Source organism: Clostridium sp. (assembly GCF_029267215.1).
Classification (GTDB): Bacteria; Bacillota; Clostridia; order Clostridiales; family Clostridiaceae; genus Sarcina.
Genome location: NZ_JARIDH010000062.1, coordinates 1 through 47,306 on the forward strand (window position 1 = coordinate 1; position 47,306 = coordinate 47,306).

The 47,306-nt window shown below is 28.3% G+C and carries 36 protein-coding genes and 1 riboswitch; of the genes, 35 read left to right on the top strand and 1 reads right to left on the bottom strand.

The window, feature by feature from the left end:
- The first annotated feature begins 349 nt into the window (after nucleotides 1-349).
- From Q1K13_RS10475 to Q1K13_RS10550, 16 genes are all read left to right on the top strand, one after another.
- Nucleotides 350-1,726: an aldehyde dehydrogenase gene (locus Q1K13_RS10475; protein WP_300350503.1), complete on the top strand. Its 1,377-nt coding sequence runs from the start codon at nucleotides 350-352 to the stop codon at nucleotides 1,724-1,726.
- A gap of 697 nt (nucleotides 1,727-2,423) precedes the next feature.
- Nucleotides 2,424-3,809, top strand: a complete 1,386-nt coding sequence (locus tag Q1K13_RS10480) for a glycoside hydrolase family 1 protein (protein ID WP_300350505.1) — start codon at nucleotides 2,424-2,426, stop codon at nucleotides 3,807-3,809.
- A gap of 148 nt (nucleotides 3,810-3,957) precedes the next feature.
- Nucleotides 3,958-5,028: a mannose-1-phosphate guanylyltransferase gene (locus Q1K13_RS10485; RefSeq protein WP_300350507.1), complete on the top strand. Its 1,071-nt coding sequence runs from the start codon at nucleotides 3,958-3,960 to the stop codon at nucleotides 5,026-5,028.
- A 290-nt stretch (nucleotides 5,029-5,318) separates the two neighbouring features.
- A complete protein-coding gene (locus Q1K13_RS10490) occupies nucleotides 5,319-5,885 on the top strand; it encodes a DUF3867 domain-containing protein (RefSeq protein ID WP_300350510.1) in 567 nt (188 codons plus the stop codon).
- A gap of 305 nt (nucleotides 5,886-6,190) precedes the next feature.
- Nucleotides 6,191-6,769: a zinc dependent phospholipase C family protein gene (locus Q1K13_RS10495; protein ID WP_300350513.1), complete on the top strand. Its 579-nt coding sequence runs from the start codon at nucleotides 6,191-6,193 to the stop codon at nucleotides 6,767-6,769.
- Nucleotides 6,770-6,994: 225 nt separating this feature from the next.
- Nucleotides 6,995-7,354, top strand: a complete 360-nt coding sequence (locus tag Q1K13_RS10500) for an ArsR/SmtB family transcription factor (protein ID WP_300350516.1) — start codon at nucleotides 6,995-6,997, stop codon at nucleotides 7,352-7,354.
- A gap of 13 nt (nucleotides 7,355-7,367) precedes the next feature.
- Entirely contained in the window at nucleotides 7,368-9,542 is a 2,175-nt protein-coding gene (locus tag Q1K13_RS10505) for a heavy metal translocating P-type ATPase (protein WP_300350519.1), read from the top strand.
- Nucleotides 9,543-10,010: 468 nt separating this feature from the next.
- On the top strand, nucleotides 10,011-10,637 hold the full coding sequence (locus tag Q1K13_RS10510) for a redox-sensing transcriptional repressor Rex (protein ID WP_300350521.1): 627 nt from the start codon (nucleotides 10,011-10,013) through the stop codon (nucleotides 10,635-10,637).
- Between the two features lie 299 nt (nucleotides 10,638-10,936).
- Nucleotides 10,937-11,719, top strand: a complete 783-nt coding sequence (locus Q1K13_RS10515) for a short-chain-enoyl-CoA hydratase (RefSeq protein WP_300350524.1) — start codon at nucleotides 10,937-10,939, stop codon at nucleotides 11,717-11,719.
- A 45-nt stretch (nucleotides 11,720-11,764) separates the two neighbouring features.
- Nucleotides 11,765-12,904 carry an acyl-CoA dehydrogenase gene (locus Q1K13_RS10520; RefSeq protein ID WP_300350527.1) on the top strand — a complete coding sequence of 380 codons (1,140 nt, stop codon included), beginning with the start codon at nucleotides 11,765-11,767 and terminating at the stop codon, nucleotides 12,902-12,904.
- An 18-nt stretch (nucleotides 12,905-12,922) separates the two neighbouring features.
- A complete protein-coding gene (locus Q1K13_RS10525) occupies nucleotides 12,923-13,702 on the top strand; it encodes an electron transfer flavoprotein subunit beta/FixA family protein (protein ID WP_300350530.1) in 780 nt (259 codons plus the stop codon).
- Between the two features lie 21 nt (nucleotides 13,703-13,723).
- A complete protein-coding gene (locus Q1K13_RS10530; protein WP_300350534.1) occupies nucleotides 13,724-14,731 on the top strand; it encodes an electron transfer flavoprotein subunit alpha/FixB family protein in 1,008 nt (335 codons plus the stop codon).
- A 119-nt stretch (nucleotides 14,732-14,850) separates the two neighbouring features.
- A complete protein-coding gene (locus tag Q1K13_RS10535) occupies nucleotides 14,851-15,699 on the top strand; it encodes a 3-hydroxybutyryl-CoA dehydrogenase (protein ID WP_300350536.1) in 849 nt (282 codons plus the stop codon).
- 511 nt (nucleotides 15,700-16,210) lie between these two features.
- A complete protein-coding gene (locus tag Q1K13_RS10540; RefSeq protein WP_300350538.1) occupies nucleotides 16,211-17,911 on the top strand; it encodes an ABC transporter ATP-binding protein in 1,701 nt (566 codons plus the stop codon).
- 354 nt (nucleotides 17,912-18,265) lie between these two features.
- On the top strand, nucleotides 18,266-18,676 hold the full coding sequence (locus tag Q1K13_RS10545) for a C-GCAxxG-C-C family protein (RefSeq protein ID WP_300350541.1): 411 nt from the start codon (nucleotides 18,266-18,268) through the stop codon (nucleotides 18,674-18,676).
- 32 nt (nucleotides 18,677-18,708) lie between these two features.
- Nucleotides 18,709-19,647: a DNA-3-methyladenine glycosylase family protein gene (locus Q1K13_RS10550; protein ID WP_300350544.1), complete on the top strand. Its 939-nt coding sequence runs from the start codon at nucleotides 18,709-18,711 to the stop codon at nucleotides 19,645-19,647.
- 33 nt (nucleotides 19,648-19,680) lie between these two features.
- On the opposite strand, the gene Q1K13_RS10555 is transcribed toward Q1K13_RS10550, so the two are convergent.
- Nucleotides 19,681-20,325 (bottom strand): TIGR01906 family membrane protein, encoded by a 645-nt coding sequence (locus Q1K13_RS10555; RefSeq protein ID WP_300350546.1) that lies wholly within the window; start codon nucleotides 20,323-20,325, stop codon nucleotides 19,681-19,683.
- 597 nt (nucleotides 20,326-20,922) lie between these two features.
- Here Q1K13_RS10555 and groES point away from each other — a divergent pair.
- The 19 genes from groES to opp4C form a co-directional block, all read left to right on the top strand.
- On the top strand, nucleotides 20,923-21,207 hold the full coding sequence (gene groES, locus Q1K13_RS10560; RefSeq protein ID WP_300350548.1) for a co-chaperone GroES: 285 nt from the start codon (nucleotides 20,923-20,925) through the stop codon (nucleotides 21,205-21,207).
- Nucleotides 21,208-21,263: 56 nt separating this feature from the next.
- Nucleotides 21,264-22,883 carry a chaperonin GroEL gene (gene groL / locus Q1K13_RS10565; protein WP_300350550.1) on the top strand — a complete coding sequence of 540 codons (1,620 nt, stop codon included), beginning with the start codon at nucleotides 21,264-21,266 and terminating at the stop codon, nucleotides 22,881-22,883.
- A 137-nt stretch (nucleotides 22,884-23,020) separates the two neighbouring features.
- Complete coding sequence (locus tag Q1K13_RS10570; RefSeq protein WP_300350552.1) at nucleotides 23,021-23,470, top strand: type II secretion system protein; 450 nt, start codon at nucleotides 23,021-23,023, stop codon at nucleotides 23,468-23,470.
- A 270-nt stretch (nucleotides 23,471-23,740) separates the two neighbouring features.
- Nucleotides 23,741-24,487: a prepilin peptidase gene (locus Q1K13_RS10575; RefSeq protein WP_300350554.1), complete on the top strand. Its 747-nt coding sequence runs from the start codon at nucleotides 23,741-23,743 to the stop codon at nucleotides 24,485-24,487.
- An 80-nt stretch (nucleotides 24,488-24,567) separates the two neighbouring features.
- On the top strand, nucleotides 24,568-26,253 hold the full coding sequence (locus Q1K13_RS10580) for a GspE/PulE family protein (protein ID WP_300350557.1): 1,686 nt from the start codon (nucleotides 24,568-24,570) through the stop codon (nucleotides 26,251-26,253).
- A gap of 26 nt (nucleotides 26,254-26,279) precedes the next feature.
- On the top strand, nucleotides 26,280-27,488 hold the full coding sequence (locus Q1K13_RS10585) for a type II secretion system F family protein (RefSeq protein ID WP_300350559.1): 1,209 nt from the start codon (nucleotides 26,280-26,282) through the stop codon (nucleotides 27,486-27,488).
- 117 nt (nucleotides 27,489-27,605) lie between these two features.
- Nucleotides 27,606-28,085, top strand: coding sequence for a prepilin-type N-terminal cleavage/methylation domain-containing protein (locus Q1K13_RS10590; RefSeq protein ID WP_300350562.1), 480 nt, complete (start codon nucleotides 27,606-27,608; stop codon nucleotides 28,083-28,085).
- A 79-nt stretch (nucleotides 28,086-28,164) separates the two neighbouring features.
- On the top strand, nucleotides 28,165-29,319 hold the full coding sequence (gene pilM, locus Q1K13_RS10595) for a pilus assembly protein PilM (RefSeq protein ID WP_300350565.1): 1,155 nt from the start codon (nucleotides 28,165-28,167) through the stop codon (nucleotides 29,317-29,319).
- Nucleotides 29,320-29,332: 13 nt separating this feature from the next.
- The gene (locus tag Q1K13_RS10600; protein ID WP_300350568.1) at nucleotides 29,333-29,905 is read left to right on the top strand and encodes a PilN domain-containing protein; all 573 of its coding nucleotides are present in this window, start codon (nucleotides 29,333-29,335) and stop codon (nucleotides 29,903-29,905) included.
- Nucleotides 29,892-31,109, top strand: coding sequence for a hypothetical protein (locus Q1K13_RS10605; RefSeq protein WP_300350571.1), 1,218 nt, complete (start codon nucleotides 29,892-29,894; stop codon nucleotides 31,107-31,109). Before Q1K13_RS10600 ends, Q1K13_RS10605 begins: the two co-directional genes overlap by 14 nt.
- A gap of 152 nt (nucleotides 31,110-31,261) precedes the next feature.
- A complete protein-coding gene (locus tag Q1K13_RS10610) occupies nucleotides 31,262-32,146 on the top strand; it encodes a type IV pilus modification PilV family protein (protein ID WP_300350574.1) in 885 nt (294 codons plus the stop codon).
- Nucleotides 32,147-32,152: 6 nt separating this feature from the next.
- Nucleotides 32,153-34,291 (top strand): type II secretion system protein, encoded by a 2,139-nt coding sequence (locus tag Q1K13_RS10615; RefSeq protein ID WP_300350576.1) that lies wholly within the window; start codon nucleotides 32,153-32,155, stop codon nucleotides 34,289-34,291.
- Nucleotides 34,292-34,316: 25 nt separating this feature from the next.
- A complete protein-coding gene (locus Q1K13_RS10620) occupies nucleotides 34,317-34,862 on the top strand; it encodes a PilW family protein (RefSeq protein WP_300350579.1) in 546 nt (181 codons plus the stop codon).
- A 23-nt stretch (nucleotides 34,863-34,885) separates the two neighbouring features.
- The gene (locus Q1K13_RS10625) at nucleotides 34,886-38,992 is read left to right on the top strand and encodes a VWA domain-containing protein (protein WP_300350582.1); all 4,107 of its coding nucleotides are present in this window, start codon (nucleotides 34,886-34,888) and stop codon (nucleotides 38,990-38,992) included.
- 425 nt (nucleotides 38,993-39,417) lie between these two features.
- Nucleotides 39,418-39,515, top strand: a riboswitch (purine riboswitch).
- 189 nt (nucleotides 39,516-39,704) lie between these two features.
- Nucleotides 39,705-41,159, top strand: a complete 1,455-nt coding sequence (guaB, locus tag Q1K13_RS10630) for an IMP dehydrogenase (protein WP_300350585.1) — start codon at nucleotides 39,705-39,707, stop codon at nucleotides 41,157-41,159.
- A gap of 106 nt (nucleotides 41,160-41,265) precedes the next feature.
- Nucleotides 41,266-42,795, top strand: a complete 1,530-nt coding sequence (guaA, locus tag Q1K13_RS10635; RefSeq protein ID WP_300350588.1) for a glutamine-hydrolyzing GMP synthase — start codon at nucleotides 41,266-41,268, stop codon at nucleotides 42,793-42,795.
- Nucleotides 42,796-43,619: 824 nt separating this feature from the next.
- The gene (locus Q1K13_RS10640) at nucleotides 43,620-45,353 is read left to right on the top strand and encodes a peptide-binding protein (protein ID WP_300350591.1); all 1,734 of its coding nucleotides are present in this window, start codon (nucleotides 43,620-43,622) and stop codon (nucleotides 45,351-45,353) included.
- 71 nt (nucleotides 45,354-45,424) lie between these two features.
- A complete protein-coding gene (locus Q1K13_RS10645; protein WP_300350594.1) occupies nucleotides 45,425-46,390 on the top strand; it encodes an ABC transporter permease in 966 nt (321 codons plus the stop codon).
- A 14-nt stretch (nucleotides 46,391-46,404) separates the two neighbouring features.
- The coding region (gene opp4C, locus Q1K13_RS10650) for an oligopeptide ABC transporter permease (protein WP_300350596.1) at nucleotides 46,405-47,306 on the top strand (902 nt) is incomplete at its 3' end.

The following is a 47,306-nucleotide window of genomic DNA, read 5'->3' on the forward strand; positions in this document are numbered from 1 at the left end:
AGTTTCTATTGAATATTCCAGAATAATAGCTAAAGCGAAGAAACTCCCTCTGGTCAAACAACTTCGCTTCTTAACGCTATTATTCTTCCATATTCAATGAAACTCTAAACTGCTTATTAAGATGGTCATAAAGTTCTATCTAAAATCAACACTAGTTTAAAACAGAGCTTAATAATAAAACTTATAGATGTTTTTTAGTTTTTTTTAGAAAATTTCTAAAAGATGTTTATAAGTTTTTTATTATAAAGAAAAATAGGATTATAATATAAGAAAAATAATGAATATTTTTAATTTGTTTTTATAATAAATTTTGATTTTATATATACTTTAGGGCTAAGGAGGAATATTTATGAGTAAATTAAGTGAAAAATTAAAAAAGCAAAGAGATTACTTTAATAGTGGTGAAACAAAGGACATATATTTTAGAATAAATAAACTTAAAAAATTAAAAGAGGTTTTAAAAAATAATGAAGAAGAAATTTTTGAAGCTTTAAAAAAGGATTTAAAAAAATCAAGTTTTGAGACCTATGTTACTGAAGTTGCTATGGTTTATGATGAGTTAAATCTCCAAATAAAAAATATAAAAAAATGGAGTAAGAGAAGAAAAGTAAAAACTCCCATTGTTCAATGGCCAGCTAAAAGCTTTGTTCAATTAGAACCTTATGGAGTAGTTTTGATAATTGGACCATTTAACTATCCTTTTATGCTTTCATTATCTCCTTTAATTGGGGCAATTGCATCAGGAAATACTGTTATATTAAAACCTTCTGAATACTCTCCTGAAACATCAGATATAATAAAAAAAATATTAGAAGAGGTTTTTGAAGAGGAATATGTTCTTCATGTTGATCCTACTTTGGGAAAAGAAGTTGTAGAAGCTTTATTGAAAGAAAAGTTTGATTATGTATTTTTTACTGGTAGTCCTACTGTTGGAAAGATAGTGATGAAAGCTGCCTCTGAAAATCTAACTCCAGTAACCTTAGAACTTGGAGGAAAAAGTCCATGTATAGTAGATAGAGACTCCAAAGTTTCTTTAGCTGCAAGAAGAATTGTATGGGGAAAATTATTAAATTCAGGACAAACCTGTGTTGCGCCAGATTATATATATGTTCATAAGGACATTAGTGAGGAATTTTTAGAAAATCTAAAAAATGAAATTAAAAATCAATTTGGAGAAAGACCTTTAGATTCAGAAGATTTTTCAAGAATGATAAATGAGAGGGAGTTTGATAGGGTTTTATCTTACATAGACCAGAAAAAACTGGCATTTGGAGGATCTTATAATAGAGAAAGCTTACAAATAGAGCCGACTATTTTATACGATGTCACTTGGAATGATAAAGTCATGGAAAGAGAAATTTTTGGACCTATATTTCCAATACTTATTTTTGATGACTTAGAAAAAGTTATAAAAGTAGTGAATAAAAATGAAAAACCCCTAGCACTTTATTATTTTTCAGAGGATAAGGATAGGGTTGATAAGATACTTAATTCTACATCTTCAGGGGGAGTAACAATAAATGATACAGTTGTCCATGTTTCATCTGCATATTTACCTTTTGGTGGTGTTGGAAATAGTGGAATGGGAGAATATCATGGAAAATACAGTTTTGAATTATTTTCTAATAAAAAAGGAGTAATGGACAGAAAAACATTTTTTGATTTGAAAATTAGATATACGCCTTTCCAAAATAAGTTAAATTTTGTTAAAAAAATTATGAAATAAGTTAAATTTGGATGAAAATTACTGATTTTGTATGGAAATGGCATTTAAATTTATGTATAATATAAATAAAGATTGTATATGTTTTCAATGAGCGGATATAAAGAATTTTATAAATGTAAAAGTGTTCAATTTATATTAAAATTTATAAACTATAGGAATACAATCTTTAAAAGTTACGTCTATGTACTAATGCCTGTTATTTATAGATGAGCTTCAAAAACTAAAGGTATTATAAATGCAAAGTGGAAGTTAAGTTTTAAAGCTATATTTTAGGGGGAATAGTATAGCAGAGAAACAAGGAAAACTTTGATTAAATATTATTTAAGCTTAAGATCCAATTGTTTTTATAAGAATTAAAAAAAAGAAGTTTTCATTGGGAATGAACTTCAAATTGTCTTTCAGCTTATGAGAGATAATAGGGGATTTATATTGAGAAATTATTATTTTATTAATTGTTGAATTTTGAGAGATTTATTATATATGGTTGTTTATTGGTCGTTTTAAGTTTAAATGTATTTTAGGTTTATAATAAAACTTTTGTTTTGAAAAAAAGGTCTAAGTAGAAATACTTAGATCTTTTTTCTTTAATTTAACCAATTTTTCTTGAAATATACCACAAAAGATATATAGAAAAATTAAAATTTAAAATATAAAATTAAATAAAGAAAAAGTTTACAAAGGTATAGGGGGTTTTCAAATGAAATATACTTTCCCAGAAAATTTTTGGTGGGGAGCTGCAACTTCAGGACCTCAATCAGAAGGAAGATTTAATAAGAAACATAATAATGTATTTGACCATTGGTTTGATATAGCACCAGAATTATTTCACAATGGAATTGGGCCAAATATAGCATCAAATTTTTATAATAGTTATAAAGAAGATTTAGCTATGTTAAATGAAATAGGATTAAATTCTTTTAGAACTTCTATTCAATGGACAAGATTAATAAAGGATTTTGAAACTGGAGAACCTGATGAGGATGGAGTAAGATTTTATAATGAGGTAATAGATAATTGCTTGGCTAATGGCATTGATATAATAATGAACTTACATCACTTTGATTTACCAGTAATTTTATACGACAAATATGGGGGATGGGAGTCAAAACATGTTGTAGAATTATTTGCTAAATTTGCAAAAACTGCATTTCAGTTGTTTGGAGATAGGGTTAAAAAATGGGCTACATTTAATGAGCCTATAGTTATAATAGAAGGGCAATATTTATATAAGTGGCACTATCCTTGTATAGTTGATGGAAAAAGAGGAGTTCAAGCTGCATATAACATAGCTTTAGCCTCGGCAAGAGCAATTGAAGAATATAGAAATTTAGGGCAAGATGGTGAGATAGGTATAATAGTTAACTTAACACCAGCTTATCCAAGAAGTGAATCTAAAGAAGATTTAAGGGCATCAGAAATTGCTAATGCTTTCTTCAATGAATTATTCTTAGACCCAGCAACTAAGGGAGAATTTCCTGAAAATTTAGTTGAAGTTTTAGAAGCTGATAATGTTATATGGAACTCAACTTATGAAGAATTAGAGGTTATAAAAAACAACACTATTGATTTTCTAGGAGTAAATTACTATCAACCAAGAAGAGTTAAAGCTAGAGATGAAGAATATGTGGGAGAAACTTGGGCACCAGAAAAATATTTTGATAACTATGATATGCCAGGAAAGAGAATGAATCCTCATAGAGGATGGGAGATATATCCTAAGGCAATTTATGATATAGCTAAAAATATTCAAGAGAACTATGGAAATATAAAATGGTTCATTTCAGAAAATGGAATGGGTGTTGAAGGGGAAGAAAAATTTAAAAATGATCAGGGAATAATTGAAGATGATTATAGAATAGAGTTTATAATAGAGCATTTAGAATGGCTTCATAAGGCTATGGAAGAAGGGTCAAACTGTGTTGGATATCATTTGTGGACTCCAATTGACTGTTGGTCATGGCTAAATTCATATAAAAATAGATATGGATTCATAGCTTTAGATTTAGAAACTCAAAAGAAAACTATAAAAAAATCTGGAAGATGGATAAAAGAAGTTTCTGAGAATAATAGTTTTGAGAATTAAAAATTGAAGATGGTAAATTAGTTTAGAATAACAGGCATTAAATAGAGTTAGTGAATCTCAATTTAATGCCTTAAATTTTTTTTGTACTCACATATTGAACTTTTTTTACATAAAATAGACTATAACAATTAACGGAGTTGAAGGCAAAATGCTTTACTCATTAATCTTAGCAGGAGGCAAGGGGACGAGATTGTATCCTCTTTCTAGAGGAGAAAATCCAAAACAATTTCTAAGTGTTCAAAGCAATGGAAAAAGTTTTTTAAGTAATACAGTGGATAGAATTAGACCCTTGGTTGAAAGAGATAATATTTATGTAGTAACTAATAAAGAGTATGAAGACAAGATAAGAGATGAACTAAGTGATATAAATAGAGAAAATATATTTACTGAACCTGCTAATAAAGAAACTGCAACATGTATAGGTCTTTCTGCTGCAAAGCTTTTAAAGAAAGATAAGGATGCAGTTATGATTGTATTGCCTTCAGACCATCATATAGAAGGAGATAAAAGTTATCTTCAAACACTTGAACAAGCCGTAGAGGTTGCGGATAAGAGGAGAGCCATTGTAACAATAGGCATAGAGCCAACTAGACCTGAGACAGGTTATGGCTATATAGAAATGGGTGATAGAATTAATGGAAACATTCCTACCTTCAAGATAGCAAGGTTTACAGAGAAACCTAATTTAGAAGTTGCAAAGGACTTCTTATTAAAGGGGACTTATTTATGGAATAGTGGAATGTTTATATTTAGAGCTGATGTTATATTAAGAGAGATTGAGAAATATATTCCTAGGATGTATAAATGTTTAATGGAAATATATCAACACATTGGAGAAGAGGATGAGGAAGAAATAATAAGAGAGCAATATTCTTTAATTGATGGCATATCAATAGATTTTGGAGTAATGCAAAAAACAAGGAGATCCTTTGTTATAAAGTGTGATTTTGCTTGGGATGACATAGGTACATTCTCAGCTCTCAGTAGATTCTTAGAGCCTGATGGTAGTAATAGAACTTCAAAAAATGTTTTTTTAGAAGAATGTGAGAATTGTTCAGTTTTTGGAAAAGATAAATTAATAATAGGTTTTGGAGTAAAAGATTTAGTATTAGTTGATGCAGGAGATGTTATTTTGGTCATGGACAAGGGTAGAGACCAAGAGATTAAGCATCTATTAAATTCTATTAGTGGTAAGAAGGAGTTTAAAGAATATCTATAAGTTTATAAACTTATGTAAAAAAAGGCTTATATTATATACTTTTTATAAGTATGTGGTATAGGTCTTTTTAATTAGGCTATGTTTTAAACCATGATATCTATACTTTTTAAAATCATTTCATGATTAGACTTTTTAATTAGGTGCTGTTTTAAACAATGGCTGATTTCTAGATATAACTAGAAATCAACCTCCGCTTAAAAAAACCTTTAATTAAAATTTAATGTTTATAATAGAAATTTTATGTTATTATGATGATAACATAAATTTAAACTTTACGGAGGTATTGGTTTATGAGTGATAGAATTGTAGACTTTAACGAATTAAAAAATAAAGCAAGAGATAAAGACATAGATAAATTTGAGGCGTATATTTATGATTTATACTACTCAGTAGCTCAAGGTAAAATGAGCATGATTGAACTTTCAAGAGAGATAACTAAATATATGAATGAGAATAACATTTCTCAAGAAAAGTTTTTAAATATTCAAACAGAAATGCTTAAGAGATATGGCTTTGATATGGGTGATATTGAAGGGCAAATGAAAAACTTAGGTATAGATATGAAAAACTTTGGAATTCAAGGAGGAGATTATGAAAATATAAGAAAAGCTCTTAGTTTCCAAGAAAAATATCAAGGAAAAGTAAAAACAACAGCAGTAGCCACATATTCAATTAAAAATGAAAAAAATGATATTGAATTAATTTTAGAAAATAATAAAGTTCTTATAACTAGTCCTAAAAATATAAACCTTCAAGATGTTGAATTAAATGAATTCTTATGTTCATACAAAAAAACTCTTTTAGATGATACTTTAGATGTAAGAATTTGCGAAAATGTAGGAAAATACGATTATTAAAATATATTTTAACTTAATTTGAAAGAATTACACTATATTATATAAGCAATGAGTATTTTATTGAAACTAGACATGTAAAATTAAGATGGTCAAAAAGTTCTATCTAAAATCAACACTAGTTTAAAATAGAGCCTAATAATTATAAATAATCCTTAAAACTTTAGATGAGTAATTATTTTATAAAAAATAAATCATTAATTAATAATTAATTAATAAATTGAAATGATTTTTGTAATATAGTTTTAAGTGATATGAAGTATCATATTAATAAGAGATTTTTTAAAAGGGATTAGAGGTAATGAATTATGTTAATGAATACTCACATTCTTATTGCACAAAATATATTAAAAGATGTTGAAGTAGATTTTAAAATAAGTGAGAAAAATTTTATATATGGAAATGTAAAACCTGATATGGTTTCAAAATATAAATTAAAAAAGCATTATTTAGATGAATCTTTTAACATGATAGTCAGTAAGATAAAAAAACTAGCATCACTTACTATGTATGACTTTAAAAAGAAGTTTTCAGTAAGCAGATTTAATCAAGAGCTAGGAGTAATTTGTCATTTTGTATGTGATTTTTTTTGTATTCCACATAGTGAGAGGTGGGAGTTTAAACATAGCATGAATAAACATGTTAAATACGAAAAAAAATTAGCTGCTTTTGCAAAGACATATAGTCCTTGTAAATATCAATATGATATATGGGGTAATATGTCTGTTGAGAAATTTTTAAAAGAAGCACATAAGGCTTACAAAATGAATGAAAGTTATGCCAACGATATTCAGTATGCTTATTTTGCATGTAAAAGTGTAATAAAATATATAAATGATTCAATTGTTGTAAATACTAAAGCAGCGTATATAAATGCTATAGCTTAATAAAAATATTTCCTTTTTGAATAAGAGGCAATATTTTAGTTTATAGAGAATAAACACTAAATAAAATAGAAAATTTTTAGAAAATCAAAGAAAAGCTAAACTAATTATAAAAAAATTATAATTTAGTTTAGCTTTTTGTTGCATTTTTTAGAGGATAGACATATAATATATGTGAACATATGAACAAGTGCTCATATGTTAAATTGAAAACTAGGAGTTAATAGTATGGATAATAATAAAATAGAAAGTTGTAACTGTGAGGTTGTACATGAAGATATACTAAATAAAGTAAAGTCACATTTGCCAAAAGAAGAAGTTTTGTATGATCTAGCAGAGCTTTTTAAGGTTTTTGGTGATTCTACTAGAATAAAAATACTATACGCTTTATTTGAAGGTGAAATGTGTGTATGTGATATGGCAGAATTCTTAGGCGTAAGTCAATCAGCAGTATCACATCAATTAAGGGTTTTAAAACAAGCAAGGCTTGTTAAGTTTAGAAGAGAAGGAAAAGTTGTTTTTTATTCCTTAGCTGATGATCACGTAAAACACATCTTTAATGAAGGATTAGATCACGTATTAGAGTAAAGGAGGAATATGTGTGAAAGAAATAAAACTTTACTTAGAAGGATTAAATTGTGCTGGATGTGCTGGCAAAATAGAAGATAGAGTAAATAAATTAAAAGAGGTTGATGAAGCAATTTTAAATTTTTCAACTAAACTTCTTTTAATAAATCCAAAAGAGGATGTTCAAGATGAAGTTGTTGAAAAAAAGGTTAAAAAAATTGTTTTAGACTTAGAACCTGATGTAAAAGTTCTAAAAGAATCTGATAAAAATAAAATGAAACATTTAGATGGTGGATGTTCCTGCCATGGTGAACATGGACATGGCCATGATAAAAAGCAATCAATAAGTAAGTTTGGAATTGAGAAAATAGAGATTTTAAGATTAGGTATTGCTATTTGTTTATTTGTAATAGGAATGATTGTTAATTTAGATAAAATTTATGAATTTATAATATTTGGAGCTGCTTATATCTTAGCAGGAGGAGAAGTTCTTTTAGGAGCTTTCAGAAATATATTAAAAGGTCAAATTTTTGATGAAAACTTCTTAATGAGTATTGCAACTATTGGTGCCTTTGCAATAGGTGAGTTTCCAGAAGGTGTTGCAGTAATGTTATTCTTTGAAATAGGTGAGTTGTTCCAAGATTATGCTGTAAATAAATCAAGAAATTCAATATCAGATTTAATGAATATAAGACCTGACTATGCTAATTTAATAAGTCTTACAGGAGAAGAACAAAAAGTTTCACCTGAAAATGTACAGGTAGGTTCAATAATTGTTGTTAAAGCAGGTGAAAAAGTACCACTAGATGGTGTTGTACTTTCAGGTGAAGCCACATTAGATGTATCAGCTTTAACTGGGGAATCCTTACCTAAAGAAGTTGAGAAAAAAGATGAGGTATTAGCAGGTTCAATAAATAAAAGTGGATTATTAAAAATAAAGGTTACTAAAAGTTTTGGAGAATCAACTGTATCAAAAATCTTAGATTTAGTAGAAAATGCAGGTAATAAGAAATCTCCAACAGAGAAGTTTATAACTAAGTTTGCAAGATATTATACACCAGTAGTTGTTTTCTCAGCATTAGCCCTAGCTTTCCTACCACCATTACTTATAAGTGGTGAAAGTTTATCAGAGTGGGTTGGAAGAGCATTAATATTTTTAGTTGTTTCTTGTCCTTGTGCATTGGTTGTATCAATTCCACTAGGATATTTTGGTGGAATAGGATTAGCTTCTAAAAATGGGATTTTAGTAAAAGGAAGTAACTATTTAGAAGCATTAAATAATGTTGATAGTATAGTTTTTGATAAAACTGGTACACTAACAAAAGGTATATTTAAAGTTAAAAAATCACAAAGTACAAGTAAATTAAGTAGTGATGAATTACTAGAATTAGGAGCTTATGCAGAATATTATTCAAATCACCCAATTGCAAAGTCAATAGTAAGTGCATTTGATAAAGAAATAAATAAATCCTTAATATCAAATTATGAAGAGATTCCTGGAAAAGGTATAAAAGTTCTTATTGATGGAAGTGTTATATTAGCTGGTAATATGAAGTTAATGAATTTATATAATATAGATGTAACACACATAGAAGAAATAGGAACAGTAGTTTATTTAGCAAATGAAACAAAAGAATTAGGATATATAGTTATTTCAGATGAATTAAAAGAAGATTCTAAGGAAGCAATAAGTGGATTAAAAGAAGTTGGCGTAAAAGAAATAATAATGTTAACTGGAGATAATCAAAAGGTTGGAGAGGCAGTTGCTAAGGAATTAGAGGTTGATAAAGCATACTGTAATTTATTACCTCAGGATAAAGTTGAAAAATTAGAAGAGTTATTTAATAAAAATAGCAAAGAAAAGAAAATTGCCTTTGTTGGAGATGGTATAAATGATGCCCCAGTACTGGCTAGAGCTGATATAGGAATAGCTATGGGTGGTTTAGGATCAGATGCAGCAATAGAGGCAGCAGATGTTGTAATAATGGATGATGAACCAAGTAAGATAATAAATGCAATAAAAATTGCTAAGAGAACTAACAAAATAGTATGGCAAAATATAATATTTGCACTCTCAATAAAGGTTATAATATTAATATTTGGAGCTTTAGGAATGGCTAATATGTGGGAAGCTGTATTTGGTGATGTAGGGGTAACATTAATAGCTATTTTAAATTCAAGTAGAATATTAAAAAGTAAGAATTATTAAGTATGGAATTTGTCTAAAATTGTTGACACACTAATGTTTATTTGCTATTATTACAAAGTAAGAATACTTTCAGGCATAGGGTATAGATTGTAAATAATTCCCTTAAACTTTTATATTAAACATTACGAAATGTTTAAATAGGCTTGTGTGCACGTATGGTTTTAGCCACGCAAGCCTTATTTTTTTTGCCAAAAATTAATTAAATAAACAAGATAAAATATATTAATAATATTTAATTATATAAAAAAAGTTAAAATAAAATTGGGAAAAAATATAAAAAATACTCTTTAACATATGTTTTTTTTTGATGGTAAAAACAAAAGAATGTTAAAATATAGACAAAGTTTTCAAGGTATGGTAATATTTTAAGAGATTAAATTTGTAATTTTATCATTTGAGTTTAAATACAATCTAAAAATTTAATTGCTTTTTAAGCAAAGAAACTATTTAGAAAGAGGTGCTATTAAAATGGAAAAGAAAAAAGGTATATCTATGGCTGTTATAAAAAGATTACCTAAGTACCATAGATATTTACAAGAATTAATGGAAAATGATGTGGATAGAATATCTTCAAAAGAATTAAGTGAAAAGATTGGTTTTACTGCATCCCAAATAAGACAGGATTTAAACTGTTTTGGTGATTTTGGGCAGCAGGGATATGGATATAATGTAAAAGAATTATATAATAATATAGGAAGTATCCTAGGATTAACAAAAGACTATAATACAGTAATAATAGGTGCTGGTAATATAGGTCAGGCTATTGCAAACTATAATAGTTTCGACAAGTTAGGATTTAAATTAAAAGGAATTTTTGATGCTAATCCAAGAATGTTTGGAATAAAAATAAGAGATGTTGAAATAAAAGATATAGAAGAATTATCAACTTTTGTAAGAGAAAATGATGTAGAAATAGGTATAATATGTGTACCAAGAGATAATGCACAAAAAGTATGTGATGAGCTAGTTAAGAGTGGTATTAAGGGGATATGGAACTTCGCTCCAATAGACTTAGAAGTACCAAAAGATGTAACCGTAGAAAATGTTCATTTAAGTGAAAGTATGATGACTCTAGTATACTTATTAAATCATTAAAATAAAAAACGATTAAATTCTAAATTTGGTTACAATGTTAAAAAATGGTTTATAAATTGAAAAAAATTAAATAATATATTGAAATATTTTCTATTAAGTTTTATAATTTAGTTGAAGTACAGAGGTGCTTCAACTATTTTTTTAATTCTAATTGTTATAAAATTAACAATTAGAATTTAGTAATAAATAGTGTAATTATCAAATACTATTATGTAGTGTTGATAAATTAAAGTTGTTAGTTAATTAGTTGTTAAACGATTTAAAACCATATATTACATGGTATAAAGGGAGGTAAATTTATGGAATTAAAAAATGTAATCTTTGAAAAAGAAGGAAACATTGGGATTCTAACTATTAACAGACCTAAAGCTTTAAACGCATTAAATTCTGCAACATTAGAGGATTTAAATACTGTTATAGAGCATATTGAGAATGAAAATGATATATATGTAGTTATTTTAACAGGAGCTGGTGAAAAAGCTTTCGTTGCAGGCGCTGATATATCAGAAATGAAAGATTTAAATGAAAAACAGGGTACAGAGTTTGGTATTTTAGGAAATAAAGTATTTAGAAGATTAGAAGAATTAGACAAGCCTACTATAGCAGCCATCAATGGATTTGCTTTAGGTGGTGGATGTGAAACATCAATGGCTTGTGATATAAGAATTGCAAGTTCAAAAGCTAAATTTGCACAACCTGAGGTTGGTTTAGGAATTACTCCTGGATTTGGTGGAACTCAAAGATTACCAAGATTAGTTGGTATTGGGAAAGCAAAGGAACTTATCTACACAGGTGACATAATAAAAGCTGATGAAGCATTAAGAATTGGATTAGTAAACAAAGTTGTTGAACCAGAAATTTTAATGGAAGAAGCTAAGAAAATGGCTGAAAAAATCGCAGCAAATGCTCCAATAGCCCTTAAGTTATGTAAAGATGCTATTAATAGAGGAATGCAAGTTGATATAGACTCAGCAATAAATATTGAAGCTGAAGACTTTGGAAAATGCTTCTCTACAGAAGATCAAAAAGAGGGTATGAGTGCTTTTGTAGAAAGAAGAGAAAAGAATTTTAAAAATAAATAGTTTTTAAACAAAAATGGTTGTGTGAATTTAAGGAGGTAATTTAAAATGAACTTTCAATTAACAAGAGAACAAGAATTAGTTAAGCAAATGGTTAGAGAATTCGCTCAAAATGAAGTTAAACCAATAGCTGCAGAGATAGATAGAACTGAAAGATTTCCAATGGAAAACGTTCAAAAAATGGCTAAGTTAGGAATGATGGGGATTCCATTTAAAAAAGAATTAGGAGGAGCTGGTGGTGATACTTTATCATACATAATAGCTGTTGAAGAGTTATCAAAAGTTTGTGGTACAACAGGTGTTATACTTTCAGCTCACACTTCTTTATGTGCTTCATTAATAGATCAATTTGGTACTCCAGCACAAAAAGAAAAATATTTAGTGCCACTTGCTAAAGGAGAACATTTAGGTGCTTTCGGTTTAACTGAGCCAGGAGCAGGTACAGATGCTGCAGGACAACAAACAACAGCAATATTAGAAGGTGATAACTATATTTTAAATGGAAGTAAGATTTTTATAACAAATGGTGGAGTTGCAGATACTTTCATAATATTCGCTATGACAGATAAATCACAAGGAACAAGAGGAATATCAGCTTTCATAGTTGAAAAGAACTTCCCAGGATTCTCAATTGGTAAATTAGAAGACAAAATGGGTATAAGAGCTTCATCAACAACTGAGTTAATCATGGAAAATTGTATAGTCCCTAAAGAAAACCTAATAGGAAGAGAAGGAAAAGGCTTTGGAATAGCAATGAAAACATTAGATGGTGGTAGAATTGGTATCGCTGCTCAAGCGTTAGGTATTGCAGAGGGGGCTTTAGAAGAAGCCATCGCTTATATAAAAGAAAGAAAACAATTTGGTAGATCTATATCTTCATTCCAAGGATTACAATGGATGGTAGCAGAAATGGATACTAAAATTGAAGCTGCAAGATTTTTAGTATATAAAGCAGCTTGCTTAAAAGAGGAGGGTAAACCATATTCAGCAGACGCCGCAAGAGCCAAATTATTCGCCGCTGAGGTAGCTATGGAAGTAACAACTAAGGCTGTTCAATTATTCGGTGGATATGGATATACTAAGGAATACCCAGTTGAAAGAATGATGAGAGATGCTAAGATAACTGAAATTTATGAGGGAACTTCAGAGGTTCAAAGAATGGTTATTGCAGGAAGCATATTAAGATAATTTTAGGAGGGCTTTGAGATGAAAATAGTAGTTTGCTTAAAACAAGTACCAGATACAACAGCTGTTAAAATAGATCCAAAAACAGGAACTCTTATAAGAGATGGAGTTCCATCAATTATAAATCCAGAGGATAAGCATGCATTAGAGGCTGCTTTACAATTAAAAGATAATAATGGAGCAGAAATTGCTGTAATAAGTATGGGACCTCCACAAGCTAAAGCTGCATTAAGAGAAGCTTTATGTATGGGAGCTGATAAGGCAATATTAATCACTGATAGAGCCTTCGCAGGGGCTGATACATTAGCTACTTCAAAGGCATTAGCAGGGGCATTAAAAAAATTAGAATATGATGTAGTATTCGCTGGAAGACAAGCTATTGATGGAGATACTGCTCAGGTTGGACCAGAAATAGCAGAACATTTAAATATTCCTCAAGTAACTTATGTTCAAGATGTAAAAGTTGAAGAAGATGGATTATTAGTAAATAGAGCTTTAGAAGATGGATATGAATTAATAAAAGTTGAGGCTCCAGTTCTTTTAACAGCTATAAAAGAATTAAATGAGCCAAGATATATGAATGTTGGAAATATATTCTCAACATCTGATGATGAAATCTTAGTATGGTCAGCTGATGATATAGATGTAGATAAAGCTGAATTAGGATTAAAAGGATCTCCAACAAAAGTTAAGAGATCAATGACTAAAGAAGCTAAGGGTGCTGGAGAAATAGTTAAAGAGTCACCTAAAGATTCTGTTACTTATGTATTAGGTAAATTAAAAGAGAAACACTACATCTAAGGATTATGGGAGGTATTTAAGATGAATAAAGCAGATTTTAATGGCGTTTGGGTATTTGCAGAGCAAAGAGAAGGTCAATTACAAAAAGTTTCATTAGAATTATTAGGTGAAGGTAGAAAGATTGCTGATAAATTAGGTTCTAAATTAACAGCATTATTAATAGGAAGCAAGGTTGAAAACTTAGTTGAGGATTTATCAAGACATGGTGCTGATGAAGTATTAGTTGTTGATTCTCCTGAGTTAGAACACTATACAACTGATGGATATACAAAAGCTATTTGTGAGTTAGCTAATGCTAAAAAACCAAATATAATATTCATAGGAGCAACTTTCATAGGAAGAGATTTAGGTCCAAGAGTTGCGGCTAGATTATCAACTGGTTTAACTGCTGACTGTACATCATTAGATGTTGATGTTGAAAGTGGAGATTTACTAGCAACAAGACCTGCATTTGGTGGTAACTTAATGGCTACAATAGTATGTCCAGATCACAGACCTCAAATGGCTACTGTAAGACCAGGAGTTTTTGAAAAACTTCCATTAGGCGAAAATGATGCTAAAGTAGAAAAAGTAGACATCAAATTCGATGCTAATGATATAAGAACAAAAATAGTTGAAATAATTAAAGAGCATAAAGATATTGTTGATATTTCAGAAGCTAACGTATTAGTTGCTGGTGGTAGAGGTATTGGTTCAGAAGAAAATTTCAAAATGCTTAAGGAATTAGCAGAAGTTATGAATGGATCAATAGCAGCTTCAAGAGCAGCGGTAGAAAAAGGATGGGTAGATAAAGATTATCAAGTTGGACAAACAGGAAAAACTGTTAGACCAAATATATATATAGCTTGTGGTATATCAGGAGCTATTCAACATGCCGCTGGTATGCAGGATTCAGATATGATAATAGCTATAAATAAAGATGCCAGTGCTCCAATAATGAAACTTGCAGATTATGCAATAGTTGGGGATGTAAATAAAGTAATTCCAGAATTCATAGCTCAATTAAAAGCTATGAAGGAGGAAGCTTAGTATAAAATTAATATATAACAAGGGTGAATTTATAAAATTTTTAATTAATGGTAAAAGGTTTTTCTGATTTTTTTAAATTAGAAAAACCTAATTAAAAAGAGATTTAGGAGGAAGTTAATATGGAAAAGATTTTTGTAATTGGTGCAGGTACAATGGGGGCTGGAATTGTCCAAGCATTCGCACAAAAAGGATATGAAGTAATAGTTAGAGATATAAAAGACGAGTTTGTTGATAGAGGAATTAATGGAATTAACAAAGGTCTTACTAAGTTAGTTTCTAAAGGAAAAATAACAGAGGAAGATAAAGAAGCAGTTTTATCAAGAATTTCTGGAACAACTGATTTAAGTTTAGCTGCTGACTGCGACTTAGTTATAGAGGCTGCAGTTGAAAACATGGAAATCAAAAAGCAAATATTTGCTGAGTTAGATAAGATATGTAAAGAAGAAACTATCTTAGCTTCAAATACATCTTCATTATCAATAACTGAGGTGGCTTCAGCTACAAATAGACCAGATAGAGTTATAGGAATGCATTTCTTTAATCCTGCAACAATAATGAAACTTGTTGAAGTAATAAGAGGCATGGCTACTTCACAAGAAACTTTTGATAAAGTAAAATCTATTTCAGAAGCTATAGGAAAAACTCCAGTAGAAGTTGCTGAGGCTCCTGGATTTGTAGTTAATAGAATACTTATACCTATGATAAATGAAGCTGTTGGAATATATGCAGAAGGAATAGCTTCAGTTGAAGATATAGATACTTCAATGAAATTAGGAGCTAATCATCCAATGGGACCTTTAGCTTTAGGTGATTTAATAGGATTAGATGTTTGTTTAGCTATCATGGATGTATTATTTAAAGAAACTGGAGACAGTAAATATAGAGCTCACAGTCTTTTAAGAAAGTATGTTAGAGCTGGATGGTTAGGAAGAAAATCTGGTAAAGGTTTCTACAATTATAACTCATAATATTGGATGTTTATAAATTTTTATTATATAAAATGTTAAAAAATATAATTGTGGCTTGAAATTAAGAGTTGCTTAATAAGATTGATGTAATAGTGAAAAAGAGGTTGATTTTTTTCAACTTCTTTTTTTTATTGTATTAATGAATATCACAGGTTCTACATGTGGTTCTAAAAAGCTTATAGCTATGCGGATAAAAATAACTTTAAAGAAGTAGTATATTTAGGTTTATTAGCAATGTTTAAGATTTTGAAAAACTAATAAAAAATATATTTGAATATTTATTAAGATCATATTTAGAAAAAAATTAGAGCATTAGTGAAATCTAATGATTTTATTTATGATTATTATTAAAAATTTATCCTATTGATTAAATTAAAATATTTCATTATAATCAATAGGATAAAAAATTATATTATTTAATAATATATATCAGTAAAAGATTTCTTGTTTTGTGTCAAAAGAGTTAGCAATTTAATATTATTCAATATATATATCAATGAAAGGGGAAATTATGTTAAAGAAATTTATAAAGTATTATAAACCTTATAAAAAGCTTTTTGTTTTAGATTTAATAGCAGCATTTTTAGTGGCAGCTTGTGATTTAGTTTATCCTATGATCACAAGAAATATAATTAATAATGTTATACCTAATAAACAAATAAGGCTTTTAGTAGTATTTGCAGTATCACTTACAATAATTTTCTTAATTAAGGCTGGATTAAATTATTTCATGCAATATTGGGGACATGTTGTTGGAGTTAGAATGCAAGCTGATATGAGAAGAGATTTATTTGATAAACTTCAAGATATGCCAAATAAGTATTTTGATAATAATAAAACTGGAGTTTTAATGTCTAGAATTATAAATGACCTTATGGATATTTCAGAGCTTGCTCACCATGGGCCAGAGGATTTATTTATATCGATAGTTATGTTATTTGGATCTTTTGTAATTCTATGTACAATAAATGTTGAGCTTACTATAATTACTTTTTTACTTTTACCATTTTTACTTTTCTATACAATTAATAAGAGAAATAAAATGAAAAAAGCATTTAAAGAAACTAGGGTTAAAACTGGTGAAGTAAATGCCACTATAGAAAACAGTATATCTGGAATAAAAGTCACTAAGTCTTTTGGTAATAAAGAGTATGAGATGAGTAAGTTTGATAATAGTAATAAAATATTTAAAAATGCTAGAGAGTATGCTTATAAGGCTATGGCTGAATATTTTTCAGGGATGTTCTTTTTAATAGATATGCTTGAACTTATAGTTTTAATAGCTGCTGGATATTTTACGTACTTAGGTAGAATAAATATGGGTGATTTTGCTGCCTATTTATTATATATAAAAATGTTCTTGCAACCAGTTAGAAAGCTTATAAACTTTAATGAAATGTTCCAAAATGGAATGTCTGGTTTTGAGAGATTTGAAGAGATAATGAATGAGGAAAATGAGAAAGAACTTTCTAATGCCAAGGAACTTGGAGAAGTAAAAGGAGAAATATCTATACAAGATGTTACTTTTAGATATGATAATAAGGAAAGCATATTAGAAAACTTTAATTTAGATATAAAGGCTGGAAAAATGGTTGCCTTAGTTGGTCCTTCTGGTGGAGGTAAAACTACAATTTGTAATTTAATTCCTAGATTTTATGATTATGAAAGTGGAAAAATACTTATTGATAATGTTGATATAAGAGAGGTTTCTTTAAAATCATTAAGAGATAATATTGGAATAGTTCAGCAGGATGTATTTTTATTTACTGGAACAATAAGAGAAAATATTATGTATGGCAATCCAAATGCCACAGAAGAGGAAGTTATAAAAGCTTCTAAAAATGCTTGTCTTCATGATTTTATAATGAATCTAGAAGAGGGATATGATACTTTTATAGGAGAAAGAGGAGTTAAACTTTCAGGAGGACAAAAGCAAAGAATTTCAATAGCTAGAGTTTTCCTTAAAAACCCTCCAATATTAATCCTTGATGAAGCTACTTCTGCCTTAGATAATGTGACAGAGTATGAAATTCAGAGGGCATTAGAAGATTTAAGTAAGGATAGGACTACAATTGTTGTTGCTCATAGACTTTCAACAGTTAAAAATGCTGATGAAATAGTAGTTTTAACTGACAAAGGTATTGAAGAGAGAGGAACTCATGAAGAGCTTATTAAGCTTGGAGGAGTTTATAGTGGACTTCATAATCTTTAAAAATAATATATAAAATAAGTTTAAAGTATAGGAAAGAGAGGCTTTTCTATACTTTTTTATTTTGATTTTGTTTTTTTATTAAGGAATTTTTCTATGAGAGTTAGAGTTTTAAAAAATTTCTTGTTGAGGAGAGAGGATTAGATTAATGAGTTTTGTTTGAAAAGACTATTTATTAATAATGTTTATTGGTGTAATATAAACTATGTAAGGTTTTAAGATGTTTTTAGAAAAATATGATTTTTTATAAATAGGTTAATATTTTTTACATAGAAATGAATAATAATTTTATATGAATTTATTTCCTTAATAAAAGGATAAAATATCTTAGATAAAACTTTATTTTGGAGGATATTTATGTTAGTTGAAAAAGCAATTGAAAAATGGGATAAAAAATATGATTTAAATTGTGCAGAATGTATAATGTATGCTGCGAATGAGGAATATAATTTAAATTTATCAAAGGAAACTTTAAAAGTAATGTCATCATTTGGTGGTGGTCTTGCCATAGGAAATGTATGTGGAGCCATCACAGGTGCTGCAGGAATTATTGGAGTGATGTTTACAGAAGAGAGAGGGCATCAAAGTCCAAAGACAAGGGAATTAACAAGTGAACTTATGAAAAAATTCTATGATAAATTAGGAGATTATAATTGTACTGAACTTAAGGCTAAGTATAGAAAAGATGATGATAGAAGATGTATTGTTATGATAGAAACTGCAGCTGAAATTTTAGGCGAAATTATAAAGAGAGAAAAGAATATTTAATAAATATTTTTTGAGAAAGATAGGTGAAAGAGATGGATTTTAAAAGTGTTGAATTTGAAGAGGGAAAAGTAGTTATAAAAGATACTTCAAATTTTAATATAAAGCAAACTTTTGAATGTGGTCAATGTTTTAGATGGGAAAGAACAGAAAGTGGATCATATATAGGTGTTGCTTTTGGAAGGGTTATAGAAGTTTCTCAAGAGGGGAATGATGTAATAATTTATAATACTAACAAAGAAGATTTTGAAAGTATATGGGTAGATTATTTTGATTTAGAAAGAGATTATTCAAAGGTTAAGGAAGCTTTATCTTGGGATGATACTTTAAAAAGTGCTGTTGAATATGGATATGGAATAAGAATTTTAAATCAAGATCCTTTTGAATTGGTAGTTTCATTTATAATATCTGCAAGAAATAGCATTCCTGTAATAGCTAAGACAATTAAAAAAATAAGTGAAAGATGGGGAGAAGCCATAGATTACAAAGGAAATACTTATTATGCATTCCCAACAATAGAAAGTTTAGCAAAGGCTTCAGTTGATGAAATAAGAGAAACTGGCGCTTCATTTAGAAGTAAGTACATATACGATACAACTCAAAAAATTTATAAATGTGAGTTAGCTAAGGAAGGAAAACTTGAAGCTTCAAAAGAGGAAATAGAAGAAATATTAGAGAAATATGATTTAGAGAAAATTATGGCTATGGATGCTGATGGATGTCATAAAGGACTTCAAGAATTTATGGGAATAGGTGCAAAGGTTGCAGATTGTATAATGTTATTCTCAATGAAAAAAAGTTCAGCTTTCCCAGTAGATGTATGGGTTAAGAGAGCTATGATGCATTTTTATGATGCAGATGATGCTTCATTAAATAAGATAAGAATATTTGCTAGAGAAAGATTTGGAGAGTATTCAGGATTTGCTCAACAATACTTATTCTACTATGCCAGAGAAAATGGAATAAAACTTTAAAAAAAGGTCGTTATTTAATTAATAACGACCTTTTTATAGCTTAGTTTTTTTAGTTATATAAATTAATTTAGCTAAGAGTGCTAACAAAATTACTGAGGATAAGGCGAAAATTCCTAATGTTAAGAAGTAGGATTCAGGAAGTACTTCTATTATTGGATCGGTTTTTATGTTGAAAATCCAGTAATCATTGTTAAAAAGTATTTTATGAAACAGGGTAAAAGCTTTTGAGAAGTTTAAGTAAAAACTTAAAAGTATAAATCCACATATAGTTATTACTTCATAGAAAAACAGATTTAATGATTTTAGTGAAATTATGATGTTGAACTTTTTCTTTAAGATGAAAACTAAAAATCCTAATAATAAGCAAGAGATTCCAAGTAAATATATAGAAGAAAAAATCATTTTCACTTCAAAGAAGTGGTAGGAACCTGTTGAACTTATTGAAAAGTTTTCAAATGTTAAAATGTTTTTATTATGTGAATTTAAATAGGATATGATACGCATATAGTCATTCATTATCTCTGTTTTAGAAAGTTTATTAAGTATATCTAAATTTTTTGTTTCTAGGAATATTGAGTAGATTAAGGGAGAAATATTTAGTGTTAATAGTACTGAAAAAATAATTGCACTAATTAGTAAATAGAGAGAAAAACTTATATTATTTATTTTTTTAATCATTTGAAACTCCTTAAAATAATCTTTTTTTTATTTTAGACTTTTTCTTAAAATATTAATCAAAAAATATTAATCAAAGAGTACATATTTTTATGGGAAAATTAGTATTAATTTATAGTATGAACTGAATTAATTAAGAGAAACTTGTCTATAATTTTCTTATAAGGGTGTATTTGTTAATTAAGAGAGAACAGAATATTAAGAAAATGATAATTTTAAATTTTATTTAGCTTAAATGATTTTAAAGCAATATATAATAAGTGAGAGGTAGATTATAGAGATATATTAATTTTTGCTTGGAGTGAATTTTGAAACATAGTGTTAAATAGGATTTTAAAGTGGTATATCTATTTAATTTAGCTAATTAAGAGTTGATATTTAAAGAAAATAAAAAACGAGTAAATCGGAGTATTTGCTAGAAAAAGGAAGATAATTACTTTATACAGTTTAAAATAATTAAGATATATTGAATTTTAAGATATTTTATTATTGAATTTGAGACTGGTAAATTATATTATATATATTAATAGATTAGCACTCTGCATTGAAGAGTGCTAAATAATTGAAGAATTATTAGCATTTTTATAAGGAGGGTTTTTTATGAATATTAAACCGCTTGGAGACAGAGTTGTCATAAAGAGATTAGAGGCAGAGGAAACTACTAAAAGTGGTATCATAGTTACTGGTACTGCAAAGGAAAGACCACAGGAAGCTGAAGTTGTTGCAGTAGGTCCTGGATTAATGGTTGATGGAAAAAGAACAGAAATGGAAGTTAAGGTTGGAGATAAAGTTTTATACTCCAAGTATGCAGGAACAGAAGTTAAATTTGAAGGTGAAGAATACACTATTTTAAGACAAGATGATATTCTTGCAGTAGTGGAATAAAGTCGATTAAATATATAGAATTTTAAAATTTATAGTAGATTTGGGAGGATGTTTATATGGCTAAAACATTATTATTTGGTGAAGAAGCAAGAAGAGCTATGCAAAATGGTGTAGATAAATTAGCTAACACTGTTAAGGTTACATTAGGACCAAAAGGAAGAAATGTTATTTTAGATAAGAAGTTTGGATCACCACTTATAACAAATGATGGTGTTACTATAGCAAGAGAAATTGAGCTTGAGGATGCCTATGAAAACATGGGAGCTCAACTTGTTAAAGAGGTAGCTACTAAAACTAATGATGTAGCAGGAGATGGGACAACTACAGCTACTCTTTTAGCACAAGCTATTATAAGAGAAGGGTTAAAGAATGTTACAGCAGGTGCAAACCCAATCTTAATAAGAAATGGAATTAGAGTTGCCGTTGATAAGGCTGTTGAAGAAATTAAGAAAATTTCTAAGCCTGTAGATGGAAAAGAAGATATAGCAAGAGTTGCTGCAATATCAGCTGCTGACGAAAAAATAGGACAGTTAATTGCAGATGCTATGGAGAAAGTAGGTAATGAAGGAGTTATAACTGTTGAAGAGTCTAAGTCAATGGGAACTGAGTTAGATGTTGTTGAAGGTATGCAGTTTGATAGAGGATATGTATCAGCATACATGGTAACAGATACTGAGAAAATGGAGGCAGTTTTAGATAATCCATTAGTATTAATAACAGATAAGAAGATAAGTAATATTCAAGATTTATTACCAATACTTGAACAAATAGTTCAGGCAGGAAGAAAACTTTTAATAATTGCTGATGATATAGAAGGGGAAGCTATGACAACATTAGTTGTTAATAAATTAAGAGGAACATTTACTTGTGTTGCTGTTAAGGCTCCAGGATTTGGTGATAGAAGAAAAGAAATGTTACAAGATATAGCTATTTTAACAGGTGGATTAGTTGTATCTGATGAATTAGGAAGAGATTTAAAAGAAGTTACATTAGATATGCTTGGAGAAGCTGAGAGTATTAAGGTAACTAGGGATAATACTACAATAGTTAATGGAAGAGGAGATTCAGGAGAAATTAAAAATAGAGTTTCTCAAATAAGAACTCAACTAGAAGTAAGCACTTCTGAATTTGATAGAGAAAAATTACAAGAGAGATTAGCTAAGTTAGCAGGGGGAGTTGCCGTTGTAAAGGTAGGAGCTGCCACAGAAACAGAGCTTAAGGAAAGTAAATTAAGAATAGAAGACGCATTAGCAGCCACAAAGGCAGCAGTTGAAGAAGGAATTGTACCAGGTGGTGGAACTGCTTATGTGAATGTAATAAATGAAGTTTCTAAATTAACTTCAGATATTGCAGATGAACAAGTTGGTATAAATATAATTTTAAGATCATTAGAAGAGCCAATGAGACAAATAGCTCACAATGCAGGATTAGAAGGTTCAGTAATAATAGAAAAAGTTAAAAATAGTGAAGTAGGTATAGGATTTGATGCCTTAAGAGGAGAATACAAAAATATGCTTAAAGCAGGTATTGTTGACCCAACTAAGGTTACAAGATCAGCCCTTCAAAACGCTTCATCAGTAGCATCAACATTCTTAACAACTGAGGCTGCTGTTGCTGATATTCCAGAAAAAGAGATTCCTCAAGGTGCAGGAATGGGAATGGATGGAATGTATTAGAAACAAGTGATATATTAAGAGAGATTTTTTTTAGAATCTCTCTTTTTATGTATAAAAATGGATATGAAGTCAATAATCCTACTAAGTAGTAATGAAGAATTTTTAATATTACTAATAAAGCTTTAGGAGGGGTCAATTTGACTTTCAAATCAAGAAATTTATGTATTAACAAAGGTAAGAAAAAAATAGAAAGACATAAGAAAAAAGGATTTACTTTAATTGAATTAACTGTTGTTTTAGCAATAATGGCTTTGATGATAACGGTTGTAGCTCCAAATTTTAAAGGGGTTAAGGATAATGCAACCTCTAAAATTGATAAGCAGAACTGTATTACAATTCAGAGGGCAGTTGAAATGTTATTATCAGATGATTCAATAAAATCAAATGGCGTAATAACAATAGATCCTCCTAGTGATGGAAATCTAAATGCATCACATATAAATTCAACAAATAATATAGTGGAAAAAAACGCTAAGGATGAATTAGCTAATATTTTATATGATTTAAAAAAACCTCATAATGGCAATGGACAGTATACAGTAACCGTAAATAATGGCAGGGTTTCAGAGGTTAAAACAGGGAGATAGTATTTATTATAAAAACATTATATTATGTTAATTTAAAATAGTTTGATATTAAATAAAAAGGCTTTTATTATAAAAATAGATTATTAATAGAAGCCTTTCAGATTCTTAAGAAAGCGTAAGGATTATATAGTAAAAAGGAGTATTGTAAAGAAATTTAAGTTTATAAATAAATAAAAACATTCAATAAATTTATTTACAATAAAATGTATTTTGTTTATAATAAATTATAAAAGTTAATAAATAATTTTAAGTGTAAAATAGGAGGCATTCGTGTCTATATTATTTTTGTTTTTTGGAACAATAATTGGAAGTTTTTTAAATGTTTGTATATTTAGAATTCCAAAAGGTGAATCAATAGTATATCCACCATCACATTGTGGATCATGTAAAAAGAATCTAAACCCAATAGATTTAGTGCCTGTTTTAAGTTGGGTATTTTTAGGTGGAAAGTGTAGATATTGCAAAAGCAAAATATCAATTAGATATCCACTTGTGGAATTACTTACAGGTTTTTTATACTTTTTAGTTTATGAATATTATGGTTTATCATTTCTTTCAATTAAATATATTATTTTAATAACTTTCTTAATAGTTATTTCACTAATTGATTACGACACCCAAGATGTTTACTCGGTTACAACTTATCCGGCTATAGTATTAGGTGTTATTTTTTCGTTAATTGGAAATTTCTATTTTGGTGAAAGTATAGGTAATTATATATTAGGTTTTTTAATATCTAGTGGAGCTATATTCTTAGTAAGCAAGCTTACTGGAGGAGCAATGGGAGATGGTGATGTTGAAATACATGCTATAGCAGGGATTTTTTTAGGATGGAAATTAGCAATTCTTAATATATTCCTATCATTTATAATTGGTGGAATATTAGCAGTATGTGCAATATTTCTTAAGAAAAAGAAAAAAGGTGATTATATTGCTTTTGGACCAGCTATAGGAATATCAACTATAATATTAATATTTTTAGGGAATATTCTTGTACCTATGTATTTTGGATTTTAAATATATATACTTATCATAGAAAAATAAGAAAATATAGGAATATATACAAAATATAGGTATGAACAAAGGGGGAATTTCTTTTGATAGGTTATCAGAAGAAGCGTTTAGGAGATATCCTAATAGAATCAGGGAAATTAACAGAAGAAAAACTTAAGGAAGCTTTGGTTATTCAAAAAGAAGTTGGAAAGAGGCTTGGAGAGATATTAATTGAAAGAAACTTTGTTAATGAAGAAGATATAATAGAAGTTTTAGAGAAACAATTAAATCTTAAAAGAGTTAATTTAGAAATTATAACTATAGATAGAAGAGCTATACAGATGATTTCTGAGAATGTTTGTAGAAAACATACTATATTTCCATATGAAATTGATGAGAATATTATAAAAGTTGCAATGGCTGACCCTTTAGATATAGTAGCTATTGATGATGTTGAAATTTCTACTGGATTAAAGGTTAAGCCTTATATAGCATTAAAACAATCTATTCAAAGGGCAATAGATATATATTATTCAAACCAAAAGGTCCTTTCAGTTGCAGAGCAATTATCTAAAGAATCAGATGATAATGAGCTTGATTTAGATAAAATTGAAGAGATTGATAACTTAGATAATGCCCCTATTGTAAAAATGATAGAATATGTTATTAAAAATGCAGTAGAGGAAAGAGCAAGTGATATTCATATTGAAACTTATGAAAATATATTAAGAATTAGATATAGAATAGATGGTAAACTTCAGACAATATCAACATTGCCTGTTGATACATTAGCTCCTTTAGTTACTCGTGTTAAAATTCTTGCAAACCTTGATATATCAGAAAAAAGACTACCTCAAGATGGTAGGATTCTTACAAAGGTTGGAGATAAACAAATAGATTTAAGGGTATCTATTCTTCCTATGATTACTGGGGAGAAAATAGTTATTAGAATAACTAACAAGGATAATTTTATAATATCTAAAGAAAGTCTTGGATTGAATAAAGAAGAGATTGAAGTAGTTGATAAAATGTCAAAACATTCTAATGGAATAATACTTGTTACTGGACCTACAGGGAGTGGTAAGAGTACCACACTTTATGCTTTATTAAATGAGCTTAATACAGATAATAAAAATATTATCACAGTAGAGGACCCAGTTGAATGTGCAATTGAAGGAGTTAATCAAGTTAATGTTAATACTAAGGTTGGTTTAACCTTTGCTGCTGGACTAAGATCTATACTAAGACAGGACCCTGATATTATAATGATTGGGGAGATCAGAGATACTGAAACGGCTCAAATAGCTATAAGGTCTGCAATCACAGGACACTTAGTTTTATCTACTCTACATACTAATGATGCACCATCAAGTATTCTTAGATTAGAGGATATGGGAGTTCAACGATATCTAATTGCCAATGCAGTGAAAGGTGTTATTGCTCAAAGACTTGTTAGAAAAGTTTGTCCAAAATGTGGTGAAGAATATGAGGCTAATTCATATGAGAAAAGAATATTAAATATTGATGAAAATGAACATATTGTTTTACGTAAGGGTAAAGGTTGTGTTTATTGTAATAATACTGGATATTCAGGAAGAATAGGTGTCTATGAAATTATGGAAGTTACTAGAGAACATAGAGATGCTATATTAAAAAGTGTTAGTGGAGATATTCTTCAAGAAATAGCTATAAAACATGGAATGAACACACTTAGACAAGCTTGTAGAAAAGTAGTTTTAGAAGGTAAGACTACAGTTGAAGAAATGTTGAATTTAACTTATGATATGTAATTTGGTTAAAGAGAAGGAGATGGATTATGGCAAATTTTAAATATAAAGCTATTAATTCAGAAGGGCAAAGAATCGAGGGAACTCAAACTGCTGATTCTGAAAGCCAAGTTAAAGAGATGCTTTTATCAAATCAATATTATCCTTTAAGTATAGAAAAGGATAATAGTAAAGGAAAAAGAAAAGGGCTTTCTTTTAGTCATAAGGTGAAATTAAAAGATATAGCAGTATTTTGTAGACAATTTTATGTTATGTTAGATTCTGGTCTATCTGTTGGTAGAGCTTTAAATATATTAATAGATCAAGGTGAAAATCCAAAGATTAAAGAAGCCTTGGTTGGAGTAAATGGAGATGTAAAAAGAGGGGAAACCCTTGCAGAAGCTATGAAAAAAAGAAAAGATGTTTTTCCAAACTTACTTACTAGTATGATTGACGCTGGTGAAAGAAGTGGTAATTTAGATAAAATTCTAGTTAGAATGGCTGATTATTATGAGAAAGAAACAAAGATAAGAGGAAAGATTAAAAGTGCTATGATTTATCCTATAGTACTTGGAGTAGTTGCAATTATTGCTATTACCTTTATTCTTACCTTTGTAATGCCAACATTCATACAGATGTTTGCAGAAAACAATGTTGAACTTCCAATGTCAACTAAAATTGTGCTTGCAACAAGTAAGATTTTAGGTAAGTATGGAATAATAGTGTTCTTGATTTTAGTAGTTGGAATTGTATTACTTGGAAAATATCTTAAAAGTGAAGAGGGACAATATAAATTAAGCGTAATAAACTTAAAAGTTCCTATAATAAAAAAGTTAACTCAAAAAATAATAGTTTCAAGATTTACAAGAACAATGGGAATAGTTTCAGCAAGTGGGATGTCCTTGGTAACATCCTTAGAAATAGTTGCCACTGTTGTAGGAAATAAAATAGCAGAGAAGGAACTAATAGGTGTAAAAGATAAGGTTGTTAGAGGAGAAAGCTTGGGAGATTCAATAATGAAAATAAAAATTTTTCCACCAATGCTTGCCTCCATGGTTAAAGTTGGAGAGGAATCAGGTTCCTTAGATAGCATACTAGAAAAAACAGCAGACTTTTATGATGATGAACTAGAAAGAGAAATAAACACAGTAACAGCCTTAATAGAACCATTAATGATAGTTGTTATGGGAGTTATAATAGGATTCTTACTAGTTTCAATATTAACACCTATGTTTAAAATGTATAATAGCATAGGATAAATCTTTTGTTATAGAGAAAAACAAAAATTAATTAGAGAATTTTTAAAAATAAAAATAGTATACTAAAAGTTTTAACTTTTAATATAAATCACATACAAAATTCAAGGAGGAAAACCAATGAATACAAAAAAACAAAACAAAAAGAAAAAAGGTTTTACGCTAATTGAGCTTATTATAGTTATAGCTATCATAGCAATATTAGCAGCAATAGCTATACCAAACTTCTTATCAATTCAAAGAAAAGCAAAAGTAAAGGCAGATGTAGCTAGTGCAAAAACTATTTATGATGCAACATCAACAGCGATAGCAGAAAGTAAAATAATACCAACAAAAGAAGGAGTTACATTAACTTTAGGGGCTGATGGTAAAATAACACCAGCCGGAAATGATGCTAATGTATTAACTAGTAATTTACAAACAATACCAACTCCTAAATCAGTTAAAGATGAGACTTTTAATGTTACTATAAAAGCAGATTCAACTACAAGTAAGCCAGAAATAGAAGTTAATATTGGAAAAACACCAGTATATCCAACAACAGATAAAGATGGAGCTTATAATTTAAACAATACAGATGGAACAGCAGCTGCAAAATAAGTTGTTTATATTTTGATGAAAAAGTGTAAGGAATAATTTCCTTACACTTTTAAACTATTAAGGAGAAGGAGGGAAAGATTTGGGAATAGATAATAAAGAAAAAAAGAGTATATTACAAATGGATATTGGTGATATGCTTAAGGCTTTTAAGATGAAAAAGAAGGATAAAAAGCAAGATAAGAAGAGTAGAAATAAGAAAGAGAAAAGAGTTGTTTCTAAGAAAGCCTTGGCTATTGATATTGGAAGTGAAAATGTTAAGTTTGTTTTAGGTAGGTATATTAAAAATAAGGTTGTTATAGAAAAAGCTTTTGAGATTGAGACACCTAAGGCTTGTATTGAAGATGGAAATATTAAGGATATGGAAGTTTTAAGTGATTCATTAGATAAGGCGATTTCTGAGCATAAGATTAAAAATGATAATATTATATTTACAACAAATAGTACAGCTATTATAAATAGAACAATTCTTGTTCCTAAGGTAGAGGAAAGTGAACTTGAGCCTGTTATTAAGTATGAGATTCAACAATATTTGCCTATTAATTTGGAAGAATATATGGTTCAATACAATGTTTTAAGAGATGTTGTGTTTGATGGCAAAGACAAGTTAGAAGTTCTTATTGTGGTTTATCCAAATAAAATGATATTCTCATATGCAGAGCTTGTTAAGAGTATTGGTGGAAAGCCATATGCCTTAGATCTTAATTATAATTCAAAGAGAAAAGCCTTTTATGTTATGAATCCAGAGAATAATGAAACTATTGTAAGTGTAGATTTAGGGGCTAATCATGTTTGTTTAACTGTCATTGATAAAGGTAATTTAGTTCTTATGAAAACAATAAATTCAGGTGGGAAATATTTAGATGAGTACGTTTCTAAGACCTTACAAATTCCTTTAGAGAGGGTTCATACTGAAAAAATTGAAAGTTGTAATTTAATAAGTAGAGAAGAGGGGCCACTAGAACATTGCATAAAAGAAGTTGTTGATAGTTGGTTTGATGAAGTAAACAGGGTAATAAAATATTATCAAAACAAAAATAAAGGGGTAAAAATTGATAAAATATATCTTAGTGGAGGAAGTTCAAATTTAAAAGGACTTGAAAGATATGTTGGACTTAAGTTAGATTTAAGAGTAAAGAAAATTGGAGAAAATAGCAATATTGAATTTAAAAAAGGTGTAGATGAAGTGAAGATTTCAGAATATATAAATGCTATTGGATCTTTAATAAGACTTTAGGTTGGTGATGATAATGAGAGATTTTAACTTTTTCTCCCATATAGCTCAGGAAAGAAAAAGTGATTCTAAGAGAAAATACATAGGTGTAAGTTTAGTTGGATTAGTTATTTTTATATTTGTGGTTAATTTTTCTGTAAATGTTATTAAGGAGCATTTAATAAAAGATGATATAGCCTATTATAAAGGAGAGATTGATTCTCCTAAGATGCAAGAAAATTTAGCGGTGGCTAAAAAAGTTAAGAAGGAGCATGATACATTAGAAAATTATTATAATAATGTTAATGAAGCATCAAATCAGATTTATAGCAATGATTATGTAAATACTCAAAGAATTAAAATTATAAATAGTACTGTTCCTAAGGATGTTGTATTTACTCAAATAAGTATAGATAATAAGAGTTTAACAATCCAAGCTTTATCAAAAACAAGAAGTGCAATAAGTGATCTTGAATATAATATAAAGAATTTAGGCTTTGTTAGTGATGCATATATAAGTGGAATTGGAGAGAGAAATAGTAAGGGAGATTATTCATTCTCAATCTCTTGTACTTTAAAGGAGGTAGAAGGTCAAAATGAAAATAAGTAGTAGAGAAAAGACTTTATTATTTGCCTTAGCCTTTGGTTTAAGTGGGTTTGGATATTATAAGGTTGTTTGGGATTATCAATATAATAATATAAAATCTTTAGAATCAAAAAGACAAGATATTAAGAATGAATATGAAGAAAATATTAAAATGATTAAATCTATAGAGCCTAATAAAGATGATATAAATGTATATAACTCTGAGATTCAATCTGTAACTTCAGGATTTTATGCTAATATAGCTCAGCCTAATGTTATATTAGATTTAAATAATCTTATGACTAATAATAATGTTAAAGGAACAATGAGTTTCTCACCAATAAAAACAATGCCAGTTATTCAGAAACAAAGTGATTCATCCAATAATAATGGGGAAGATGAAACTTCCAAAAATCAAATTCAAGGAATTGTTAATGATTATAATAATATAGTTGATGATAAAAAGAAGAAGAAGGTAAAACCTGATAATGAGGAGATTTACAATTTAACTCAGATGATGGTTTCTTTAAGTGTTAATGGTACATATAATAATGTTATGAATTTCATGAAAGCAATTGAAAACAGTCCAAAACATATAAATATACTTAATTTAAATTTAGGTGCTCAGACTGATGGGAATGTAACAGCAAGTATGAATATTCAACTTGTAGCTATTCCTAAAATAGACGCATCAAAAGAACCATTTACAACAGCTGATGATAAGTATGGAAAGAAAAATCCATTCTCAGGAATAAGTGAAGTTGGTTCTGGAACAATAGAAAGCGAACTATCTAATGAGAAGGTTAAAAATGATTTTTTAATGACAGTAAGACCAATAAATTCAGATTTACCAACAATAGTTTTAGGTAAGGCTCAGGATAAGAGTAAAGAAAGTTACTTAATGAAGGATGAAAATTCAGTTACTAATGTAGAGATGTACGTTTCAGGAAAGAATGGAAAGTACTATTACAAATATAAAGTTGGAAATAGAGTTTATCCAACAAATTTCAAAGATGGTGAAGGTACTGAGTTTAAACCAAATGGTAATGATATAAACTTTGAAGTATTCTCAGAAAAAAGATTGAATAATGATGATAAATCTGGTGCTAATATAAAAATAGTAAATAGCTCAGATAAAGAAGTTAATTTTGTAATAAATAAAGATGATGAAAAAAATCCAAGAGTTAAGGTAACAACAGAAGGTAAAGTTAAGGTAATAAACAATTAATTTAAACTTATGAATTGATTAGTAAGCAAATGAATTATAAAATTAAAAATTTAATTGCATGAAAAATGCTTTTGATTTTTAATTAGAAATAAATTTAGAAAGTTAGAAAATAGGATTATATAATAAACTAAAAGAAAAAGGTGTGTGAAGCTATGGGTATCAAAAAACGAAAAACTAAAAAAGGATTTACAGTAATAGAAGCTATTATAAGCTTAGTTCTTTTTACTATGATAATGATACCCTTAGGTAGCTTTACTATAACTGCCATTAAAAATACTAGTAATAGTGCTGAAAAACAAAAAGCAATGGATATTGCACAAAGCATTGTTGAACAGATAAAGGCTGTTGATAGTAAGGATATAGATAATCTTAGTAGTACTTTGGATTTAAGTAATGATGAGGGCATTAAGGTTAATGAGGTTTTGAAAAATAAAAAGTTTAATGGTTATAACATAAGTGGAGAAAAGTCAGGATTTCATATTGAGGGGAATATAACTCCTAATGAGGCTTATGTAAATAAAGATGAAAATAAGGATAATAAAAATTTTGATTATTATGTTTATATAGATGATAATTCCATAGAAGTAGATGGAAGTTCTAATGGAAAAAGTGGTACATATAAATTTTCTGATAATATAGATTTTTCAAAAGAGGCTAATATTAATATTTGTGAAGAAGATGGTGGAAGTGTAAATATAAATGGAAGAAATGTTATATTTGATGATCCACAAGATAAAAATTGTAATATTAAAATAATTTATAAAGGCGAAGGAAAAGCCAAGGAAATAAAGGTGAATTTGAAAAATTTAAATCCTAATAGCATTTTAAGTGTTTATTGTTATAAAAAACTTGGAAGTAATATGAATTTTAATACTATAACTGATAATACAAGTATTGGAATGGTTAGAATTTATAATAATATGTATGAAGGTTCATCAAATAAGTCAGGAAGTAGCTTGTTTGATATACACCTTAAAATATCAAAAAATAATAAACTTATATATGAAATTAATTCAACTAAAGTTATAAAGGAGTGATAATATATGAGGTTTTCTAATAAAAAAAGAGGGGCAACATTGGCTTATGTAATTGTTGTACTAGCTATAGTATCTGTAATAGGAACAGCCATAGTATCACTTTCTTTAGTTAATTATAAAACAACTATTTTAGAAACAAAGAGAACAGAAAATCTGTATATGTCTGAGTCTGGGTTAGATGAGGTCGAGGCATATATTGAAAATATTACAAAGAAAGCTGTTAAAATAGGGAATGATTCTGTAATGAATAACCTTAGTTTAGTAAATTTAACAAATGAACAAATTAAAGAAAAGGGAAATGAAATTTTTAAACCAAAATACAAGGAATATGTAAAAAGTGAGCTTATAAAATCCTTTGATGAAAGAGATGATAATATTGTTTTTAATAATGATTTGTTAAAAACAGAAAAAGCAGATAATTATACTATTTCACTAATTGATTTAAATGGACATAAACTTACATCAGAAGAAAAAACTGATACTTATATTGATGGAAATATGGATTTTAAAGAGGTTAAGGATAAGGGAGAAATATTAAGTTTAAGATTTCAATCAAAATTTAAGGTCAAAAATAAAAGTTATAGAAATGTAAGTTTAACTTTTGACATAAAGGTGCCTGATTTTAGTGGAGTTACTTATAAAGAAACAGTTCCAATTTATAATGTTATGACAAAGGGACTTATTGTTGGTGAAAATATAAATTTAACAAATCAACATTCAATTATGAACGTTGATGGTGGAATTATTGCAGCAGCAAATTTAGGGAAAGATGATAGATTTAAAGCCTATGCTCCTAAAAATCCAAATGATAATGAAGATTACATAGTGGGTATAAATATTGGAAATGAAAGCCAATTGAATGTTTATAATGGTTCTTTAATTAGTAAACAAAATATAATGTTAAGTGAAAATAGTGCTAAATTAAATGTAGGAAAAGATGGGGATGAGGATTCAAAGTATGGTGTTTATACAGGGAATTTAGGTATATATTCACAGGTATCTAAAGAAGAATCTTTAGATGGCAAGGTATTTGGTAAGGGGGTTATTAATGGAGGAAATATAGTTTCAAAATATCCAGTTTATACACATAATGATTTGATATTAAATGGACAAGATTCTAACATAATGCTTGAAGATGGATTTTATGGATTAAATGATATTACAAATAGTGATGAAAAAACAGGAAAGAGAGAATCATCAAGTGCCATAATAATAAATTCTATGGATATTGGAAATGGTTCACAAATAAAAATAGATAAAAAAGCAGTAATTATGGGAACTGCTTATATAAATACAAAAGGAACACAATATCAGACAGGAGAATCTGTGGCAACTAAAGGAAATTATATTGCATATACTTATGATGATGGTTCAGGGGTTACATTTAAATATTATGATCCTCTTCAACTTGTTGATAGTAGAAATGGAAGTAAATTAACTTTAGATGATAAGGTTAAATATTTTAAAGAGATGGCTAATACCCATGATGAAATAAATAAAAATGGTGTTATTTTACCTTCACCTGAAAATACATTAAGTGTAGGTGCTGTATTTAGTAATGGAAAGGTAATGATGAATACAGCTAGTATGTTAGATAGTACAAAAGAAGTTGTTGATATGAAAGATAAATTTAATAAAGTTTTAAATGAGATAAAACCATTAAATGAAATATTAAATACTAATAAGAATATAACTAAATTTGATGAGGATGGAAATTTAGTTTATGTTAATTTTTCAAATCCTAATGATGATAATGGAAGAGAAAGACTAGATATTACTAGAGAAGACGGGGATAATAAAAATGAATTTGAGACTTTTAATGGAGATAAGGCTGCATGGGTGAGAATAAAAGATGGTAAAGGAAAAGGAATAATAATTACAGATAGAAATATTTATATAAATGATGATATTGATTTTGAAGGAACTATAATAACTACTGGAAGTATATTTGTTGGAAGTGGTAAAAAATTTAATGTGAAATATGATGATGGAATAGTGAGTAACATTATTTCTGATAATCAAGATATATTTAAAGGGTTGTTTAAAGAGAATTCTTCATCAACTTCAATAGTGAGAAAATATGATAATAATATTGAAAATACGACTAAATCACTAGTTAATAGGAAAAATTGGGAAGTAAACTAATTAGTGAGAGAAGGTTGGTGATAAAATGAAATTTTTAAGAAAAAAAAGAAGAGGACTTTCTCTTATAGAATTAGTTGTTGCACTATCATTGGTATCAATAATATTAATGATAGTAGGCCCATTTTTCATATCTAATTATAAGACTTTAAATAAAACTAGTAATCAGATAGATTTTCAAAGAGAGGCAAAATCCATAATGAATTACTTTACTAAAACAGCTATGGAATCATCTAACATATTAAATGTAAGTAATGTTAAAAAGAAAGATTCTACTAATCTAGAGGATAATAATGTAAATTCAAAAGATGGTTATTTAAAGTTAACATTTAATAATGAAGATAATTCTAGAGAAACAGAATTTAGATTTGAAGATGGAAGTTTATATATGAAAACTAATGATCAAAAAGAAACAAAAATAGGGGATTTCGTTAAGGAGATTAACTTAACAGCTTTGCCAAATGGAAATTCTTTTAAAAATGCTAAATCTATTAAAATTGAAATTTTACTGGATAATAAAAATAATAAATCTTATAAAGTTAGTGATATATTAACTTTTAGGAACAAGAATTGATTTTAGATGGAGGTAAAATTTAAATGGAAAAATTAAAAAAAATGAAAAAACATAGTTTTTTTATAATACTTATAATTTTATTAGTTAGCATGATAAGTATGATTGTTTATGGAGAATTTAATGATTATCCATTTAAAGTCAGTACAGACCATAATTTAAGTGAATTAAATAATGGAGATACAACAGATATTACATATAATGTAACACCGAATCCAATTAAGTTTAAGGATACTGTTGAAAAGGATGTTGTTTTGATATTAGATACTTCGCAAACAGTTGATGGGAGACAATATGATATAAAAAATTCAGCAGATAAATTTGTAGATAATTTTTTAGGGAATAGTTTTTATAAAAATTTTAAAATAGGAATTGTTTCATATAATGAAAAAGCAGAAATAAATCAACAATTAACTGAAAATAAAGATGATATTGAGTATGCAATAGAAAATTTATATAATAATCATGAAATACATAATTGGAACAAAAAGGGAAATCACTTGGGAACTAATGTGGGAGATGCATTTAGATTGGCTATCTCTATGTTTGATAATGATAATAATCCTAATAAAGAAAAAATAGTTATATTTATGTCTAATGGTAAACCAAATGCTTTTACAGGTAAATTTTATAAAGGGCCTGAAAGTACTATAAGTGAAAATAAATTAAGTACATTGTACGGGTATAAGAAAATTTTATATGATATAACCAGTCTAAATGGAGATGAAGGTGAATTAGGTGTAGGAGATATAAATTCAGAAGAATTAAGTATGAATGATTTTATTAATAATGTTAATAAATATTTTTATCTTCCTAAGAATAGCTCTGAATACTCTAAAGAAGATTTTAAAAAGAGAGGATTTATAAGAACTGTTTTGAATGATAAAATCTATGAGGATTATCCTGAAATTTATAATTATTATAGAGTTTATAAAACTTATGATGAAATTCAAAAAATTTATGCTCCTAAATCAACATATACAGTGAATTTAATGCCAAATAATGAGGATGGAAAAAATACTATAAGTTACTATATGGGTGCTAAAATTGGGTATGCTTATTCCTTAGAAATGGCGAAAAAAATGAAAGAGTTTGGAATATCAACATATCCAATATACTTTGATAGAATGAGAGGTTATGTTGATAGTGATGAGAGAAAAAATACTATGAAATTAATATCAAAATTTTCAGGAAATGAAGAGAGTGATGATGTTACTAGTGTTGATACAGTTTATTCAAATAATATAAGCAAATCTTTAGATAAAGTTTTAAGTGATATTAATAAAAAAATAAAAAGTTCTTATTCTGTTAACGATGCAAAGTTAACAATAAATATTCCAGATGGATTAGATGTAGAGTCAATAAATTATGCAGGTAAACCAATAAAAATAAATCCTGAAGATGTTAAAAATGGTAAATATGAATTACCATTAAACAATTTAAGTTATACATATAATGCTGATAAAAAAGAATATGAATATAAAGGAAAACCTTTGAAAATTAGTATTACTGTAAGAGGAAAAAATACCAGTGGAGAAGATAAAGATTGTATAATTACTGGTGAAGTTTCATCTAAATCATTAGACAATGGAAAAGCAACAGAATTACCTAAAATTAATATAAAGGTTAAAAGTAGTGTTGTAGTAAAAATAAAAGTTAATGATTTTATAGGTAATGTTGGAAAAGAATATGATAGTGAAAATATAAAACCTCAAAATAATTCTTTTGACCTTATTGAAAATCCTAATAGGTTAATAGGATATGGAAATGCTAATATTTCAGTTAAAGGAATTAAAGACAATGATAATGAAGAGTATTGGATTAAAACTTGGTTTACAAAGGGAGAGAGTAATCAAGAAATAAAGCCAGAAGAATTTAAATTAAATAATATGAACTCTGACATTATTATGGACAAACCTAATAGTTTAACTTATCAAGCCTATAATGTTAATCATTTAGAGGCTACAAAAGATGAAAGTAAGTGGAATGATAGAAATGAAGTTTTTAAATCAAAACAAGGTGATACTGGATATTTACCAAGTAACAAGATAGCTGGATTAGAGGGAGATGAGGAGCAGAGAATTTTACAGTATGGAGAACCTTTAAGTATAGGGAAAAAATACTATTATTATTACAAAGGGTCTAGTAATTACGAATTAAAAGATACAGGTGAAAAGAAAACTATTAATGTATTAGATAACGATACAGGAAATTTTAAGCGTGTAGAATGTAGCGTTTGGCGTTGCAACTATGAAAAAAGTATATTTTATCATGATAATTCAGGTAACTGGTATGAAAATTATTCATCTTGGTGGAATGGTACTAGTTATTATAAGAATATTAATTATTATATAAAAGTTATTAATGAATGGATGTGGAAACATAAAACCATATTTTATAATGATATGACTATTGATGATATAAAAAATTATTATAATAAATACTCCGATTTCTCATATAAAGAAGCTGATAAATATTGGGGGTACATAAAACCAAAAGAGTCAGGATGGTATTTGTTTGGTACTTATTCAGATGATGGTTCAAGATTTAGCATAACTAAGGATGGAAAAACTTATGAATTATCTAAGAGTAATTTTGGATTAAGTGAAAATTATAATGAAAGATGGTATATAGGACAAGAAAGAGGGAATTTTAAAGTGCATGGTTCAGCATTTTATAGTTCTTTTACTCCGATATATTTAGATAAGGATAAATACTATCCAATACAACTTGAATATTTTAACTGGGGAGGAGGAGGTTCCTTTAAGTTAGGATATTTTAAGTTAAATAATTATGATGAAAATATTAAAAATATTTTCCAACAGTTTAATAAGGCAACTTCTACAGAGGATTATGAAAGTTTAAGTGATATTTTTAGTCAAGAAAAACTAGGATCTTGGTATAACTCTTATTATAGATATTATATTAAGGAAAGTTACATAAATGATTGTTTAAATAAACTAAATTGGGTAGGCGATGAAAATGGAGATGGATTTACAATGTATCCATCAAAAAGTAATGAACCTGGAGATGTAGCAAATGAAGTTTTCGAAGGTAAATCAGGTGTTGGACTTCCAGAGCAAAATGGAGTTTATACATTACATTACAAAATTTTCACTAGAGCTAAGGATGCTAAAATTGGAGACAAGATTGTAAAAGACGATATTATAAAAGGAAATTACGGTAAGTTTGAGATTAAAGATTTATTAAATGCTAGCATAGATGTTACTGATACAAATGGTGGTAATAAGATTTATGCAAACAACAATGCAATAGTAAATTATAGAATTAATCCAAATCCATTAAATGTTACAGATGTAATAAGAGATGGAAGAAAACCTCCAAATAAAATAATTTTGAGCAATTTAAAAATAAATGGGTTAATACCAAAAGGACTTACTCTTTTAGATAATAATTCTATTGATGGAAACTTAGAGAGTGATGGAAGTACTAGAATTCACACTAATGAAATGAATGATATAGTATATAATCTTAAAGGAAATCAATATGTTGCAAATAGTGTTGATGAAAAAGTTAATGTAATTGTTAAATCAGTTGGAAATTTTGTATTTAAGGAAGAGCAAAACACAGTTGGTTTTAATTTGAAATATGAGGATAAAGAAACAAAACCAATGCTTGAAAATTTCAAAGGAAGTAGTGTAAGTATAAATGAACCAACTAAAATAGAGAAATTTGGTATATTAGATTCATCATCACCTGATAATATCAAGGATGCAAGTGGAGGAGTTGATGTTGTTAATGGAATTCCTCTTAAAATTGGTGTATTGGTAGATGTTAAATCGCCTAATTCTATTATTGACTTAGGATTCAATTCTGAAAATATAAAGAATTTAGCTTCAGGATTTAAGATTAAAGTTTATAATAAAGGAAACTTAATGAATAGCATAAAAGAGTTTAATATTAATAAAACAGAAAGTAATTTGATTGATGAATTAAATAGTGGAATTAAAATTTCGGGTTTAGATATTGGAGAAAAAGTAATAGTTATAGAATTAACTCCAAACAATATAAAAGAAGGTGGAAATGCTATTTTGAAAACAAAGGTTGAAAATAATGTTGATAAAACTTATTCTGCAATGCTTAATTATGCAGATATGCCTGATGTGTTTTAATTTATTAGAAGCTCTTTTAAGAAAACAAATTTGCAACAATACTCATGTTTAGAATGATTTTTTAGTTGTACAACTTATTAATAGTTATTAAATTAATAAAAATAAGATCATAAAATTTTATGGTCTTATTTTTTTATAAATTATTTTAGGAAGTTTGGAATAATGTGTTTTATAGTTATTGAACAGTTTATTTGATAATATTTCCATAATTAAGTACCAAATATAATAAATATTGAATAAATTCTATATAATTGGTTTAAAAATCCGAATGATTGAAATAGGTGGAAATATAGAATGTTTGTGAATTATAAATTTCGTTTAAAATTAAAAATGAAATAATTATTGCAAATAAAACTTTTGAAATTAATTTCTTGCATTTTGTTGACAAGCTTTATTTCATAGATTATAATTAATAAAAATTAAACAAAACGGAACATAAATAAACTCGTATAAGCTTTGAATAAGGCAAGGCGTTTCTACCGGAAACCTTAAATTTCCGTCTATGAGTGAATTTGATATACTATAGGTGTACTATAAGCATATTGACTTCACTTAGAGGTTAATATGCTTTTTTGAAAATAAAATTTCGTATCTAATGTATATTTGCAAGTTTACTTTCAATATGTGAAGCGAGCCTTTTAAAATCGAGTTTCATTAAATTTACTTAATTGTACATAAATTACTTTGAAAATATAATGTGGAGGCGATCGATATGGCAAGAATATTAAAAACAGGATATACATTTGATGATGTATTATTAGTACCAAATAAATCAGAGGTTCTACCAAATGAGGTTTCTTTAAAAACTCAATTAACTAAGAAAATTCAATTAAATATTCCTTTAATGAGTGCTAGTATGGATACAGTTACTGAGTCTAAAATGGCAATAGCTATGGCTAGAGAAGGTGGAATAGGAATAATCCACAAAAATATGACTATAGAAGATCAGGCAAAAGAAGTTGATAGAGTTAAAAGACAAGAAAATGGAGTTATAACTGATCCAATATTCTTATCAGAAGATCACACAGTAAGAGAAGCTTTAGATTTAATGGCTCAATATAGAATATCAGGAGTTCCTGTAACAAGAGAAGGAAAATTAGTTGGTATCATAACTAATAGAGATATAGTTTTTGAAACAAACTACGAGAAGAAAGTTTCAGAGGTTATGACAAAGAGTCCACTAGTTACTGGTAAAGAGGGAACTACATTAAAAGAGGCTTTAGAAATATTAAAACAACATAAAATAGAAAAACTTCCTTTAGTTGATGATGAAGATAATTTAAAAGGACTTATCACAATAAAAGACATCGAAAAAGCTAAAGCTTTTCCAAATGCAGCGAAAGATGAAAAAGGAAGACTTTTATGTGGGGCTTCAATTGGAATAACTGCTGACATGATGGAAAGAGTAGATGCAGTGGTTAAAGCAAAGGTTGATGTTATAGTTTTAGACACAGCTCATGGTCATTCAAAAGGCGTAATTGAAGGAGTTAAAAAAATAAAAGCAAAATATCCAGAATTACAAATAATAGCAGGAAATATAGCAACACCAGAGGCTGTAAGAGATTTAGCAGAGGTTGGGGCAGATTGTGTGAAAGTAGGTATAGGACCTGGGTCAATATGTACTACAAGAATAGTTGCAGGGGTTGGAGTACCTCAATTAACAGCTGTTATGGATTGTGCAGAGGAAGGGAAAAAAATAGGAATCCCAGTAATTGCAGATGGTGGATTAAAATATTCAGGAGATATTGTTAAAGCTTTGGCTGCGGGAGCATGTGCGGCCATGATGGGATCAATATTTGCAGGATGTGAGGAGGCACCAGGTGCTATTGAAATATTCCAAGGAAGAAGTTATAAGGTTTATAGAGGAATGGGGTCATTAGGTGCAATGTCTAAAGGATCTAGTGATAGATACTTCCAAAATGGAACTAAGAAATTTGTTCCAGAAGGAGTAGAAGGAAGAATAGCATATAAAGGACATTTAGCTGATACAATTTATCAATTAGTAGGTGGAATTAAATCAGGTATGGGATATTTAGGAGCACCAACTTTAGAAAATTTATATGAAAATGCTACATTCATGGTTCAAACATCAGCAGGATTTAGAGAAAGTCATCCACATGATATAAATATAACTAAGGAAGCACCAAACTATAGTGTTAATCAATAAGATGAAAAATTCAATGAATTTTTAAAATAATAAATTTTAAGTTTTAAAATTTTATTGAAATGTATTATAAAAGATGAGCGGAAAATTAAGTTGTGGAGGAAAGCAAATGAGAGATTTAGTTTTAGTTGTCGACTTTGGAGGACAATATAATCAATTAATAGCGAGAAGAGTTAGAGAGTGTGGAGTTTATTGTGAGATAATTCCTTATACTTATAGCATAGAAAAAATAAAAGAAAAAAATCCAAAGGGAATAATATTCACTGGTGGACCAAACTCAGTTTATGGAGAAAATACTCCTTCATTAGACAAAGAAATATTCAATTTAAATGTTCCTATATTAGGAATATGTTATGGAGATCAGTTAATGGCTCACCTTTTAGGTGGAAAAGTTTCTACAGCTCCTGTAAGAGAATATGGAAAAACTAATGTGACTTTAGATAATTCATCAAAATTATTTAATGGAATAGAAGTGGATGAAACTTGTTGGATGAGTCATACTGACTATATTGAGGAGGCTCCAGAAGGATTTAAAATTATAGGTCATACAGATGTATGTCCAGTGGCTGCAATGGAAAATGAAGAAAGAAAACTTTATGGTGTTCAATTCCACCCAGAAGTTGAACATACTCCATTTGGTCAAAATATGATGAAAAATTTCCTTTACAATATATGTGGATTAGAAAATTCTTGGTCAATGGCTTCTTTTGCAGAAGAAAAAATTGCTGAAATAAAAAGAATAGTTGGGAATCAAAAATTAATATGCGCATTATCAGGTGGAGTGGATTCATCAGTTGCGGCTGTTATGGTTCATAAGGCTGTAGGCAAGCAATTAACTTGTATATTTGTAGATCATGGTCTATTAAGAAAAGATGAGGGAGACCAAGTTGAAAAAATCTTCAAAGAAGGTTTTGATATGAATCTTATAAGAGTTAATGCTAAGGATAGATTCTTAGGTAAATTAAAAGGAGTTTCAGATCCAGAAGCTAAGAGAAAAATAATCGGAGAAGAATTTATAAGAGTATTTGAAGAAGAAGCTAACAAATTAGGTGATATTAAATTCTTAGTACAAGGAACAATTTATCCAGATGTTGTTGAAAGTGGAACAGATACTTCAGCAGTAATTAAGAGCCACCACAATGTTGGAGGACTTCCAGAAGATATGGAATTCTCATTAATAGAACCTTTAAGAGAGTTATTCAAAGATGAAGTAAGAGCTGTGGGAGAAGAATTAGGAATTCCTCATCACTTAGTATGGAGACAGCCATTCCCAGGACCAGGATTAGCAATCAGAGTGTTAGGAGAGGTAACTGAGGAAAAATTAGAGGTTGTTAGAGAAGCTGATGCTATATTTAGAGATGAAATCTCATTAGCAGGATTAGAAAGTCAAATATGGCAATACTTCGCAGTATTACCTAACATTCAATCAGTTGGAGTTATGGGAGATGAGAGAACATATTGCCACACAGTAGGATTAAGAGCGGTTACATCTTCAGATGGAATGACTTCAAACTGGGCTCATATTCCATATGAAGTAATAGATAAAGTTTCAAGAAGAATAGTTAATGAGGTTAAGGGAGTTAATAGAATAGTCTATGATGTAACTTCAAAACCACCAGCAACTATTGAGTGGGAATAAGATATATAAGTAATTGTAAATTTTGGAATAGAAATAAGAGTAAATTAAATTTTATAGTATTGATTAAAAATAGAGTATATTTTAAAATTTTAATATATAAATAAGAATCCAATTAATTAAATATATAAATTTTAACTACAGAAAAATAGGCAATCTTTTGATTGCCTATTTTTTGTGTAAAAAAATATTCAATTCATAGTGAACTAAATGAATATGTAAAGTAATTTAATATAAAAAAGATAGATATTCACAAGAAAGTCTATCTTTTTTTGAATATAGTAACTAAATATTTTATTTTTCATATGATATAAATTATAAAAATAAGAGCATTAATAATATATCAAAAAATATATAAATAACTTAATAAAATATCAATTACTTTTGATTTTTATTAAGCTTATAATTTTTGTTTAGAGGTTTATATTTATATAGAAAGAAAATGAATAAATTTTTAAAAATTTATATTTTGTTAAAAAATATATAATGAAAAATAAATTTTCAATATTGCAAATTGTATTAAAACACCTTAAAATACAAATAATTAACTTTGAGATACGTGTGTATCTCAATGAAGAACAAATAAATGTTTTAATAAAATAGCTTAATTAAAGAATGTTTTTATTAAGTAAATAATATAAATATTATTTATAAATCAAATTTCTAGTCATATAATTACTGAGACAAAAATAAAGTAAAATATACAATAAAACTTAAATGTTAGAATTTGAAAGTAATTTAGAGTTTGTAACAATTTTTCTTTTGGGGCATTGAAAAGTTGTGTTATAAATAAACAATAAATTTTATTAAAAAAGGGGGCAATTTTAATGAAAAGAAAATTAGTTGCGTTACTAACCGCAGGATTAGCTACTTCCATGTTATTTGTAGCCTGTGGTGGGGCTAACAATACAAATGAAGGAAATAATAATTCTTCAGAATCAGGAGGGGCTATTAAAGATTTATCTAAAGCAGAGAGAATTGAAGCAGAAAATCCTAAGGCGATTCCAGAGGTTGCAAAAAATAGGACTGATACTTTAATAGTAGGAACTACAGATCCAAAGGGTGAATTTGTTCCAATATATTCATCAACACTTTTTGATTCATGGGTTAATAATTTAGTATTTGATGGATTAATAACAAATAACGAAAAAGGTGAGGTAACTCCAAATTTAGCAGAAAGCTATGAAGTTTCAGAGGATGGTAAAACTTATACTTTTAAATTAAATAAAGGAATTAAGTTTAGTGATGGAACAGAATTAAAGGCAAAAGATGTTGCATTTACTTATACATCTATTTGTGATCCAACATATGATGGTCCAAGAATGGATGCTGTTCGTAATTTAGTTGGATATGAAGAATATAACAAAGGGGATGCTGACTCTGTTAAAGGTATAAAAGTTATTGACGACTATACAATAGAATTTACAAATAAAGAGCCTGATGCAGCAGGTATATGGAATTTTGTATATGGAATTATGCCAGAAAATTACTATGGATTTAAAAAAGGAAATTTCCAATCAGTTAAAGATAAATTATTAAAGCCAGTAGGTTCTGGTCCTTATAAATTTGTTCACTTTAAACCAGGACAGGAAGTTAAGTTTGAAAAAAATCCTGACTATTGGAAAGGAGAGCCTAAGATTCCTTATATAGTAATGAAGGTTACAAATGCACAAACTTTGTTACAGGAATTAATGGCTGGAACAGTTGATATAGATAGAGTTGGAGCTAAACCAGAAAATATAGAACCATTAAAACAAGCAGGTTTCTTAAATCTTGATTTATATATGCAAAATGGATATGGATATATTGGTATGAACTATGGTAGTGATAAATTAAAAGATAAGAAGGTAAGACAGGCTTTAGTTTATGGATTAAATAGACAAGGATTTATGGATTCTTATTATCAAGGGTATGGACAAGTTTACAATTCACACATTCTACCAACTTCATGGGCTTATAATCCAGATGTTCCTAAATATGAGTATGATCCAGAAAAAGCTAAGCAATTACTTGATGAAGCTGGATGGAAAGATACAAATGGAAATGGAATAAGGGATAAGGATGGTGTTGAATTAAATCTTCAATGGTTAACTTACACAGATTCAAAGTATGTTGATTCTTTAATTCCTATAGTTCAACAATCTTGGAAAGATATTGGTGTTAATGTTACTCCAGAACTTATGGAATTTGGAACAATGATTGATAAAGTTGATAAGAGAGAATATGACATATCAAATGCAGCTTGGACTCTTAATATAGATCCTGATCCATCAGAATTATTTTCAATTTCTCAAGACGTTCCAGGAGGATTTAATAATGTTGGATGGAGAAATGAAGAAGCAGATAAGTTAATAAAAGAGGGTAAAACCACATTAGATCAAGAAAAGAGAAAGAAAATATATCAAGAGTGGCAATTAAAATTCTCAGAAGATTTACCTTATATTCTTTTAGGAAATGGACAAGAAATGTTTGCATCAAGTTCAAGGGTTAAAGGATATAAACCTTCAACTTATATTGATTGGACTTATGATGTTCATAAGCTTGAATTAGGAAATGAATAAATTTTAAATAAATGAAAAATTAGCCTGGACAAAAAATCCAGGCTAATTTTGAAAATAGGGGGGAATATAAAATGTTACAGTTTATAACTAGGAGAATACTTCAAATAATACCAACTATTTTTGGGGTATCCTTGGTACTTTTTTTAATCTTTGCTATGGCCCCAGGAGATGCCATGACAGCTAATATGGATCCAAATATGAGTATAGAAACTAAACAAGCAATAAGAGAAAAATATCATTTAGATGAATCAAAACCAACCCAATATATGTATTGGTTAAAAGGTGTTGTAACAGAGGGGTCTTTAGGAGAGTCTTTTTATTATAAAAGACCAGTTGCAGAAGTAATGAGAGATTTTATACCAAATTCTTTTATTTTAGGGGCTGCATCCTTAATTTTAGGACTTATAATTGCAGTGCCAATAGGAATAGTTTCAGCAACAAAGCAATATTCATTTTTTGATAAATTTTTTACTGTATTTGCCCTTATGGGAATATCAATGCCATCATTTTTCTTTGGACTTATACTAATTAAATATTTAGGCGTTCAATTAAATTTATTCCCTATATCTGGGATGATTACGCCAGGAAGTTCTTATACAGGAATGCAATATGTATTGGATGTTTTAAAACATATGATTTTACCACTTATAGTTTTAACTCTTGGAAGTGTAGGTGGATGGATGAGATACACAAGATCAAGTATGCTTGAAGTAGTTAGACAAGACTACATAAGGACAGCCAGAGCGAAAGGATTAAAAGAAAAGGTTGTTATTTATAAACATGCTTTAAGAAATGCTTTAATACCAGTTGTAACATTATTAGGAATGTCAATTCCAGGATTATTTTCTGGAGCTACTTTAACAGAAAAAATATTTAATTGGCCAGGTATAGGGCCTGTTCAATTAAGTGCTGTTAATAATAGAGATTATTATTTGCTTATGGGTATAAATCTTACTTTAGCAATATTAGTTTTAATAGGAAACTTACTTGCTGATATTATATATGCTTTTGTAGATCCTAGAATAAGGCTTAAATAGGAGGTGCTTTTTATATGCAAACAGAATTAAATAAAAAAGTTGAAATTAAAAAAGAAAAAATAGAAAGCCCTTGGACTGTAGCCTTTAAAAGATTAAGAAAGAATAAATTGGCATTAGGAGGATTATTTATATTATTAATTTTAATTTTAATATCAATTTTTGGACCTATGTTATATCCTCATGACCATTTAACAATAGATTTATTAAAAACTAATCAACCACCATCAGCAAATCATTGGTTAGGAACTGATGGATCTGGAAGAGATGTATTAGCTAGACTTATGTATGGAGGAAGATATTCACTTTCAATAGGTATAGTTGCCGTAGGTATTTCTATAATTATAGGAACAACCTTAGGTATATTAGCAGGATATTATGGTGGATTTGTAGATAGTTTAATAATGAGAATTGTTGATGTATTTATGTGTTTTCCATTTTTATCATTATTAATAATGGTATCTGCTATAATGTCAGATTTAAAAATACCACCAGAATATAGAATTTTTGTAGTTATGTTTATTATAGGAGCTTTAAGTTGGACAGGAACTTGTCGTATGGTTAGAGGTATGGTTCTTTCTTTAAGAGAACAAGAATTTATGCAGGCTGCAGAATCATTAGGTCTTTCTGATTTTAGAAAAATGTTTTTACATTTATTGCCTAACACCTTAGCTGTAATCATAGTTTCAGCCACATTAGGGATTGGTGGAGCTATATTAACAGAGTCATCTTTAAGTTTCTTAGGTCTTGGAGTTACACCACCTACACCAACTTGGGGTAATATGATTCAATCAGCTCAAGATTATTATACATTAACAAATAGATGGTGGTTATGGATACCTCCAGGAATATGTATATTCTTAACTGTTATATCTATAAATATTTTTGGAGATGGATTAAGAGATGCTCTAGATCCTAA

Coding starts and splice junctions, on each gene's coding strand:
- Q1K13_RS10475 (WP_300350503.1), top strand. CDS start 350: ATGAGTAAATTAAGTGAAAAATTAAAAAAGCAAAGAGATTACTTTAAT.
- Q1K13_RS10480 (WP_300350505.1), top strand. CDS start 2,424: ATGAAATATACTTTCCCAGAAAATTTTTGGTGGGGAGCTGCAACTTCA.
- Q1K13_RS10485 (WP_300350507.1), top strand. CDS start 3,958: ATGCTTTACTCATTAATCTTAGCAGGAGGCAAGGGGACGAGATTGTAT.
- Q1K13_RS10490 (WP_300350510.1), top strand. CDS start 5,319: ATGAGTGATAGAATTGTAGACTTTAACGAATTAAAAAATAAAGCAAGA.
- Q1K13_RS10495 (WP_300350513.1), top strand. CDS start 6,191: ATGTTAATGAATACTCACATTCTTATTGCACAAAATATATTAAAAGAT.
- Q1K13_RS10500 (WP_300350516.1), top strand. CDS start 6,995: ATGGATAATAATAAAATAGAAAGTTGTAACTGTGAGGTTGTACATGAA.
- Q1K13_RS10510 (WP_300350521.1), top strand. CDS start 10,011: ATGGAAAAGAAAAAAGGTATATCTATGGCTGTTATAAAAAGATTACCT.
- Q1K13_RS10515 (WP_300350524.1), top strand. CDS start 10,937: ATGGAATTAAAAAATGTAATCTTTGAAAAAGAAGGAAACATTGGGATT.
- Q1K13_RS10520 (WP_300350527.1), top strand. CDS start 11,765: ATGAACTTTCAATTAACAAGAGAACAAGAATTAGTTAAGCAAATGGTT.
- Q1K13_RS10525 (WP_300350530.1), top strand. CDS start 12,923: ATGAAAATAGTAGTTTGCTTAAAACAAGTACCAGATACAACAGCTGTT.
- Q1K13_RS10530 (WP_300350534.1), top strand. CDS start 13,724: ATGAATAAAGCAGATTTTAATGGCGTTTGGGTATTTGCAGAGCAAAGA.
- Q1K13_RS10535 (WP_300350536.1), top strand. CDS start 14,851: ATGGAAAAGATTTTTGTAATTGGTGCAGGTACAATGGGGGCTGGAATT.
- Q1K13_RS10540 (WP_300350538.1), top strand. CDS start 16,211: ATGTTAAAGAAATTTATAAAGTATTATAAACCTTATAAAAAGCTTTTT.
- Q1K13_RS10545 (WP_300350541.1), top strand. CDS start 18,266: ATGTTAGTTGAAAAAGCAATTGAAAAATGGGATAAAAAATATGATTTA.
- Q1K13_RS10550 (WP_300350544.1), top strand. CDS start 18,709: ATGGATTTTAAAAGTGTTGAATTTGAAGAGGGAAAAGTAGTTATAAAA.
- Q1K13_RS10555 (WP_300350546.1), bottom strand. CDS start 20,325: ATGATTAAAAAAATAAATAATATAAGTTTTTCTCTCTATTTACTAATT.
- groES (WP_300350548.1), top strand. CDS start 20,923: ATGAATATTAAACCGCTTGGAGACAGAGTTGTCATAAAGAGATTAGAG.
- groL (WP_300350550.1), top strand. CDS start 21,264: ATGGCTAAAACATTATTATTTGGTGAAGAAGCAAGAAGAGCTATGCAA.
- Q1K13_RS10585 (WP_300350559.1), top strand. CDS start 26,280: ATGGCAAATTTTAAATATAAAGCTATTAATTCAGAAGGGCAAAGAATC.
- Q1K13_RS10590 (WP_300350562.1), top strand. CDS start 27,606: ATGAATACAAAAAAACAAAACAAAAAGAAAAAAGGTTTTACGCTAATT.
- Q1K13_RS10600 (WP_300350568.1), top strand. CDS start 29,333: ATGAGAGATTTTAACTTTTTCTCCCATATAGCTCAGGAAAGAAAAAGT.
- Q1K13_RS10605 (WP_300350571.1), top strand. CDS start 29,892: ATGAAAATAAGTAGTAGAGAAAAGACTTTATTATTTGCCTTAGCCTTT.
- Q1K13_RS10610 (WP_300350574.1), top strand. CDS start 31,262: ATGGGTATCAAAAAACGAAAAACTAAAAAAGGATTTACAGTAATAGAA.
- Q1K13_RS10615 (WP_300350576.1), top strand. CDS start 32,153: ATGAGGTTTTCTAATAAAAAAAGAGGGGCAACATTGGCTTATGTAATT.
- Q1K13_RS10620 (WP_300350579.1), top strand. CDS start 34,317: ATGAAATTTTTAAGAAAAAAAAGAAGAGGACTTTCTCTTATAGAATTA.
- Q1K13_RS10625 (WP_300350582.1), top strand. CDS start 34,886: ATGGAAAAATTAAAAAAAATGAAAAAACATAGTTTTTTTATAATACTT.
- guaB (WP_300350585.1), top strand. CDS start 39,705: ATGGCAAGAATATTAAAAACAGGATATACATTTGATGATGTATTATTA.
- guaA (WP_300350588.1), top strand. CDS start 41,266: ATGAGAGATTTAGTTTTAGTTGTCGACTTTGGAGGACAATATAATCAA.
- Q1K13_RS10640 (WP_300350591.1), top strand. CDS start 43,620: ATGAAAAGAAAATTAGTTGCGTTACTAACCGCAGGATTAGCTACTTCC.
- Q1K13_RS10645 (WP_300350594.1), top strand. CDS start 45,425: ATGTTACAGTTTATAACTAGGAGAATACTTCAAATAATACCAACTATT.